We start from the raw sequence: 56,212 nt of genomic DNA, 5'->3' as shown, positions 1-56,212 counted from the left end.
GCAATAACTAACTCATCAATTTTTTTACCTATTTCTAAAAAATTAAATACATATATTGAGACTGCAACTTTTCTTTTCATATTATTTACCTAATTCTTCCTTTACATTTATTGAAATATTTGAAACGTGAGGTCCGTAAATTATTTGAATACTTTGACCTTTTTTTATGACTCCCATATTTTTGGTTTCCTTTAATAAATTATCATTTATTAATTTTGGATCTTTAACATTAATTCTTAATCTTGAAGCACAATTATTAATTTCTATTATATTTTCTTTTCCTCCCAATCCTTCAATTATTTTTTTAACTTGTTCTTTACCATTTAATTTTTCCTTATTTGTTTTATTTTTATTTAAGGACTCTTTAGTTTTTTCTAGAGCCACATCTTCTTCTTCAAAATTTCTTCCTGGTGTTTTAAGATTTTTAAATTTAATTAGTGCTCAAAATGAAATAAAATATGCTGGACCAATTATTAATACACCATAAATTATTATTCATAAGGCACCGTTTCTTCCTGCAAACATCCCAAAAATACTTCCCTCACTTTCACCAATAATGTTTACTCCACTTGAATAACCAGGAATTAAACCAAAGAATACATAATCAATCATTCCTGCTGTAAAACCATTACCTGCTTGAACGTTTAAGAGATATGCAAATAAATAACTAAAACCTCCAATTAATGCATGAACTCCAAATAGTATGGGAGCAACTAATATAAATGAAAATATCAGAGGTTCAATAATGCCAGTTGCCATAGACGTGATTATTGCAGAACCTAAAATTCCTGTAACTTCTTTTTTATTTTCTGGTTTAGCTAGAAAAATCATAGCTAAACCAGCAGCTGGAAGACCATAGTTATATACAGCAAATCTTCCACTCATAAATCCTGTTCCTACTTCTGTAGTAAAGTGATTAAATGATATATATCAAGCATTATCACTTTTATAAATAATATCTAAGTAACTTGTCATATTATTATCTATAATACTTTGATAAGCACTTTCAGATAGTTCAAAGCTTCTTCCAACTCAGTTCATTTGTTCAAAGAATATGGTATAAGCTCCTTGAGATAAATTCCACCCTGTTATAACTCCATCAGATATTTCTGGAGCATATCATGTGCCACCAACTGATGTAAATCAAAATGGAGTATAAAAAACATGATGTAATCCTGTCGGTATTAATAATTGTTCAAAAACTCCAAAAAAGTATGCTGCAATCGAACCTGATGTTCTTGCATATTCCTCTTTACTTCCAACATTCATTCAATTCCCTAAACCTGAACCAACTTGAAATAAACCTAACATTATAATTGGTCAAACAAAGAAAATAATAATACCTAATCCTATTCCCATAAAAAAAGTTGCAATTGGTACAAACTTTTCTCCTCCAAAAAAAGATAACATTCTAGGAACATTTATATTATAAGTTCTATTATGTATGATAGCTGTTAAGGACCCTACAATGATTCCTCCTAGAACAGAAAGATCCATTGTTGGATTTATACCCATAACATTTGATAACATACCTTTATTTTTACCAACCTCAACCAATTTTGAATCTCCTGTTATTTTTCAAGGATCAATACCAACAATTAACTCTTTATTCTGATTTAAATGAGGTAGAAATAGAGCGGAAACTGTAACTGTCATTGTCATAAATGCAATCATTGCTGATACAGCAGCAACCCCTTTTGAGTTTTTTGAAAAACCAAAAGCAATCGATGATGCAAATAATATTCCTAAACAGGAAAAGACAATATTTCCTATAGTTTTTATAACCTGAAAAAAAATCTCTCAGCCAATTCCCCAATTATGAGTTTGAGCAGCTGCTAAAAATCCACCACCAATTCCAAGTAATATACCTGCTATTGGTAATATTGCAATAGGAAAAACTATTGCCTGTGATAATTTAGAAATTTTGTTTGTCATTTTTGTTCCAAAAACTTTTCAAGACTCTTTTTTAAAAAATTTCATATAAATACCTTTCTATTGAGGATACTCCTATCCTTCAGCATTATTTTATTATCATAAAAGGTATTACTTTTTTTTATTTATTTTATGTTGCCAAACAACATTTTTTAAAAGATATAATTGATTTGTAAGAAAAGGACTGATTGTATGGAATTAACAAGTACTGAAAAATTAATTTTATTAAAAATTGAAAATGATATCGAAATTTTTACAAGTAAATCAATATCAGAGTTAAGCAAAATTTATTACGCTTCCGATGCATCAATTTTAAGATTAGTTAAAAAATTGAATTATAAATCACTAAAAGAAATGCAAATTGAGTTTGGAAGTAAATTAAAAATTAATAATATGTTAAATAAATTTAAGGAGAATTTTTTAATTGAAACAAGTTCCAGTATAGACGATACAATTTCAAGCATAACTGCATTAAGTCTTTCTTCAATTTTTAAAACTGAAGAAACTTTAGATAAAAAAGCAATCGAAAAATTTGTAAATATAATTTTAGAAAGTAAGAATATTTCGATTTTTGGAATTGGAAATTCCAGAAACTCAGCTTCATTTTTAAATAATCAGTTACAAAGAATTGGCATACTTTCTAGTTTACATGATTCAGTTCACGGTTTTTTAATTCAATCAGGTTTTTTAAAAAATAAAAATATATCTATAATAATTTCAAATACTTTAAAAACAAAAGAAATAATATTTGTCTTGAACTTTTTAAAGGAAAAGGAAATACCTTATTTATTAATTACATCTAATGAAAATACAAATGAAAATACATTTATTAAATATTCTAAATGCACAGCTTTATACTCAATAAGTTCAAAAGAAAAATATTCCTTTCCAATGATAAGCTCCTTCTATTCCCAAATATTTATAATTAATATAATATTTAATAGACTAATACAAAAAACTAAGGACTTTAAAAATAATATTGAAATGGGAAACAAACTAACAATTAAATGAAATAAATCTTAAAGTAAATTAAAAAATTTGCACTAAAAGCAAATTTTTTAATCTATAAATAAAGTAAATTACTTCTAAAGTTCTTCACCATTAGTTTTAATTAAATTCTGATATCAATAAAAACTATCTTTTTTATATCTCTTTAAATCTTTTAAATCAAATTCATCTCTATTAACATAAACAAAACCATATCTTTTTTTAACTCCCTCATGAGTTGATACTAAATCAATTGCACTTCAGGGATTATAACCAAAAATATCAATTTTATCTTCTAATATTGCTGCTTTAAGTTCTTTTAAGTGAACTTTATAATACTCTATTCGATAATCGTCATGTACTTTACCATCTTTTGTTAAAGAATCATATCCTCCAATACCATTTTCAGTAACTATTAAGGGTAATTGATATCGATCTCAAAGTTCTCTGATTGTATTTCTAAAACCTAATGGATCTATTTCTCATCCAAATTGAGTTTTTAATAAATTATTATTATTGACTTGTTGATACATACCTTTAACACTTTTTACTTTTTGTTGATCGGGTAATTCATCAAAGACTTCATCACTTTCAGGCATTTTAGCAGTAGAAGAAGCATAATAATTAAAAGCTATAAAATCTGGTTTTGCTTTTTCAATTATTTTCATTTCTTCTTCACTAAATTCAAACATTGAGTTATTTGCCTTTAAATAATTTATAACCAAAGAATTATATCTGCCAAAAACACAAGTATCTAAATAAAATCAGTTTCTCATAACTCTCATATTAAGTGCTGCAAATTGGTCAATGGGTTTATTTGAGTTTGCATAAACACTAGAGATATTTGGAGCGGGACCAATCTTACCATTTTTAACAATTTCATGACATAAATTAATTGCTTTTGCTTGTGCTAACATCATATGATGATTTACTTGATATATATTTTTGAGTTTATTACCTTCTTTTGGTAAATTTATTCCAACAATTTCACCAAATAAAATCATAACATTTTGTTCATTTATTGTTAATCAATGTTTTACTCTATCACCATATGATTCAAATAATACTTTTGCATATTGTTCAAAAGCATTAATTGTTCTTTTATTTAATCAACCTCCATCAATATTTAAACTATGGGGTAAATCAAAATGAAACATAGTTATTATTGGAGTTATCTTATTTTTTATTAACTCATTAATTAAATTATTATAAAATTCAATTCCTGCCCTATTAACTTGGCCATCACCTTGGGGCAAAATTCTTGTTCAAGCAATTGAAAATCTATATGACTTAAATCCCATTTCTGCCATTAATGCCACATCTTCTTTTCAATGATTATAATGATCAGAGGCTATTTTAAAATCAGTTGTTCCTTGAGGAATATTTGTTCGTGTATCTTGGATAGATTTTCCTTTACCTTCTTGATCATAACCTCCTTCAAATTGATAGGCACTAGTTGACCCACCTCATAAAAAACTACTTGGTATTTTGTTTGACATATTTTATTTCCTCTCTTGTTTTTAAATTAAGAATTTCTTTTTTTGTTCATTCCATATTATTAACTTCTGTTAATTCATATGCAATATCAATAGAGTTAAAAGCATTTAAATAATTTTTTTTATAATCGTCTAATATTTGATTTTTATTAATATTTAAATTATCAATAAAATCCGAAATGTCTTTATATTTTTTTATATTAAATTCTTTAACTTCTTTTTCACAATTAACTAATTTCAATTCAAGTTCTTTAATCTCTTTTAAAAGCTCATTAAAAGTTTCAGATAATTTTAAATTATTATATTTCTCTGCAAAATAATTATATTTTTCTAAGTCTCTATCTTCCAACTTCAAGACTTTGTTATAAAGTTTTTCCTTTTTCATTTCAAACTTGTTAATTATATTTTGTTTTTTGATTTGTTTCTTTTGTAAATCAATTAAGTTGTTTTCATAATTTTTATAATTTTTATTAAACGCTTTAATAACTAAAGTTTCTTTTACTAGTTGCTCTTTTAGAGATTTTAATTTTGCATCATCAAAATCAAAATTTAATTTAATTGTTTTTAATAAAAGCTTATTGCTTTCTCTGAAAGCAATATACTCAGATTTACGATCTTGATATAACATCAATGTTAAAATTAAAGCTGTGAATAATGAAATAAATCCAGCTAAGATACCAAATACCATTCCTCATCCAATATCTAATCCCATTCAAGACATAATACCGGTTCCAGTTCTTCTATATTGAGCAACTCCTAATATACCTGCCACAAAACCACCAACTAGTGAACCAACACAACCAAAAATAAATGGTTTTATTTTTGGTAAATTAATACCATAAATAATTGGTTCAGTCACTCCAAACATAGCCCCAGGTAATGAAGCAAAGATTGCTTGCTTTGTTTTTTGATTTTTAGTAATAAAACTTAAAGCTAAAACAGCACCTATTTGTCCCATAATAGCTATTTGTAAACAAGCATACATTGCTGATGGATCTCCATCATTCATTGGTAATGTAATAACAGTAACTACAGCAACGTGAGTTCCTGTTAATACAAGCGGTTGTCATATCATTGCAAATATTGCCATACCAATACCAAATGGAATTTTTCCTAATAGAATTACAAACTTGGCAATAAATTGTTCAATAATTCTAAAAAATGGTCCTACTGTAAATAACATTATTAAGAATGTTGATAAAAATACTAATGCTGGTCTAAATACAATATCAACTGAAGTTGGCATTCATTTTTTAATTCAATTATTTAGAAATACTAATAATAAACCAGCACATATCATTGGTAGCACTGTACCTTCATAAGTTTTGATAACAATGGAATTTCCAAATACTGTAAATAAAGTTCAACCACTTCCAAATAAATATTTACTTGTTAATGCAGCCCCTAACCATATCGCAAGTCATGGATCTCCATTAAAATATTTCACAGTACTACATAAAAATACAATTCCAACCAATTCAATTCCAACTTTTGACATAATAAACATTAAGGCACTAAATAAATCTAATTCCATTACTGATTGACCAGGAGCTGGATTTGAAATTACACCTGAGATTGCAAGAATTGCTTGCAATCCACTAATTACTCCTGTTCCAATTAAGATTGGAATAGTTGGAAAAACAATAGCTGTAATTGCTCCCATAATTTTTTGTTTTCTTGGAACTTTAGTTACTTTTGTTTTTTTATCATTTGTTGATTTATTTTCAATTATTTTTTGACATTCATCTTTAACTTTATAAACTTCTCCCCCAATAATTATTTGAAGCTCTTCACCATTTCAATTAATTCCTTTTGTTAATTCTATTTCTTTTAAAGCCTTTTCATTAACAAGATCTTTATTAATAATTTTAAAACGTAATCTTGTCATACAGTTATGCACAAGACTTTGATTATTTTTACCACCAATGGCAGTTAAATATTGCAAGGCTAGAGTTTTATATTTACCTTCTCTTTTTTCAATTTGAATTTTTTTATCTTTAACTATTTTGGCATCTTCAATTTCTATCTCATAAATTAACTCTCCCTTTTTAACTTTTTTTCCTTCATTTTTAATTGTTAATTTATATTTTGAAACAGAATTTAAATCCACTACTACAGGAGTAACTTTTTCTAGATTAGCTTTTTCAATTGTTTTTCAATCAACTTTAACAATTTCATCACCAAGAGAAACTTTTTCACCTTGTTTTTTTGATAATGAGAATGGCTTACCTGAAAGTCCAACTGTTTCTAAACCAATATGCATTAAAACATTATAATTATTTGTTGAAAAATATATTGCATGTTTGGTATCTGTAATCAATTCTATTTTTCCATCTTTTACTGGCGAGTAAAAAATATCTGAACTTGGTTCAATATAAACTCCATCACCTAATGATTTACTTGCAAAAACAGGATCTGAAATATTCTCAATCGCCTTTACAATCCCATCAACTGGAGCATAAATCTTTATCTTTTCCATATGTTTCCTTTCTTATTAGAATTTTTTCTAACTAATAATAATTTTAAGAAAAAGATGAAAAATATTATGTTTATTAAACTCGTTTATTTATTATGAACTTGTTTAGTTAACTTAAATATTAAGTTAGTCAGTATTATATTAATTTGGCTTAATCTAATTAATATTCTTGTTTCTCTAGTAAACCCTGTTAATGACTTTATAATAATAATTTTGTTTGAATCATCTTGATATTTTGTTACTTTTGAAACATGTGATTCACTTGTAATAATTAAAAAATTTATATTATTATCTTTTGCAATACTAATATAATTAATAATTTCATCAATGTCTAGTCCCGTAACAAAAAAAATAATTGTATCTTTTGAAGTTAATCTCATTAATAAACTTCTTTCAAATTTTCTATTATTAAAATAAAAAGTTTGCTTATTATAATTAATTATTTGTGAAAAAAGAGTAAGTAATTTAAAGTCACTTTCTTGACTATTTATTATTGCTAATCTATTTGAAATATTAATTTCCTCTACAAAAAAATCTAATTTTTTTTGGATTTCTAAACTATCAATAAAGTCAGTTATATCAATTCAATCAATTAAACTTAATTCATTTTCTTGATTATTACTTTGTTCTGTTAATCCATAAAACTCCATCTCAGCAATTAATTTATGTAAAAGTTCTCCATATCCTTCATAACCGAGTTTTTTTGAAAAAAGTGTTAAAGTAGATTTTGAGATATTTAGTTTAGAAGAAACTTCCTTTGATTTATAAAAAACATTATTATAAGCACTTTTTAATATAAAGTTAGCAATTTGATAATCAAGAGTTTTATCATTAGTTTTTATAACATTTTTAAGTTTTTCTCTAATTCTCATATAACTTTTATCCTTACTAATTAATAAAATCTTATTAATGAATTTTTATTTATATTTTTAATATTATAGAAAAAAAAAAAAAAAAGAATATCTAAATAATTTTGAATAAAAATATTTAAACGGTATTGGGGAGGGTATTGGGGAGGCTAAGTAACATTATTTCCTAAAATTTTGGATCATTTCGTTTGGTGTACATCCATTTTTTAAGATTATATTTGTACTATTAAAAATTTTAACAAATTTATATATACAACTTCTAAAATGTTGATCATTATTAAATTTATTACCAAATATTAAATAAAAATACTTTTTGACTCATCTATGTGTTTGTTCTACAAATTGATTACCTTTAAATCCTGATGCTGAATTTGATCTAATTATATTATGCTGTTTACAAAATTTTTCTGTTTCTTTACTTGTAAATGCAGAACCTAAATCACTATGCATAATAATTTTCTTTATTCTAACTAAATCCATTTTTCTTACTAAACCTTCTAGCATTTCAAGAGTTACTAGTATATTTTCAGAGTTGCCAATTGAATATGAACTAATTTCATTAGAGTAAAAGTCATATGCAGGTAAAAATAAGCGTTTTGTTTTAACTCCTCCAATATAAATATTTTTAAATCATGTACCATCAATTCCAATCTTTTCTAAATATTTATTAGAGCTATAATCTCCTTTTATAAGATCTAATGAGGTATATTTCTTATGAGTACTTATTCCCATTCTTGTTTTTGATTTAGAAGATGCTATTTCTTTTTTTAATTTTAATAAAACATCTGTTCTAAGTTCAATAATTGTCTCTCTAGAAAGATTTATATTGAAATCTTTTAATATCTTTAATCTAGCTTTTTCAGCACCAAATATACCGTCCTTCCTTGAATAAATACTTTCTACAGCCTCTTTGGCATGAAGATGATATTGTCTTTTATATTCGGGTTTTCCTCTTTTAATTCAATTAGTATAACTACGATAACCAACACCATAAATTAGAATAGTTTGTTTTGCATCATTTCCCATTAATGATAATTCATATACTGTTTGATATATCTGAATTATATCTTTTTTTGTATATGTCTTTTTATTAACCTTTTGATAACCTATTAGAAATGATGCTATGGACTTTTTTAATAACTCAACTTCCTTCTCTGCTTGTTTTCTTTTCTTCTTTTCCTTCTTAAGTTCTATTAAATAAGCACTTCGCTTAATTTGTTCTTCTAATTCAAAAAGCCTCTTTTTCAATTCTTTATTCTCTTCACTATATTTGTTAACTTTATTTTTAAGTCTAACTTCATTGGTTTTATTACGTTTTTTCCTATCAAATACTTTAATATCAGATGACTCATGATATTTTTGATATCAATCTAAAATACTTGAATTAGCTTTTATATTATATTTAATTGCAATATCTTTTAATTTAATTCCATTAATATAATCATTAACAGCTTGAATTTTTAACTCATTTGAGTATTTCATTTAGATACAACCTTTCTTGCTAATACAATTATAATCTTGTTCGGAATTATAAAACGAAAAAATTGGGATACCTATGTACTTAGACCCCCCAATACCGAGGCTAAGTAACATTATTTCCTAAAATTTTGGATCATTTCGTTTGGTGTACATCCATTTTTTAAGATTATATTTGTACTATTAAAAATTTTAACAAATTTATATATACAACTTCTAAAATGTTGATCATTATTAAATTTATTACCAAATATTAAATAAAAATACTTTTTGACTCATCTATGTGTTTGTTCTACAAATTGATTACCTTTAAATCCTGATGCTGAATTTGATCTAATTATATTATGCTGTTTACAAAATTTTTCTGTTTCTTTACTTGTAAATGCAGAACCTAAATCACTATGCATAATAATTTTCTTTATTCTAACTAAATCCATTTTTCTTACTAAACCTTCTAGCATTTCAAGAGTTACTAGTATATTTTCAGAGTTGCCAACTGAATATGAACTAATTTCATTAGAGTAAAAGTCATATGCAGGTAAAAATAAGCGTTTTGTTTTAACTCCTCCAATATAAATATTTTTAAATCATGTACCATCAATTCCAATCTTTTCTAAATATTTATTAGAGCTATAATCTCCTTTTATAAGATCTAATGAGGTATATTTCTTATGAGTACTTATTCCCATTCTTGTTTTTGATTTAGAAGATGCTATTTCTTTTTTTAATTTTAATAAAACATCTGTTCTAAGTTCAATAATTGTCTCTCTAGAAAGATTTATATTGAAATCTTTTAATATCTTTAATCTAGCTTTTTCAGCACCAAATATACCGTCCTTCCTTGAATAAATACTTTCTACAGCCTCTTTGGCATGAAGATGATATTGTCTTTTATATTCGGGTTTTCCTCTTTTAATTCAATTAGTATAACTACGATAACCAACACCATAAATTAGAATAGTTTGTTTTGCATCATTTCCCATTAATGATAATTCATATACTGTTTGATATATCTGAATTATATCTTTTTTTGTATATGTCTTTTTATTAACCTTTTGATAACCTATTAGAAATGATGCTATGGACTTTTTTAATAACTCAACTTCCTTCTCTGCTTGTTTTCTTTTCTTCTTTTCCTTCTTAAGTTCTATTAAATAAGCACTTCGCTTAATTTGTTCTTCTAATTCAAAAAGCCTCTTTTTCAATTCTTTATTCTCTTCACTATATTTGTTAACTTTATTTTTAAGTCTAACTTCATTGGTTTTATTACGTTTTTTCCTATCAAATACTTTAATATCAGATGACTCATGATATTTTTGATATCAATCTAAAATACTTGAATTAGCTTTTATATTATATTTAATTGCAATATCTTTTAATTTAATTCCATTAATATAATCATTAACAGCTTGAATTTTTAACTCATTTGAGTATTTCATTTAGATACAACCTTTCTTGCTAATACAATTATAATCTTGTTCGGAATTATAAAACGAAAAAATTGGGATACCTATGTACTTAGACCCCCCAATACCTTGTTACTATAATTTACTATTTAAAATTTTATTATAATCAATTATAAACTTCTCTTTTAATTTAATTTGATAATTAATAATTTGTTTTTGATAATCATCTTTAATATTTTCAACTTGATTTGAGTAATTTACAATATAATTTCTTTTATCAAATTTTTCTAAGTTAGCTATCTCATTACTTTTTTTATTAGCTATTTCTTGTAAAGATTTTTTTCTAGCTTCTTTTGAATTTTGAATAAACTCTTTAGTTGAACTTAAATTTTCTTTAATAAATAATTTCTCACCATCTTTGATTTGATCAAAAGCATTTTTGGCAGCTTGAATTTGCTCTTTTGCATCAAGATTAATTTGTGCTTTTTCTTTTTTTAATTCCTCAATTTGTTTTTGCATATTATTTGATTCTTCTTCAGTTTTTGCTGATTTTAACAATAATTTTAAAGTCAACATTTTATTTTTAATCTCTTCTTGTTTTTCTTTTTTAGATTCAATAATTTGTTCTAATTTTAGAACATGATGTTCTTTTAAAGAACCTATAGTTCCTTTATTTATAATTAATAATGTTCCGTAAACTAAAGTTGTTACTGCAACTCCCGATAAAATTGCAATAAAGAATATTATTGTAAATCATCCATATGGAACAGCTCCTAATATTGCCACGATTGGTCCCCCATGTGCTGCAAGGTCTGTAACTTGAAATCCTCCTGCTATTGCTCCTGCAACCATTCCACCTAGAACGTTTGCAACAATAGCTCTTTTTGGGTCTCTAATGACAAATGGAATTGCTCCTTCTGAAATTCCAATTGTACCCATTATCATAGCTGAGATACCCATTCCTCTTTCTTCATTTGTAAAAAATCTTTTAAATAAAATAGTACTTAATCCCATTGCCAATGGTGCGATTGGAATGGCTGCTGCCATTGCTCCCATTGGCTCCGCAATAGGTTTTTCTAAAGTTACTAGTGCAGAACAAGTTACAAAGGCAATTTTATTGATTGGTCCTCCCATATCAAATGACGCCATTGCCCCTAATAAAATACCTAATCCAATACCTAATCCAATACCAAAGTTTTCACTTTTATATCCTGCTTCAATAGCAGAAGAAAGTTGGTTCATTAATCAACCAATTGGTCCACCTAAAATATAAATAAATAAAATTGATATCCCTATCCCAGCTGTTAAAGGAATAAAGAATATAGGCATAACAGCTTTAAGTGATTTATGAACTTTTCATGTATTAACTCATTTTACATAATACCCTACTAATAATCCAGCAATGATAGCTCCTATAAATCCTGTTGGTGTTGAAACTTCTGTCATTCCTGGTAATGGCATAAATTTAGAAGCATCATTTCCTATAAATGCTCCTAACATTGCAGGTGCCAAAGCAGCTCTTCCTGCAATTGAGTTAGCAATAAACCCTGCTAAAATTGGAATCATTAAAGCAAAAGCTGCTCCACCAATTTTATCCATTACAGCTAATGGATTTCAAGGATAAAGGGGTTCACCATTTTCACCAATTGGTCCCCCAGTTCCTGCTGCAGGTCCTCATATTGCTTTAGCAATTCCGATTGAAAATGCTAAACAAATTCCCCCCATTATAATTACAGGAATCATATATGATATTCCTGCTAAAATATGTTGTAATACACCTTGTTTTGTTTTACTAATACCACCTTCATTTTTAAATTCACTATTAACTTGAATTGTAGCTTTTAGTAAAGCTTCATCAACTAATTTTAAAGGTTCTTTAATTGCTCTTGCTACATGAGTTTGATAAACAAGTTTACCATTAAAGCGATCTAAATCAACTTTTGTATCTGCTGCAATAATTACAACATCGGCATTTTCAATTTCTTTTGCAGTTAGGGGTGTTCCCACTCCTTTACTTCCTTGTGTCTCAACTCTAATATTGTGTCCTGCTTTTGTTAATTCCAAAAGCAATTTATCTTCTGCCATATAAGTATGAGCAACACCAACAACACAAGCTGTAATAGCTACAATATTTTTACCTGTTTTTTTGCTATCCTCTAAGTTATTTTTTGAAATGGGATATTTGACTTGAATTAATTTTGTAAACTCTTTTGCATCCTTTGCATCCTTTAATTTTTGTCTTAATTTGTCATCCATTAGTTTTTTCGCAGTTTGACTTAAAATATCTAAGTGCTCCTTTGAAGCATTTTCTGGAATAATAAGTGCAATTATAACTTTAGATGGTGAACCATCTAAAGACTGCCATTCAACTCCATTTAATGTTCTAACACAAATTATTGAAGCTGATGTAATACCTTTAACTTTAGCATGAGGTATTGCAAAACCATCTTCAAAACCTGTTGTGCCTTGTGACTCTCGTTCATAAAAAGCTTTTAAAAGTTTTTCTGTATCTTGAAAGATACCTAGTCATTTTGCTTTATTACAAATATATTTAAAAACTTCATCTTTTGAATTGAGGTCCATATTTAAAAAAATATTTTTTTCCTTGTATATATTTTCCATATTCTCCATTTTTTTCCTTTCATAGAGATTATTTTCCAATTAATCTAAAAAGTCAATCATTTATTTATAAAAGAAAAAAAACCTAAAAAGGTTTTATAAAAATATGAATTTTTTAGAATTATCTATGTTCAAGCAATAATAATTTCACATTTTCCAATTATTTCTAAATGCTCTAAATTATCAATACAAATAGCTGATTCCCCCATTGTAAAATTTATAGAGTTAATTTTACAATTTCCATTTAAAATAGTAAATTGAAATCACTTTACATTATCTTGTTTTGTCCAAATAAAATTTTTATCTCCATCAACTTTAATTTTTTCAAATGAGAAAAAATCACAACTAAACTTAAGATTATTTTGTTTTTTAATAATAATATCTTTTGAATCAGGAATTGTAAGATTATCAAGACTCTCTTTTATGTGTAATTCTCTTGCTATTCCTTTATCATCAACTCTATCATAATCATATAATCTATAAGTTATATCACTAGATCTTTGTAACTCATAAACTACAACTCCAGGAGTAATAGCGTGAATTTTTCCTGGTTCAACATAAAGAAAATCTCCCTTTTGAACTTCTACTTCCTTTAATAATTTTTTTCATTCTCCATTATTCATTAAATTTTCAAATGAACTCAGATTAGTTGCTTTATGACCATAAATTAATTTAGCGTCCTTTGGACAATCCATTATATATCAACATTCTGGTTTTCCCAAAGAGTTATGATGAATTTTTGCATATTCATCGTTTGGATGAACTTGAACTGAAAGATAATCATTAGCTGTTATTATTTTTACTAATAATGGGAATTGTTCATCTTTACTTACTCCAAATTTATCTCTATTGTTTTCAAAAAAAGACTTAAAAGTAGTTTTATCTTCTAATAAAGACATTCCATTTTCATGAGCAGAGATCAATCAAGCTTCACCAATATCATTGCTTGGTATTTGAAAACCATATTCCTTTAATTTCTCTCCACCCCAAATTCTTTTGGAAAAGAAAGGTTTTATTTTTATAATTTTATTTATCATTTTTCATTACCTCCTCAATTATTATAAAAAATAGTTATTATTTAAATTCTTCAATAATTTTATTTAATTTTTTTCCTACGCCTGCATTTTGAACAGTATCAATGACTTCTTTAGATAATTCCTTAATACCTTCAATTGCATTCCCCACAGCATAGCAATTAGGAAAATCTTCAAACATTGGAAAATCATTGTGTTCATCACCAAATAAATGAATATCTTCTTTTGATAAATCATATTTTTCCAATAATTTATTCAAACCTCAACTTTTTGTTACACCCTTTTTAAAAATCTCAACTCTACATTTATCACCTCTTGGAAATTCCAAAGCTAATACGTTATTATTTTTTACAATATTTCTAACATACTCTAATTGTTTATCATTTTTAACATTTGCTACTAAAACTGGAAAACTTTCATCTAAATCTAAACCCTTTTCAATTAATTGCTCTAAACTTTCATAATTATATAAAACTTTTCCATCAGGAAAATGTGAAAAATCTAAGTTCATCTTATTTTCAATTAATGACTCAATTCACTCTTCATCTTGAATAAAATGTGTTCTAAAATCATTTGGAACACAAATATCAATAGTTGTATTTAAAAATTTTCCTAATAACTCTTTAATTTCTGCTTTTTTAAAATGTCTTTTTGCAACATATTTTAATGTTTGAGGATCAATTACTGAAGCTCCATTAGAACAAATTACTGGCAAATTAATATTTAATTCTTTTACAGCAAAATCTGTTAAAAAATAGTTTCTTCCTGTAACAATAGTTAAACTATTATTTGAATTTTTTTGAAAATTTAATAAGTGTTTCTTATTTGCTTCACTGATAGTATCTAATTCAAAAATGATTGTCCCATCCATATCAGTGGCTGCTATTTTTTTTATCTTTCTCATTGCATTCCTCCATTACAAGATTATTTTAACTTGATTTTTTCTAAAAAATATATATTTATAAACTTATATTAGGTTTATACTAATAAAGTAATATAAATACAAAAATATTCATATTACTTTATTTATAACAAAATATTTAAGAAATAAATGGTTTAATTACTAAAATAAAAATTTAATATACCTACTTGTGAGTACTTAAATTTTTTAGTGTTTCTTAAAAGAGAGGAAAAAGAAAAATGACAAAAAGTTTACAATTATTAAATAATCGTATTTCAGCTAAAAGATACCAAAAGGAATTCAAATTATCTGATGAACAAAAAACTGAATTATTAGAATCTATTAGATGAGCACCAAGTTCTTTTGGTATGGAACCTTTTAAAGTTCTTTTAATTGAAAATAAAGAAATAAGAGAAGAAATATTAGCTGGTTGATGAAACCAAGTTGGAGTTACACAAGCTTCTGCAATAATTATTTGAGTTGCTTACAAGGAAGAATATTTAAAAAATATTCATTTTAAAGAACAAACTGAAAGAAATATTCCAGATGGTTTTGAAAGTATTAGAGAAACAATGATTGGTGGAGTTAATGCAGTACTTACTTCATTAGATATGTCTATTAATGAATGAGCTGCAAGACAAGCATATATTTCTTTAGGAACTGTGCTTAATACTGCACAAGAAATGGAAATTGATGTTTGTCCAAGTGAAGGATTAGATTCAAATATGGTGGGACAAGTTCTTGCAAAACATAATTTAATAAATTTAGAAAATGAAAAAGTTTTAGTTGGAATGTTTATTGGAAAAGTAGACACCTCTCAAGAATTTCATCATTCATTTTCAAAAACAAGAAGACCTGCTGAAAAAGCTTATAAAATAGTTAAATAATAAATAATATTTATTATTTATTTAACCAACATTTAAATGTTGGTTTTTTTAATTTTATAAATAAATTTTTAAAATTAAAAAGTATGTTTTATTTTTTTGTAAAAAACTTATCAAACCTATAACTTATTTTTTGACTCTTAGTTAATTTTTCATAATCATCTTTATTAAGTATTTTTACTTGATACCTTTTACTATTTTTATTTAATCTGATTCAATTTCAAAATCCGTAAATAGAGTTAATTAAACTTGAAGCATATTGAATTATAAAAATAATTACTGTAGATTTTTCAAATAAGCTATCTTCAATATTAATCAAAATAAAAGTTCACATAATTAAACTTACTAAATTTGTTAATAATCATAATGTTCATTGATCAACATATCGAAAAATCATTAAGATAATTGCCATTATAGTTCCCATTAAAATAAATGAATCAAATCATATACTATTTGCGTCACTAAACTTAATCATTAATAAGGAATAAGTAACTCAAACTATAATTAAAGTTAAATAAACCAATATCATTGCAGGTCATGATAAAAATCTTGACATAACATCTCCCTTATTATCTCTTTTTCTAAATCAAAGACCAAAACCAATTATATTCATTGGTATATAGAATGCTGCATGTAATATTATTGAACTAAACAAGGATCCTTGAATAAGAATTATAATATATAAAACAGAATTAATAGTTGCTACAATAAAAGCACTTATTTTTCCCTTTGCTCCAAGAATAACACCAATTGTACCAATTATACCTGCAATTATTGCAATCGCCTTATCTTTTGCAACTATTCCTAGAGTTAATATTAAAGCTGTAGAAATAAATAAAAGTAAAATCTCAAATGGGTTTCAACCTGTTAATTCAGATTTTAAAAATTTCATAAAGCCATTTTGTTTTTTTGAAATTTGTTCTTCAATATCAATATTTGTTTCATCTCTAGTATTTTTCATATTGCTCCCTTAAGTACTTGATTACTTTGACATCTTCAATTTTAGCTCCTTGTACTTCCACTATTTTACTTGCAACTAAGTTTGCTAACTTCAAAGAATTTTCCATTGTTTTACCATTTGATAAGCTTAGCATAATGGTTGCAATATGAGCATCACCAGCGCCAAGTGTATCTTTGACTTTTTTTACTTTAATTCCATCTACTCGAACTAAAGTTTTTCCATCATAACAAATTACTCCACTCGAACCTAAAGTAACATAAATTACATTTCTATTTTGTAAATACAAACTTTTTATAGCTTCATCTAAATTTTTTATATTTGTATAGTCAATAATTTCTTTTTCATTTAAATGTAAAATTGGATTTAAACTCATAATTTTTTTCATTAACTTTTTATTTATTGACGTTATCATTGGTCCTGGACAGAAATAAATATTTTTTTTACTTAACTTAGCTAATTGATTAACTATTTTTTCTCCACCACTACTATATGCTTTGTAACCCTCAAAATAAATATTTTCATATTCATTTAAATTAATATTATCAAATCACTCTTTTTCAAAATCATCTTCCAAACCTGAATAAGTTATAAAAGTTCTTTCACCATCTGGTTCTATTAAGGCAATGCAATAACCATTGTCTTTGTAATCTTTTTTTAAAAGTATTTCATAATTTTCTTTAATAAGTTGCTCTTCAATAATTGATCCAAAAACTCCCTGCCCAATTGGAACAAATAAAGAACAATCTTGATTTAATAATTTAAAAGTATTTGCTACATTATAAGCACAACCACCAACGCTTATTGTTCTTTGTTTAGAAACAACATCACCTGATCTTTGTGGTAAATTTTCAACTTTCATCATTATATCAACAATTGCAGAACCGATAATTAAAGTTTTCATGTTTAAATACCTTTTTCTTTTAAATAAGTTTCAATTTTTTTAATATAAAAATCAAAATTTACTTTATTACTTTCTTTAATTATTTTAACAAAATTTTTATCAATTTCTTCAATACCAGTATATGCTCCACAAATTGCGCAAGCCATTGCTCCAATAGTATCTGTATCTCCTGCTAAATTTGCTGCAAGAAAAGCAGCTTTGTTTACATTTTTAGCATAATATGCAATTGCAACTGCTGTAGGAACTGATTCACTAATATTTACCCCTGCTCCAATAACATCATATAGCTCATCAATAAATTCAATGTCTTTACCTTTAAAATGATTTGCAATTTCAATTGCTAATTTAATTCTTTTAGTCATTGAAGGACTATATGTTTCACTTCCTACTTGCAAAGCTAATTTATCAACAAGATATAAATCCTCTAATATCTCTTCAAAGTTAGTTTTGTAAAGTGCTGAATTAACACACATAGCAATTATTGAAGCTCCTGAAATAGTAATATCACTTGTATGAGTAACTTGTGAAACTTTAAAAACGTAATCTACTAATTGTTGATGTTGATTTTTTTTAAATAATAAACCAATTGGTGCTATCCTCATTGCTGATCCATTACTTAATGCCTTTTTTGTTATTTCAATTGGCTCTAAATTATTTTTAATCATTTTTAAGGCTTCTTTTGAAGTTGGACCTAAAATGTTTTGTTCAAAAGCATTATTTTTTTCAGCTCAAATCAATAAGTTCTTTGCAATTATTTTTTTATCTGGAATAAAATTATTTTCAAATAAAGAATCTAAAATGACTAATGCCTGTGCAGTATCATCAGTAAATTGACCTTTTTTATAATTTTTTGCAATATCATTTTCTTGAGGTCCATCTAAAAATTCAGTAATATAATCTTTAAAGAAATTTCTAACTTTATTTCTTCCTCATAACTCAGCAGGCATTCCCATGGCATCACCAATAGCCATACCATAAATTACACCTTCTATTTTATTTTTCATACTCTCTCCTAAAACCTATTATTAAATATTAAATTTGATTATTTTACAATAAGACTATAATAATTTTAATTATAATACTGTTTTAAAATAAATTAATTATAAAATTCATGAAAATCAAAAAAAAAAAAAAAAACTTTTTTTAGTTATTATTTTCAAACATTTCCATAAAAATTTCATAAACCTTATCTAGGTTATTTTTTTCGGTTGAAGATATTGCTAGAAATTTATCTTCTGGAGCTAAGTTTAAAGTTTGTTTCACTATTTTTTCGTTTTTTACAATATCATTTTTTTTACATTTATCTCTTTTAGTAGCAACTATAAATACCCTTATCTCATGATGTTTAAAAAAATTATACATTTCAATATCATCAATAGTTGGTTTATGACGCAAATCAACTAATTGACAAATAAATTTTAACTCTGCTCTATTAGTTAGATATTCATCCATCATTTTACCAAAAGCTAATTTTTGATCACGATTTACTCTGGCATAACCATAACCCGGAGCATCAACAATTCTAAATTCTCCATTATTGATATCAAAGAAATTTAACAATCTTGTTTTACCAGGTGTTGATGAAGTTTTAGCTAGTTTATTTTGATTTGTAAGTGCATTTATAAAAGTTGATTTACCAACATTACTTCTACCAATAAAGCACACTTCCTTGATATTATCTTGTAATCAGCCACTCTTATTTGCAGCTGATGTAATAAATTTTGCTTGCTTTATCATAATGTTTTGTTCTCCACTTTTCAATTATAAAGATAAAATTTTATCAATTTCTTTTAACATTTTTTCGAAGTCTTCTGTTTCTTCAAACATTTCATCTCGTGCTTGTAAATTAGCATCACTTTTATTTGAAATCTCTGATTCGTATAATAATCTAAGTTTTCCTACTAAATCTTCTTGCGTTTCAATTGTTTCTTCTAAAAACTTATTATGCTCATTTAGATATTTATTACGTAATTTACTTTTACCTTTATTTTCTTTTAATGACTCTAAATAGGCAATTTCAAATTCCATATATTTTTGATAATTTTTGCTTTTCATTGCTTTTTTTGATTTTTCTGAAAATATTTTCTTTTCTTCATTGCTTAATATTTTTTTTAGCATACTTTTACCCCGATCTTAATTATATGTAATTATTATAAAACATTTTATTGACTAAAAATGTTTTATTTATAGTTTATTTTTATTAAAAAATCATATAGTTCTAAACTATAATTTAATTTAATAATATCTTCAAACTCATTTTCATCCTTATAAGTAATGAATATTAGCGTTCTTTTAAGATTATATTTTATTTCAATAATACTTTCTAACCTAATAATTTCATTAAATAAGAATAACTGATTGTCATGTTCAAATGCTACTATAGAATTTTGCTTAATATTTAATATTAGTATATAAATAAATATTTGAAGAGTATAAATTAAGTAACAAATTGTAAAAACAAAACCTAGATATTTCATATCTTTAAAGATTAAATTTATAATAAAGAAACCTGTTAATAAAATAAACATTGATATAAATCCTATAAAAAAATAATATATAAAAAAAATTGATAACTTCTTATTAAAATATCTACTTTCTGATCATAGAGAGCTCATTTTTCTAATTCTATTAAAATAGAAAGTAAAAAAAACTACTAAGGTAATTGAAGTAAGTATGGAAAAAATATAGCCACTTATAACACTGCCACTTCAAACATTTGAGTAAATCATAATTATTTATCTCCTTTTTTTAATTCATTAATTGTAAGCAATAAATTAAAATCTTCTAATAAGAAAATATATTTATCATTATCCACTTCCAATTCAATAAATCTATTTCAATTTTTTTTGACATAGATGAGTAAATAATTACAAAATATCACATCTACTAAATTATGTTCAAAATACTGCTTTTTTAATTGAATCATTATTCTCTCATTTGTTATATAAATTGATGAGCTAATATTTGATTCTTTTAACTCTTTACTATAGTTCTCTTTTGCCCTTTTATTTTTTAACTTAATTTTATGAAACTGTAAATTATTCACAAAAAAATAACATTTTTCATTCTTTGGTAACTTAAACTTAATTGCTACTTCTTTAAGTTTAAATTTTTGTCTTAATTCATCTAATTCTTGCTTTTGTTTAAAATTTTTACTTTTAAAGTTTTTATATTTATCTTTAAAAATTAATGCCAAGATTCCTGTTATAAATACCATTAATAATCAAATTAAAACTATAAAAATAACTGCTATATTTTTACTTGTCATAGTTTTAACCCCTTTTTTATTTATATTATAACAATTATAGTTTTGAATTTTTCACTTTTAAATAGTTCAAAATAAAGCTAATAATATCTAATTTTAATTACTTTTATCTTATTATGAAAAAAGACAAAAAAAAGTCCAGACCTAAATCTGGACTAAAACTATTTAAGGGTAAAATAATTTTAAATTTAACAACTTGAATTGTTCTAGGTACTTATTTGCTTTTTTCAAAGCATTTTTTACAAGTAGCATTAACTTGTAGCTTCCTGATCCCACCCTTACACCCTTTTGTTTCAATTTTGAATTAAAACAAACAAGAAAGCTTGGAGATTCCATTATTTAATAAAATCAGTACTTTTTTAAATAATTACTTTGTTAAATTATATTTTAATATTTGTAAGTACTTAAAATACTTTACAATCTTTATTATTGATTATTTAAATAAATAATCAATAATAAATAGATAACATAAAAGACTTTTTATGTTTTTTTAATATTTTTATGTTTAAAAAAAGTTTGTAAATATTATTTTTTTTGATATATTTATATTAGCTGTTAATTTGCTAATTTTATTAACAGCAAAACATTATAGTTGTTGTAAGCCCTCCCAAGTTTATAATAACTGCAGGGAAATATGATTATTATCATTTTTAATTAAGTCATTTATTTGAATGTATATATACATCAATTAAAATATGACAAATAAGATAATATAAATATATTCCCTTTTTTTTATGAAAATTTTAAATAATTTAAAAAATTTCACTTAAAGCTCTATTTCAAAAATAGAGTTTTTTTAATTTAGTTATCACCTGTTAAAGTACTTCCATAATTAAACAATATTATAAAATATCAATCGAAAACAACATTTTAGTATATTCGATATAAGTCAAAATATTTTTTTATCTCCATTGATAGTATTTCTTTTGACATAATTATTTTATTCCTTTTATTTTATTTTGCAATAAAAAAGTGAAAAAAAGTGAAAAAAAGTCATTAAACAATGGCTTAAAAAGGTTTTCTTATTATTATTCCTTTAAATTGAGTTTTTACAATTATTGCTTAATTCAAACTCTTCTAAATTTTCTAATGAGATCTCTATCATGTTTTTTATAGCCTCATCTGTATAACTACCTATATGAGGGGTTATTATAACTCTTGGTGAAAAATTTATTAATTGTTCATATACTTCCAAGGGAAGTTTAGAATTTTTAAAATCCTTAAAAAATATCTGAGATTCATTTGAAAGTGTATCTAATGCTACACCCTTAAGTTTATTTGTTTTAACTGCTTCCAATAAATCCTCATTATTTATTAATTCTCCTCTTGACATGTTCAAAAAGAAAGAACCGTTTTTCATTTTATTAAAGAAATTCTTATTAATAAATTCATTATTTTCTCCTTCAATTAAAGGACAATGGACTATTATTGTATCACTTTCTTTTGCTATAGTTTCAAAATCAACATAAGTTAAAATATCTTCATTTAATTTATTAGGAAAAACATCATAACCTAGTATTTTTGCTCCCATACCTTTAAATGCTTTTGCAGTTTCCATTCCAATTCTTCCAGTTCCTATTATCCCAATTGTAGAATTTCTAATTTCTTTTGCATACATAAAATTGTCCACAATAAAATTTTTTTCTTCACTTCTCTTTTGCATATAAAAAATATTTCTCATCATTCCAATAGCAAGTGAAACAGCAAGTTCACTTACGGCATTTGGTGAGTAAAATGGAACTCTTGCCATTCTAAAACCTAATTCTTTGGCATAATTTAAATCAATATGATTATATCCAACTGTTCTTGTAAGAACATATTGAATTCCATATTCTTTAAACTTATCTAAATTTATTTTATCAGCAATACAATTTGCTCTTAAAATAACTGCATATGCTCCCTTTGCTGTTTCAATATTCTCGTGATTTAATAAATTTTCTTCTAAAATTAGCTCATAAGTGAACTTATTAGCAACTTCTTTAAATATTGCTCTTTCAGACTCTCTAACACCATAACATACAACTTTTTTAGACATATTTTTTCTCCTAACTAAACAAATTAGTTGCTGCAATAACTTTAACTATAATAATTCAAAATGGCATCATTATAACAGACATTAATGTTGCTAAAACTGATAAATTACTAGCAAGAATTTTTTCTTTATCATATGAAATTGCATATGATATAACCACAGAAGCTGGTGGTGCAGCAGTCATTACAACAAGTGCTCCTAGATTTGCTTCTGTAAGAACACTATTACCTGTAATTGCTTTTCCAATTGCTGCATAACCAACCGCCATTAATAAAATAATTAATGGCGATACTATTACTTTTATAAATGTTGAATACCATACTAGTTTTGACTTAGCTGCAACTTTTATATCACTTGAAGCTAAACTCATTCCAATAGCTAAATATGCTAAAGGTGTACAAATTCCAGCAACTAGTTTTAATGTTTTACTAATTGGTGGAAATAAAATATCTATTCTCAAAATAGAATAATTCACTTCACCTTTTTTTAATAAATCAATTCCAGGAATTAATTGTGTAACTCAAATAAATAAACCTACAAAAGTGGCAATTAAAATAGGATTTATAAAAATTGTTTTTAAACTTTTTTTTATTTGAATGTTTCTTTCTTTTTTATTTTTTTTCTTTTCCTCAGCAGGCAGTTTAGCAAGTTCTAGTTTATGTTCTTTTTTTTCTTCTCTTGTAAGCGTAACTGCAAGGTTTTTTCGGCTCATAATCATTAGTCCTAAACTATATAAGAATATTCTATATGGTACATTGAACAAGTTTCCTGATAAAGTTCCTGCTTTATCAAAAATTGCTCCCACTATTGGTAAACCAAAAAAAGTTGTTGAAGCTAAAGCAACGCACATTGCTAAAGTATCTTGAATATCTTTATTGGTTTTTAAAAAAAAGTATCTTGAAGTGAATAGCATAATGGAATAAAATAAAAAACCAATAATTAAAACTCCAAGTTGATTAATAAGATCTTGTACTTTGATATCTATTAAGAATCCATCCAAAGCAAGCGCAGGTAATCCGATTAGCATAACAACTTTTACAAATACTTTATCTCATTCCTTATTAAGGATATTTTTTTTAGTTAATATATAACCCAAAAAAATTACTGCTAAAGTTGATAAAATAGCTCCTCAAAACCCTCAATCGCCAAGTACCTTGACTACGGTTTCTCCAATATTTGTTGACAAATACATAAATTTTACCTTTCTAAAAATTTTTTACTTTTACTATAAATTAGTAAAATTTTAATTGTTTCTTTGTCCTCAACTATTATTTTATGCTTAACAAATAATTTAATTTTAGTTATTAATTATTTTTATAAATTAAAAAATCTTTTTACTATGGTAAAAAGATTCATTTTCAAATATTTAAAAAATTTAAAATTTATATGGAAAATTAAGTTCCAAAAATTTTTTTCAACCAGGATTTGGCGAATGATTAGGATAAATTTTTCAATATTTCTTTTGAGCTTCAAAATAAGAATTAGCTTCTATTATCTTATTTCTTACTAAGTACATAAAAACAATACTTGCACTTCTATTAACTCCTCAAATACAGTGAATATAAATTTTCTTATTTTCTATATTATCTTCAATTTGTTTTATTGCATCTAAAATTAGTGACTCATCAATATCTTCAAAATAAGGATAATCTTCAAAATTATAAAAGATTCTATTACTTTTTTGGTCGATTAATTTATTTTCTCCTTCTTTTGGATTTTGATCAAGAAAAATTTCTTGAGCACAACTTAAAATTAATTGTGAATCATTTGGAATACTGTTCATATCTCCAAGATATAAATTTTCAACTATTTTTTTACTCATTGTTTTTACCCCTTCTTAAATTCATACTGGTAAGAATTTTGAGAAAAATTCTGGAGCTGAATCTATAAATAAACAATCAAAATTAGTTACACTTTGAACTGCAACATTTTTATTTTTAATAATTCTTACACAAATATGTGTTTCGTCATCAATAACACTTTCTAATAATAAGATTGGACCCAATTGAATGCTTGGAATAATTTCATTTAAACCTAAAATGCTGGGATTTCTTAAATATAAATCAAATAATTTTTGACTTTCTTCTTCTGATTTATTGGTTAAATCAAGATAATGACTTAGTGAGTTTTGATTGCTTGCTTTTATTAATCAGTTTCTATTATCAAAAACTATATATAGATTAATAACTTTATAATCATTGTTTCTAAATGAGACTTTATATATCTCTTTTAATTCACCAGAGTCTTTTGGTGCATAAAACTCTATTTCACTACAATTACTCTTATTTATTTCTATATTTAATTGCTTCAAAAAATCTTTCTTTTCCATAAATTGTACCTCAATAAAATTATAAATAAAATAACTAGCTTTTGACTAGTTATTTTATTTATAATTAAATTTATTTTATATATAGTTAGGTGATATATAAAATACTTGTTAAAAATATAATTTTCTTTGTCCTCTTTTAATAAGATTGCAAATTATATTGTATTTTTTAAAAAATATCAATTTTAATTTGTTATCTCTTTTTTATTTTAAAAATATATATTAATTCAAATCTAAGTAAATATAAAATTCAAAATATTTAAATAATGGTTATTTACCCTACCTATTCTAAGTAGGGCAATTTAATTTTATATCTTCATAATAAAAAAGAAATAAGTAGAAACAAATTTAAAACGATTTTGGAAAATATAAAAAAAATAGATAAGTATAATTTTTTTATAATAAATTAATAGTTTTTTTCAGAAATTTCTTTAAAATAATATTAAAGGAATGATATAAATGAATTATAAAAAAAGTTTAAGGAAGATAAAAAAATATCACTATAATTGATTAAATATTACATTAATGATCCTTCTTTTTCCTATTGTATTAATTTTATCAATTTTATGTTCTATTATCTTCGTACCATACTTGTTTAAGTATACAAGAGAAGGAAAATATAAGGGTGTTGAATTTAACACCTACGAGCACTTACTTTATGATTTAAACGCCAAAAAAATTACTAATTTTAACATTAAAAAAGAACAAATTAGAGAATTCAATATTGGTCCCACTAGTGAACAAATTAGTGCTCTAATTGTTAAAAATAAGGATTCAAAAAAATGAGTTATTGGACTACATGGTTTTAAAAGAAATAAGTATATGGGTTTAAGAGGAGTTTTTCATCTTTATGAAAAAGGTTATAATATTATTTGTTTTGATGCCTTCGCTCATGGTTCAACTTATGGCAAATACTCTGATTTTGGACTTACAAATGCAAAAGTACTAAATGAAGTAATTACTTGAGTTAAAAACTCATTTGAAGTTGAGGAAATTGGAGTTTTTGGTACAAGCATGGGTGCTACTAGTGCAGTATTTTTTGCAAATAAATACTATGAAAAAAATAAAATAGATTGACTAATTGCCGACTGTCCATTTACTCAAGCTGTTCCACAAATTAGATTCTTTTTGCAAAAATATATGATAATCCCTTGATGATTAATGTCATTAGGAATAAATCGTAATTTTAGAAAATATGCTAAAATTAACATTAAAGATGTTAATTTACTAAAAGAAGATAATAATATAAATGATCTAAAAATTTTATTTATTCATGGTAAAAAAGATGATTTTATTTTATATCATAATTCAGTTGTTCTATATTCTTTAAAAAACTTAGTTGAAAAAGTTAAATTGAGTCAAATTAAGTTATATGAAAATGCAAAACATTCAAGTTCAATGCATAAAAATTTACAAGATTATATTGATACAACTATTGGTTTTATCAATAATTAAAAGGTTTTATAAAACTTTTTTTTATACCCTATTCATTATAAAAAGAAAAAAACTTCTTTACAGAAGTTTTTTTAGCCATATTAATTAAAATGACATCATTAATAAATTATTTAGAAATTTAACATAAAGCAAGACAATTGTAATATTATTACTAAAACCAAAACCCTATTTAAATAAAAGCTAAATTATATTATTTTGATACTCTTTTTAATGATAACTTAGCTTGGTCTTTGCTTTCATCAACTGAAATAACATATCCATCCATTTGTTGACCTACTGTTACATAGTCAGCTACGTTTGTTACGTAAGCGTCAGCAATTTCTGAAATATGAATAAGACCCTTGTAGATTTTACCATCAATTTCAGCATCACAAAATGCTCCGAAATCGACAATTTTAGTAATAGTAATATTTACAATTGTACCCATGTTTCGTTCTCCTTTACAATAACTATAAACTATTTTTATGAATAAAGGTAGATAAATTAAAAGAAATTTAAAAATAAATACTTTAGTGTGCAAAAATAGCTATTTTATTAAAAAATATCACCATTTTTTGATATTAAGTCCTTATATCAGTAAAATGATTTTTTCTTATATCTTTTTAGCTCTTTTAAGTCATTTTCTGTTCTATCTACATAGATAAAACCATAACGCTTTTTAAACCCTTGATGAGAAGATACTAAATCAATAGCACTTCAGGGATTATATGCAATAACTTCAACACCTTCTGAAATTGCTAATTGCAATTGTTCAATGTGTTGATGATAATATTCAATTCTCATTTGATCATTAACAGTCTCATTTTCAAGTTTTTCTGATAATCCAAGTCCATTTTCAGAGATCATTAAAGGTAATTGATATCTTTCATATACCTCTCTTAATGTAATTCTTAAACCTACTGGATCCATTGCTCATCCATATTCTGTTTTTCCTAGATATTCATTTTTTGAATAGCTAAATAAACCATTAATATCAAACATGGTTTGTTGATCTATTTTAATAGCCTTATTAGCATCTTCTTGATTTTCTTTTACTGTTCCTGATGTATAGTAATTTATTGATAAAAAATCAGGTTTACCTTTTTTAAGAATATCTAAATCATTATCCAATATTTCTGGCATAAGATTATTATCCAAAAAATATTTTTTAGCAATTGGATTATAAATTCCTCTAACAATGGCATCTAAATAATATCAATTTCTCATTATACTAGCATTTTGAGCACTTAAATAGTCCTCTGGTTTCTTAGAATCGGGATAAATACAAACATTGTTCAGAGCAGGTCCTATTTTTGCTTGTGTAGAGTATATTCTTAATAAATCAACAGCTTTAGCTTGAGCAATAAACATATTATGAGATTGCTGATACAATTCCTTTTCATTTACTGCAGTTTGTGAACCATTTAAAATAGAAACTTTACTTCCAATCATGATCATTACATTTTGTTCATTAAATGTAATTCAGTATTTTATTTTTTTAGCAAATCTCTTAAACAGTGCCTCAGCGTACTTTAAATAGGCATTTACTGTTAATTCCCTATTATTTCACCCACCTTGTTCTTGTAATGAGAGAGGTAAATCAAAGTGATATAAAGTTGGAATTGGTTCAATATTATTTTTAATTAGTTCATCAATTAAATTTTCATAAAATTGCAATCCCTTTTGATTAATTTCTCCATCTCCTGTTGGTATTATTCTTGACCAAGCAATTGAAAATCTAAAAGATTTTAAACCCATCTCTTTAAATAAAACAATATCTTCTTTATATCTATGATAAAAATCTGATGCAACTTTAAAATCACTAACATCATCTCCATATTTTTTTATATCTTGAACAGACATCCCTTTATTATCTTTGTTATAAGCTCCTTCAGATTGAAATGCTGAAATAGAAGCTCCTCATAGAAAATCCTTAGGAAAATTATTTTTCTTTAATTTCATATTTAACTAACCGCCTTTATTTTGATATCTTTTTTTCTTAAATAATCATTGCTAATTTGAGTCAATCCATAATTTATATCTAATGAATGTATTGCATTAAAATATTGATTATTAAGTCTAACTAAATTTGAAAATTCTACATCATTTGCAAATTTTATAGTATTTTGAGAAACTAAATCCATAAATTCATCTTGCTTACTATTAAATCATTTTGATTTTTCTTTAACATTTTCTTTAAATAAGTTAATTTCTTCTAACATTTGTTCTTGTTTATTATTTTTTTCAAAATTTTCAAATGCACTATATAGAGTTTTTATTTTTTCAAGTTCTTCTGTTTTACGTAATTTTTTTAATTTTAAAAGATATTTATTTTTTTGTAGTTCGCACTTCTCACTATATTTTTCATAAACAGCTTCTTTTTTATTTAAAATAATTATTTCTTTTTCTAACTCTTTAATATTTTTTAACTCTTCTTTTGAAAAGAAATTATTTGTTCTCAATAAAAAGACTTCTAATTGAGCATTAGCTTCTTTTTTAGTTAGATTATTTCTTTGACAATAAGCATAAACTAATAATTTATTTATCTTTTGAATTTCTTTCAATTCATCAGGTCTTTCTTTATAGATCAATAATGTTACTAAAGCACTTGAAGCAAGAGTTATTAATAAACACATTGAAAACATTGCTACATTAACAGCGCCACCAGGAATATAACCTGTTATTGAAAATATTCCATAACCTCCTGGAACATGCATTTTAACTCCAATAATACCCGAGATCATTCCACCAATAGCAGCTCCAATATTTCCAGCCATAAATGGTTTTTGTTTTGGTAAGTTTATTCCATATAATATAGGTTCTGAAACCCCTATTAATCCTGCTGGAATATTTGCAATTCCCATAGCTCTTAATTTAGCATCTTTGGTTCTAATAATTAAACCAATTAAAGCTCCTACTTGTCCATAAACACCATACATTAAACCTGGACTTAATAATTGTGGAATTTGTTGTTGAACTTGTACAGAAATTGGCATTGCAATAGCAATGTGAATTCCAAGGACAACTGCTGGTTGTCAAACAAATGAAAAGATAGCAACCCCAATTCCTAAGGGAAGTAATCCAATTTGATTTACAACATAACCAATTCCATATTCAACAAGACCTAATGTTGGTCCTACAAAAAAGAATGTTGCACTTACTATTACAATAAAAGCAAGTGTGTGTCTAAAAATTATATCCACCATTGATGGCATTCAAGTTTTAATTCATTTATCTAATCAATAATATCCAATCATTGCAGCTACACAAGGCAGTATTGTATTTGCGTATGCTTTAATCCCTATTGATACATCTCCTATTTTGAATCAAGTTCAAATAGGAGTTGCATTTTGAAATAAAAATGGATTTGCAATTACTAAACAAATTAGTAACCCCATTTGAGAATTTCCACCTAAATATCTAATTGTGTTGTAACCAACAAATAATCCTAGAAATTTAAAAGCAACATCTGTAATAATGTAAAAATACTGACTAAAGTGATCAATTTCTTCTAATGAACCAGCTGGCCCAGGTTTAACTAAAACTCCAGCTTGAATTAAAATACTTTGAACAGCCATTAACATTCCCACACCAATAAAAATTGGTAAATTAGGAACCATAACCCCTGCTAAAGCAGCCATAATTCTTTCTTTAAAAGGTCTTTTTACTTTAACTGCATTTGTCTCTTTCAAAAGATTATCATTTAGTATAGTAAAGGCTGTAAATACTTTTTGAACCTCTCCACCAATAATTATTTGAAGCTCTTCACCATTTCAATGAGTCCCTTTTACTAAACTTAGTTTCTCTATACTTTCTAAATCAACTTTTGATTTATTTTTAATAATTAATCTAAAACGTGTCATACAGTTATAAAATTTAGAATAATTTGCAGAAGTTCCTACAAATTTATAAATATCTTCTGCTACTTTATCATATTTATTTATAGATATTAGTGCATCTATATTTTTTAAGATATCTTTTTGATTATCTAAATAAAAATAACCAATCTCATCACCTTTTTTAACACTTTTTACATCATCATTTAAAACAAATTTTCAATTCTCTTCCAAATTCTCTTCAATAACTATCGGAGTAGCAAGAGAAAGTTTATTTTTCTTTATCATATCAAAATTAACTTCAACAAGTTTATCTTTTAAAGAAACTTGTTTATTAATATCTGTAAAAATTTTAAAAGGCTTTTCTTTTAAATTCACTGTATCTAATCCTATATGAATTAAAACATTTGGACCATTTTTACATTGTATAAACATCGCATGTTTTGTATCAAAAATCATATTGATATTTGCTTCTTCAAATGGTGAATAAAAAATATTAGATTCTGGTTCTATATAAATACCATCTCCAAGAATTTTTTCACTAAAAACACCATCTTTTAAATCTTCAATTTTGAAAATTTTTCCATCACATGGTGCATAAAATTTTATTTTTTCCATATTATCCTCCAATTAGTATTATCTCTAAAAATAAAATTAAAAAAAGACTCTTAAGTCTCTTTTCTTTTAAATTAAATTAATTAAAGTAAATTAATAGCTTCGTAAAAAAAGGCTAATATGTAACTCATTGAAATATTTCTATAAATATAACTGCTTGGAAATTCTTTTAAATCTAAAATAACTCTACTTTTATATGTATTTAATTTATATTTCTGTGAACTTGAACAAAATATAAATATATTCTCATTTGCTTTTATAAGTTTTTCATAAATTTTGATTAGTATTTCATTACCTTGACCTGCAAAAAAAAGTAATATAGTATCTTCAGAACTAATTTTTTCAAGATATGTATAAAATAAGTAATCATTGACTATGTTAATAGTATTAATATTATTTAAATTAAATAACTCAACAATTAAATTAGAATAATACTTTAATTGACTAGAACTTAATATATAAACTTTGCTATCTTTAATACTGTTAAAGATCTTAAAAACACTTTCCTTTATTTGAGAAAAAATGTTTAAATCTTTATTTTTATGTTCTTCATAGAAATCTAAATTTGGAGTTATCTGTTCTAATAATTCAAATTTTAATAAAGAGATTAATTCTCTATATCCCTTTAAGTTAAGTTTTTTAGAAAAAACTGTTAACAAACTTTCAGATACATGAATAGCATCAGCAAATTCCTTTATAGATAAAAAATTTTGATTAATATACATTTCTATTAACTTTTTTGCAATTAGTGTATCATTCTTATTATCATTATTTTGTGATATTTTAGTTAACTTATCAAAAATCATAGTTACCTTTTCTAATTATTTTTATTTAAATAATATCTCCTATATAAAAATAATAATAACTCAGAACTTTAAAATTAAGCAATAAATTTCAAACTCTATTAAATTTTACTTTATTAATTTAATTTTTAAAATTTAGACTGTAAATTTTAAATTATAATATTTTATTTGTATTTAAAAAAAAAGATGGTTAATTTTACCATCCTTTAATTACATATACTCTTATAATGCTTTTTCTTAAAATTAAATTTATTTATATACAATAAAAAAATAATTTATCTTCTTACTGTTGCATTTAAAGAAAGTTCAAAGTCTCCTTTTAAAGTATTAGGTTCATATTTTCTAATAAGACTACTTCCTGCTAAAGATCCATGACTTTCGAGTATTGTAACTCAATTTAAATTCACAATATTAGTTTCAATACCTGGTTTATCCTCTATTAGTTCAATTGCTATTCTTGTTGCAGATGCCTCTTCTGTAAATACCCTATCATCACTTTTATAATCTCAGGCATTGACATTGAATTCCTCTTTAGTTTTAATATTTGAAAATGATCAATATGGTTTCACTATATTTTCCTTTTCCTTAGGATTTGAATTAAAGTAATATTTATATTCATTTAATGTGTACACAAATATTGAATAAGAATCATTTATACCTAAGTCCAAAGTAATTATTTCTTTATGACGGAATTTTATTAAATCATAAATTTGATATTCAGTAATAATAAAGAAGTCACTCAAAATCTGTCAAGATGTAAAGTATTGGTTTTTGTCATATCCAGAAAGTGAAATATTTTTGTATTCAATGTTATCTATCTTAAAATCACCAATAAAATCTACTCTGTATTGTTTGTCTACTTTATCATAAACATAAAAGTTTAATTTCTGAACTTCTACATTATCTGAAATTAATAGTTTTTGATAAAAATTTTTATCAATATTATTGCCAGAACTATCTAATGCTCCAAATTTTGCCTCTAGTTTTTCAATATTTAAATCTATAATATTATTTTCTTTTTTATACTTTTGTCATTCAATTAAATTTTCTTGCATTTCATTTTTTCTATCATAACTTTTATTTGGTAAAAGTTCATTTTTATTATCTACTTCAAAATTTGAAGTAGATGTTTTCAATGAAAATTTATCATTTGTTGTTAAAGAATCTTCATCATTGTTTATTGTAAATGCAGTAACTTGATTTACAGACGCTAGCCCTAAGCCAAAAATAGCTAAAGTGTTTAAAAGTTTTTTCATTTGTTTATTTTCCCTTCTTTCAAATTCCCACCCACATCCATTACTTTATATAATTTAATTTTATAACAAATATAATAAAAAAATAAAGGTATTAAAATTTTAATAAACTTTTAAAAAATAATTTTGTGAATTAATGTTATATACTATATTATTTTGTTTTTAAAAAATTTAGTACGTATTAAATTTTTTGAGATATAAACTGACTAAAATAAAAATCTCCATTCTTTATTTTAAATGGAGATAAAATTCATATTAATTTTTATTTTATATTTTCTTTTTTTTCTGTCTTGACTCTCCAAAGCTTTATGAATTGATTCCATATTAATTGGTAGCTTTATAAGATTTACTAATGGTAAATTATTTTTAATTAAATATAAAAATAAATAATTAATTTGACGATAAGTTTGTGCTGCAATTACTAATGAGTTTTCATCGGCATCAAATTTAAATGATAATATATTTTCTTGTAATAAATAATTTCTAAAAGATTGAACATCAAAAATATCTTTTATAAAAATTTTATATTTTGAGTAAATACCTAAACTTAATTTTGACCCTTCAAATATTTTTTTACCATTTTCCAAAATTATATAATTATCAATTATATCTGAAATTTCATCAATATTGTGAACAGTGATAATTACAGTTTTGCCTTGTTTTTTATAATCTATTAATAAATTTTTAACCTTATTTCTTCAATATGAATCTAAATTTGCTCCAGGTTCATCCATAATAATAATTTCTGGATCTTTTATAAAGCAAAGAATTAAATTCATTCTATTTTTCATTCCTCATGAAAAATCTCTAACTCTTTTTTTCTATGATCTCAAATATCAAAATATTGCATTCAATATTTTACTTTTTCATTAATCTTTGACTTTTTAATTCCCATCACTAATCCAGTATCTTTTAGAAAATTAAAAGCTGAAATATCATGTAATGAAAAATCCATTTGAGTATAGTACCCTATTATACGATTTGATTTATGATAACTATGTGATTTTCTATTAATATTATTAATAGTTATCTTTCCTTTATATTTTTTGATTATTCCTAATAGAGAATTTAAAATAACAGTTTTACCACTACCACTTGAACCAAGTATTGCAGAATTTTTGATTTATGAATATTAAAACTAATTGGACCTACCTTATTAGTTTTAAACTTTTTAAATATTTATTAAATGTAATGAAATTTTCCATTTATATCTAACCTCTTTATTGTAAGTCTGCACCATTAAATTTATAGAATGCAATTGAAAATAATATTATAGTAATTGCAAATTGGGCTAGTAAATATCAATATGGTTCAATTCCCTTATCAAATGAAAGTTTATCAATTAAACCATCTTTAACTACTAAGTTATAAGTACTATAAGGTAGTAATAAATTCTTTTGTCGATCTAATGAAATACTTGATTTTACATCTGGGTCAAATCAAATATCATTGTAACTTAAACCAGAATAATAAGTGTAATTAACAAATAAGTTAGATAAAACATTAAAATGGAAAAAAGTATTATAAAAATTTCTTGTTTTAACATATTCATTTCAATCATTAGAATTTTTATTAATTTTGTAATTAGTAGCAATTACATAATTTGAAGTGTAATTAATGAAATAGTCCTCTAAAATCCTAACTGTAATCATTAAGGGATTATAAAGGGAAGAAAAAACTCTATTTGTTTTATCGGCATTGCTATCCATATCTGTTGTAACTACTCTAACTCCATCATCTTGTTGGATTTTTAGTCCACTTAAATTAATAAAGTTATTCTGGTAAATATCTTTTAAATAAGATCTTTTAAATCCCCTTTTATCTAAGTTGGGATTAGTTCCATTAAGTAACTCTATATAACCATTTTTTTCAACTTTTCTATTTCCTTGATCATCAACTGATTCTCAGCAAGTACCCACATTATCACAAGAGTCTATTTCTATGAAGTCATCAAATAGATAATAAAAGTTTTGCTGAAAATCTGGAAAATAACTTGTTATATTTTGATTAAATGCATATAACTCTTTTAAAATATTTAACTTATTATAACGATTTTCATCAACTTTATTTTCTTGCTCATTGTTTATTTTATTTTCCAATTTTTCAATACTAATGAATTTATATTTTAAATATGTTTCCAATATAATTTCATCTCCATATTTTCAATCTGAAATTTCAGAATCAAAAGGAACTGATGAAATCTTTGCATCAAATCTTATAGTTAGTGGTTGGTCATCAATAATTCCCAACTCATTTCAAATATCTTTTCTACTTTTTACATTTTCTTGTGTACTAAATGTACTTATTCTATATTTATTTTCTAAAAAGTAATCAAGAATATACTTACTCAAATTTGGATATGCAATTTTTGATTTTTCAACATTTGAAACTAGATCAAATGAGTTATAAACACTATCTGCTCTTAAAATTACATTACCTTCACTTCCAAAAAAAGAAAAATTCTTTGTTTTTTCAGAAGTTTTTAAAAATTGGTAAGGTAAAGAAGCAATAAAACTAAAAGCCATTATTAAAGTAATAATAATTATTGTAGCTTGAGGTGAAAATAATGCTAATAAAAATAATATAAAATTTGACAATAAAATTACTATTAGAAATAAATAAATTGTGTATACTGTTGAGATTTTAAATACTACTAGATTACCAAAATTGCATATAGCAATTATTAAATAGTTTATTGCAAATAATAAAAAACAATAAACTCAAATTACTATATTAGTAACAATAAAAAGCTTTGATCTTTTTAAATGTTGACTTGAAATTATATTTATTGTTTTATCGCTTTTTTTAATATAAAAGAAATAATTTAATAATCTCATCGAAATAAGAATTACAATTGCACATGTATGAATAAGTACGTAATAGTTGAAAATAATGACTTTCATATCTGATGTTGGAAAGGCCACTAATACTATTGCAACTAGTAAAGATAAACTTATTGAAATTAAATACATTACCAAAAAAGTTTTTTCTCTAATTATACTTTTGAATTGATATTTAAAAATAGTAAAAAAACTGATATTTTTTTTAACATCATTCATAACTATCTCCATTCTTTTAAAAGAATACTTTTGTTTTTTTAAAGTTTATTTAAAATTCGACTTTTAAAATTTAAATTTTAAAGCAAATTATTCAGTATTTGATGTACTAATAATTCTTTGTCCAGCGGCAAATTGATTGTAATTAACTTCCATTTTAAAATAATCAAATTCAATATTGATGTTTAATCTAAATTTTTTTGAGAAATTTCTATCTTTTGAAAGAGCAATTTCATACTTATCTGTCTTGTTAAGATATCTTTCAACATAAGGCATGTCACCACTATCATCTGCACTTCATGAGACATTAAATTTAAAATGACTTTGTTTTGAGTTATTTAAAAGTTGATTTCTATAATCAATTAATGATTGCTTAGTTAAATTTGTATACTCATTAATATTATTTCTTGATCCATATATCCCTAAATCATCTCATGCTTTAAAGACCTTTGAATTTGATTTAAAATAAAATAACACTGGTTTATAATTACTATTTGGTGTATATGTTGTTTGAAATACTTGGTTAAAAGCATTTCTTGCAACATTAATATTATTCATTATGTCACTTTCTAGCTCTTCTCTTGAAGTTATTGAGTTATTTTTAAAATAACCAAAATCTAAATTTAAATCTGGAATTTCTACATACATATCTTCATCAATTTTATAAGCAAGATTGGTTAAATTAATTTGTAACATCTTTAAAGAAGAATTAATTAAATCAGTCACTTCAGTAGTTTGATCTAAATTATTTGAAATACTATTTAATTTATTTTTTACTGCAGTTTTATATTGACTATCAGAAATGGCTTGAGTCTCATTCAAATATGATAAGTGACTCTCATTACTACTATTTCTAAAGAAAGCTTCAATAAATTCATTTCCTTTATCTTCATCATATTTGAATCCACTACTTCTGTATGTTTCGTAAGTGTATACATTATTAAATGAGTTGTTTTTAGCTAATTCCAAGTTAAGATCAAAATTAGTTTTAATAAAACTTACAAACTTTTCAATACCACTTTCACTATTTAAGTAACTTAAAATTTCACTATCTGTATTTTCTAAATAAGTTTTATTATTTAAAGTTAATTGAATTGAGTAAATTCTACTTACTTCATCTTTTATAAATTCCTCATTGACTTTTGAGTACATATTCTGAATGCTTTTCCCAATGTCAATGTTATCTGTTACAGTAATAATTGCAGGTATTTCTGATATTTTATATTCTTCAATTTGACCTAATTTATTTTTAAAATTAACTGATATTGAATAATTAAATTTAACTGTTCCAAATCACACTACATCAGTAATACTACTTGCTGAATATTTAGTAGATAAATCAATGTTTTCATTTGAAGATACAACTATTTCTTTAAAAACTGAATCAACATCTCCTAAAATTACTGAATATTTTTCTAAATTTTGCAAGTTATCAATTTTTGATTTCAATTAATTAACTTCTAAAATACTATAAAAATCATCAATAATATCTTGTCTTATTGAATCATCAACTTTTTTATTTTTTAATTCTCCCATAAAACTTGAGAACTTTGTTCTTTTAAAGAATTTCAAAGAGTTTTTGTCTTGTTCATCTACTATAAAGAAATTTTTACTTTTTTCTTTAATATGATTATTAACAATTTCATTAACCTCTTCTTTAAATTGTTTAATTAAAGATTCAATTGGATCCTCTTTTGGTTTACTATAATCATCTTTTTTATTTCCACAAGATATTACAGTTGCACTTGTTGATGCAACCATAGTTATTGCGCTTAATAGACTTAATATTTTTTTCATGTTTTCTCCTTAATTATACCCTTTTAAGAAAAAACAAATAAGTACATAACTTTTTAGTTGTATATTTTTATATTAATTGAAAAAAAAAAAAAAAACAATACAATATTATTAGAAGATTTTATTTGTATCATATAAGTGTTTGGAAAAAATAGTGCAGAATTATATCTATTAAAATATTATCTTATAGATAATTAAAAACCTAAAGTTACCTTTTTCTACTATTAATAAATCTACCAGTTATATATAAAAAGCCATACAAATTTGTATAGCTAAAAATATTAACTTTTCTTTATAAGAGACAATATTTTAATTATTATGAAAATACAATAAACTCTTTCTCATCTACATCTCTAGCTGCAACAATTATTTGATCTAAATCAATATAAAAATTAAAATATCCTAAATTTCAATACATTATTTGATAATTTTGTGAACTTGGATTACCATTTTTTTTAAAAGTTATTCCTTTACTATTTTCATAATAACTATTGTATTCCGTATTAAGACGATAATCATTAAGAATTGCACGAGTAACATTTCTAAAATCAAATTGATATATAGAATTTAATGGTAAATTAGCAAAATTAAGCATTTTACTTTTATTATTTTTTTGTTTATTTCCTCTTCTTAATCCTAATGTTGAATTTATTTGAGCAGTCTGACCAGAATTATCTTCAATTGTATCAAAACTTAATGATTTTGTGAAATCAGATTTTTTTAAAGCCATTAAAATATCTTCTTCAGAATTATATTCAGAGTATTTATAATTATAATCAACACCAAAAGTATGATGAAAAGCTTTGATTGAGTTTATAGAGAACTCATTAATATCATCTAACATTTCATCTGTTTTCGGGCTTAAATTAATCATATAATTAATAGCCAATTTAAAGTCAGGTAAATAATGAATATAAGAATCTTCAGTAAAATTAATTGTCAATCCAGTCATGTTTACATAACCCATTGAAAATGAACTATTATATTCCATTGTAGATTTAAATTGATTTACATCTACCTTTAATTCCTTAATAAAATTCTCCTTTAATATCTCGTAATCCCTTTTTCAAAGATAAAAGTTTTTTTCATTGAAATAATTTTCTCTTAATATATTTCTAGTTAAGTTATTTTCTGGATCTTTTCTAAAAATACTCTCTAAAATTAACTTTCCCTCTTGACTTTTATAATCAATTTTAATTGATTCATTATCCTTATACAATAAAAATTGCTACAAAAGATAGAGGTAATGTTGGCAATTTACTAAAATAATTAGCTTTAACAAAGTTAGTAAAAGATTCCTTAAATCCATTTGTTTGGGCAGTATTATTTCAATAATTATTTATTTCATTAGTTACATTTCCATAACCATCTAAATTATTTTTTGAACCCTTAATATTAGTTCAAAGTAAATTTGAGTATTTTTTAGCATCAGATTCTTTTGAAGAAAAATAATCTTTTGTAATATTTTCATAAAATTTATCAGATGAGGCTTTTAAAGTTGCATCATTTGTTAAAGTATATTTAAAAGAATCGCTAATTTTTAAAAGTTCAATTTCTTTTTCACCTTTGTATTGGATTTCTATTTTAAAGTCCAATACAACATTTGCTAGATATAGTTCTTCTTTTTCAATTGAATTAATCTCTAATGTTTGTCAATCAAAAATAATACCTTTATATAAAGTATTTACATCATTTAATATAGTATTATACTCATTAACAAGCTTTAATTCATTTAATTTTTTTTCTAACTCCCTAATGTCCAATATTCTAGTAATATCTTCAGCTAAAAGAGTTAAGTTTGTTTCACCTATTTCCTTTGCGTTTTTTCCCTTAAATTTTTTAATAGTAGCTTGATTTAAAAATTTATTATTATTAATAGTTAAGCCAATCATATTTTTATAAACATTGTTTTGCAAATGCTCTGCATATATTTTATTAACATCTTTTTCTAATTTATTTACAAGTGATTCATAATCAATTATTGGTGGTTCTGGATCAATATTACCACAAGCAATTACAGTTGCACTTGTTGATGCAACTAGTGCAACTGCTCCTAATAAACTTAATAATTTTTTCATGTTTTCTCCTTGATTATAAATACTAATAGAAGTCTAAAAATATTTTTAAAATATTGGAATATAAACGGAAATTTTAAAATAGACTCACAATTTATTTAACAATTAATTGTGAGTCTCTTATCTAAACAAGTGTATTTTTTCTATCAGCGTTTTAAGGTTTTAAGCTACTTTATTATAACTTTTTCAATCTCGATAATTTTCGAATACCTTTTTTATTTATTATTTTTGGCATAAAAAAACAACCTTTTATTGAGACGTTTAATCCCTTTAGATTGTCTAATCTTATTTTTAATTAAATTAATTTTTGATATCTCTATTTTCTAAGGCTTTATGAATTGACTCCATATTTATTGGTAATTTCACAAGATTAACTAATGGTAAATTATTTTTAATTAAATATAAAAATAAATAATTAATCTGACGATAAGTTTGTACTGCAATTACTAATGATTTTTCATAGGCATCAAATTTAAATGATAATATATTTTCTTGTAATAAATAATTTTTAAAAGATTGAACATCAAAAATATCTTTTATAAAAATTTTATACTTTGAGTTAAGATAAGTAAATTTATTATTTAATGGTAAATAAGTAATATTAGTCACTCAGCATTTATTCTTCTCATAAACTTCCTATTTTCTATTAACAATATTAGGTTCATGAGTAATACTTTTCTTTTCCTTAGGTTTTATAATCCTCTTTTTTAATTCTAATTCCTGAATACATCTTATATATTCTCCTTATTCTTGCTCTTTATTTTGACTAATCTTTATTTCCTTATTTTTTAAAAACATTCTTATTCTTGGACTACCATTAATAACTTTATATTTAAAAAATAGAAACTTTATTTCTTTTACAATATTAATGTCTATTTTTAGAATATGATCCTTTTTACAATTGCTAACTCACCTATAGTAACTTGATCAAGTAATTTTTAAAAATTTACATAAATCTGAAATACTATATTTAAATTCCTCTATGATTTTATAAATATAATTTATTTTTTTTATTTTCCATCCTCTCATCAACCTTTTTTATAACTTCATTTTTCATTTCTAAGCATTTAATCTTCTTTTTAAGAATTGCTAGTTTCTTATTTTTTGAATCTAAAGAATTTGGTCTAGCGCTAGAATGCTTGTTGTGCTTTCCTGTTTTTGAAATTAAACACTCAAATCTATATATTTTATAATTTATGCCAAACTTTCTTGTTGTTGAATAAGATACACCATATTCAATTGAAAGCTCTTTAAAAGTTCTATTTTCATTATAGTGTTTACTAACTCTTGCTTTTGTTTAATACTTAACATATTTTATTTATTATCTGTAAAATTTGATATATAAAAAAATTCTCTTTGTACACATTTTATGTTTTTTTAACATTATGTATACAAAGAGAATTATATTAATAAAAAATAGTTTGCAATATCTGCAAACTATTAAAATTTAGTTATAATATTTTCTTTGTAAAAAATATTTTTATAATTGATAAGAATGCATAAATTAAAAGTAATATTTATAATTAAAGATACAAATATTATTTATGAAAATACAATAAAGTATTTTTCTTCTTTTTTTGCTCCATCAATTATTTGATCTAAATCAAAATGCATATTTAAATAACCTAAATTTCAATAAAATAATTTTTCATTAACAAATGGTTCATTCATAGTTTCGCTATATGGTTTTGTAATTATTCCTTTTTCCCTATCATAAACTCTTCAATATTTACTACGAATTATAATGTTAGGCACATCACCACTGTAGTTAGTACGTCTAGAATCAAATAAATATAACGAACTTGATGGTAAGTTTGATAAATGTAAAAGATCATTTCTATAAGATTTTAAATTATTATTATCTAATGATAAAACTGGATTCATATTCTCCATTCCACCCACTCCAACAAGATTAAAATCCATTGCATCTGTAAATTCAGATTTCTTAAGAGCCATTAAAATATCATCTTTGGAGTTATTATTATCCAAATATTTATAATCATAATCTACACCATAAACTGCATGAAAAGCCTTAATTGAATTGATAGAAAACTCAGTCATATTATCCAACATTTTTTTTGAGTTTTGATTTGAATCAATTATATAATTAGTAGCTATTTTAAAGTCAGGTAAATAATGAATATATTCTTGATCAGGAAAATTAATTGAAAGTCCAGTTAAGTTGACATAATTCATTGAAAATGATTTTTTATATTCCTCAGTTTGTTTAAACTCTTCATTTAAGTTTAAATTTAGTTCTTTAATAAAATTTTCTTTTAATCTATCATATTCCTTTTTTCAAACCTTAAGATTATTTTCAGTAAAATAATTTTCTCTTAATATAAATTCTGTTGGATTAATGTCAGGATTTTTTCTAAAAATACTTTCCAACATTAATTGACCTTTTTCAGTTTTATAATCAAATTTAATTGATTCTTTATAATCATAAGATCTTGTATGATTAATAGAATTAAATAGAGATGTTTTACTTAATTCTGAACCTTTGTAAAAATTATCTGTTTCAAAAGATAGTGGTAACGTTGACAATTCACTAAAATAATTAGTTTTGATAAACTTAGTAATAGACTCTTTAAAGCCATTATTTTGTGCGGTATTATTTCAATAATTATCTAATTCTTCATCAATATTTCCATATCCATCTGATTCACTTTTTGATACGTTAATATCATTTCAAAGTAAATTTGAGTATTTTATGGCATCTGAGTCTTGTGATGAAAAATAATCCTTTGTAATATTTTGATAAAAATTATCAGATGATTCTTTTAGTGTTGCATCATTTGTTAAAGTATATTTAAAAGAATCATTAATTGTTAAAAGTTCAATTTCCTTTTCGCCTTTATATTGAACTTCTATTTTATAGTCTAATAAAACATTAGCTAAATATAATTCTTTACTTTCATTTGTATTAATATATAAACTATTTCAATCAAAAACAATTCCTTTGTATAAGGTATTTACATCATTTAAAAGAATATTATACTCATTGACAAGTTTTAATTTATTTAATTCAGTTTCCAATTGACTAACTTCTAATATTCTATTAATATCTTCAACTAAAAGATCTAAGTTTTTTTGTCCAATTTCATCTGCATTTTTACCCTTAAATGTTTTTATAGTAGTTTTATTTAAAAACTTATTCTCCTTCTCGCCAATAGTTAAACCAATTAATTTATCATAAACATTATTTTGTAAATGATCTACAAAAATTTTATTAACATCTTGATTAAGGTCTTTAACTAGTTTGTCATATTCTATTCCCGGTGAAGGCTTAGTTTCACCATTTCCACATGCAACTACAGTTGCACTAGTTGTAGCAACTAAACTAACTGCTCCTAATAAGCTTAATAATTTTCTCATAATTTCTCCTTTGATTATTTTATAATCATAGATTTTACTATATACTTATTTAAAAAAAAACCTAGGATTTTAAATACTAATAGAAGTTTAAAAAGATTTTTAAAATACTTGCATATAAATGGTAATTTTAAAAGAGACTCATAATTAATTGTTATATAAATTGTGAGTCTTATATCTAAATAAGTGTAACTTTGATTATTATTTATCTATAAAGTGAATTTTTTGATTTAAATTTAGAATTCTTTAATTAATCAAAAATATTTCCATAATTTCATAAAAGCAAGTATTTTTGCTATCATCTTTTTAAGGATTTAAGTTACTTTATTCTAACCTTCTCAATTTCGATATTTTCTAATATCATTTTTTATTTATTATTTTTGGCATAAAAAAACAACCCTTTATTGAGACGTTTAATCCCTTTAGATTGTCTAATCTTATTTATAATTAAATTAATTTTTGATATCTCTATTTTCTAAGGCTTTATGAATTGACTCCATATTTATTGGTAATTTCACAAGATTAACCAACGGTAAATTATTTTTAATTAAATATAAAAATAAATAATTAATTTGGCGATAAGTTTGTGCTGCAATTACTAAAGAATTCTCAACTTCATCATACTTAAATGATCTAATATTTTCTTGCAGTAAATATTTTCTAAATGCTTCCACATCAAAGAAATCTTTAATAAATATTTTGTATTTTGGATATAAACTTAATTCGTCAGTTGAACCTTCAAATATTTTTTTACCATTTTCCAAAATTACATAATCATCAATAATATCTGAAATTTCATCGATATTATGAACAGTAATTATAATTGTCTTACCTTGATTTTTAAACTCAATTAATAAATTTTTTACTTTATTTCTTCAATAAGAATCTAAATTAGCTCCAGGTTCATCCATAATAATAATTTCTGGATCTTTTATAAAGCAAAGAATTAAATTCATACGATTTTTCATTCCTCATGAAAAATCCTTTACCTTTTTCTTACGATGTTCTCAAACATCGAAATATTGCATTCAGTATTTTACTTTCTCATTCACTTTATTATTTTTTACACCCATTATCATACAACTATCTTTTAGGAAATTATAAGCAGATATATCATGTAAAGCAAAGTCCATTTGAGTATAATAACCAATCACTCTATTTGATTTATGATATTTTGGTGACTTTCTTTTTATATTATCAATTGTTATTTTACCTTTATATTTTTTAATTATACCTAATAAAGAATTTAAAAGAACTGTTTTTCCACTACCACTTGTACCTAAAAGACCTGAAATTCTTCCTTTTCCAATTTGAAAACTTATTGGTCCAATTGCATTGGATTTAAATTTTTTAATAAATTTGTCAAAGACAATTAAATTTTTCATATTTTGCCACCCCTTTTTCTTTATTATTGTAAATCTGAAGAATTAAATTTATAAAAAGCAATAAAATATAGAACTAAACTAATCGCAACTTGAGCTATTAAATACCAATATGTATCTATACCTTTATCATAAGATTGTGGATCTATTAAACCATTTTTTACCGTTAGATTATAAGTTTTATATGGCAATAGTAAATTTTTTTGTGATTCTAATTCAATATTAGATTTTAAATTTGGATCAAATCAAATATCATCATAGCTCATTCCAGCATAATATGTATAGTTTACAAGTACATTTGATAAGAAATTAAAATTAAAGAATGTATTATAAACTGTTCTTGTAGAAAGATATTTCTTTCAATCTTCAGTTGATTGATCAAGTTGGTATGTTGTTGCAATAACATAGTTTGAAGTATAATTTATAAAATAGTCTTCCAATATTCTAGTAGTAAACATTAATGGATTATAAATTGATGAGTAAAAGTTTTCACTTGAGTTATAGTTTTCATCCATATCCCCTTCAATAATTCTCTCTCCATCACTTCGTTGAATTCTTAATCCATTTAAGTTCATGAAGTGATTTTGATAGATGTCTCTTAAATAAGATCTTTTAAAACCTCTTTTTGCAGGTAATATTTCCCCTTCATAAGTATTATTTGCACTATTAATTAATTCTATATAACCATTTTTTTGTGTAACAACATTTCCCTGTTCATCAGTTGATTCTCAGCAAGTACCAATATTATTTGTATCACATGACTCAAGTTGAATATAATCATCAAATAAATAATAAAATTTTTCTTGAAAATTATTTATATATGAATTAATGAAATTATTAAATTCTAATAATTCACTTAAAATATTAAACTTATTATAACCATAAGTGCTTGGATTAGTATTTTCAATTAAAGTTTCCAATTCTTTTATACTAATAAACTTATATTTTAAATAGGTTTCTACTCTTATTTTATCATCATATTTTCAATCTGAAATTTCAGAATCAAAAGGAACTGATGAAATTTTTGCATCAAAACGAATTTTTAAAGGTTCATCATCAATAATACCTAAATCATTTCAAAGTCTTTTTCTATTATCTATATTTTCATCTGTATTTATTGTACTAATTCTATATTTTTGCTCTAAAAAATGATCAACAATATACTTACTTAAATTTGGATATGCAATTTCAGATTTATTTACATAAGAAACTAAATCAAATGAGTTATAAATACTGTCTACTTTTAAAAGCACATTACCTGATTGTCCAGAAAAAGTTAAATTTTGTGTCTTTTCTGATGTTTTTAAAAATTGATAAGGTAATGATGAAATAAAACTAAAAGACATAATTAAAGTAACTATAACTATTGTTGCTTGTGGAGAAAGAACAGCTAATAAGAATAATATAAAATTTGATAATAGTATTATAATTAAAAATAAATATAATGTATAGACAGTTGCTGCTTTAAAAATAACAAGACTACTAATATTTGCTATTGCAATAATTAAATAATTAATTGTAAATAATAAAAAGCAATAAACTCAAATAACTGCATTTGTTGCAACAAAAATCTTTGACCTTTTCAAATGTTGAGTTGAGATTATGTTTATTGTTTTATCTGTTTTCTTAACATAAAAAAAATAATTTAGCAATCTCATTGAAATTAGAATTACAATTGCACATGTATGTATTAGTACATAATAATTAAAAACTATCATTTTCATATCTGATGTTTTGAATATCATTAAAATAATACCTACAAGAACTGATAAACTAATTGATATTAAATACATTATTAAAAAAGTTTTTTCTCTAAAAATACTTTTAAATTGATATTTAAAAATAGTAAAAAAACTTATATTTTGCTTAATATCTTTCATATATTTTACCCTTAAAATCAAGTTTTAATAAACGACATAATCTAGATATATTATTTTCTAGTTTATGAAAATTAGAAAAACATAATTATTTTACCCTTTATAAAATATAATACTAGAATTCCAATAAAAAATCAATAGCAAGTTGTAAATAACATATGATATTTGTAAATAACATATGATAATGTCTCAATGTATAACAAATAGAAATGTCCCAATATTTATATAAATATTGATATCCTCCAATTACAATTAAGTATTAGAGGTAACAAATTATGAAATTAAAAAGGAAATTAAGTTATATGGAGAATTTAAAATATAAAACAATTAAAAAAGTTATTTCTGGGGAAATAACAAAAATGAGAGCAGAGCAAATTCTTAACTGCACACGAGGAACAATTAATAGAAATATTAAAAGATTATCAAATGAAGGTATATCTGCATTTATACATAAAAACTGAGGTAAATTATCAAATAGATCTACACCCTATGAAATTGAACAAAAAATATTAAATTTGAGAAATGAAAAATATCATGACTATAATCTAGTTCATTTCAAAGAATCCTTAGAAGAATATGAAGATTTAAAAGTTAGTTACACTTACTTAAGAGATTTATTATTTAAAAATGAGGTTTACTCCCCTTATATGCACAGATCAACTAGAAAAGAATTAATTAGACAATTAAGACAAAAGTCCTTAGAAAATAAATTAACAAATAAGGAACAAGAGTTTTTTAAAGATAAGATTATTAGTTTAGAAGAATGTAGACCCATGCAAAATAGAAAGGAATATTTTGGAGAAAGAATTCAAACAGACGCATGTAGCCATAATTGAGTAACCAATGAAAAATGATCGCTACATGCTTTCATTGATGACTCAACAGGAAAAGTATTAGCAGGTTATTTTGATTATCAAGAAACATTATTTGGATATTATACAGCTACAAAACAAATGTTTCTAAATTATGGAACTCCTGAGGAAATACTTACAGATTAAAGAACAGTATTTTATTATAAGACAAAAGAAAAAGAGTCTACTGAAACAGACTCTAATATACAGTATGCCTTTACGTGTCAACAACTTGGAATTAAGCTAACAAGTACTAGTTGCGCGCAAACCAAAGGCAAGATTGAACGTCTTTGAGGTTCTTTTCAAAAACGACTTCCCCAAGAACTAAGACAATTCAATATCAAAACTATTGAGCAGGCCAATGATTACTTAATTAATGTTTTCATACCTAATTTTAATCACAAGTTCTCTACTCAAATTGATAATAACAAAAATAAAATGAAAATTTGAAATAAAAATACGGATATTAATTTTGTTTTAGCTAGAAGAGAAGAAAGACAAGTTCATAAAGGTGGAATAATTAAATATAAAACAAAAACATATTTAACATATGATGGATACGATATAACAACTTTTGCAAGTAAAACAAAATTACTAATAACTGAAACATATGATAATGAGCTCTATGCAAATTATACAGATAAGTTCTATAGATTAGTGGAAGTCAAAACTAAAAATACACCAGTTGGTCAGGTTAATGAAGTTAAAAAAACTGAGTCTAAAATTAAAAAACCTAGTGTTCCATCTAATCACTTTAGATATACAAATTATATTTACTTTTCTAAAACATGAAAGGAACAATATAAAAATCGTAGATTTACAGTTTAATAAATCTACGATTTTGAGACATTTTCATTTGTTATTGACATTATGAGTAATAAGCGATTATGTCCCTACATATTAACAAGCGACTTTGTCCTCCTTTATAATCAATAAATGGAGGTTTTATGAAAGGACTACTATTAAATACCATGAAACAAGAACAACTAAGATTAATTAAACAATTATCTTTAAGAAAAGACTCTATTAAAAATACAGCCTTTAAATTAGGTTATAGTGTTAGACACACAAGAAGAAAACTTAAAGAATATCAAGAAATTGGAGCAAAAGTTTTTATTCATAAAAATACAAATAAAATACCTATAAATAAAATTTCACAGTTATTTAAAGATGAAATAATTGAACTATTTCAAACAAAGTATTATGACTTTAGTATTAAACATTATTGAGAACTAACTTGAAAAAAGAAAATAAGTTACTCTGCAATTAGGCACATATTAATAGAAGAAAATATTTTAATTGAGACTCTTAACAGAAAAACAAAAAAAGATATTCGTAAAAATTTAAAGGCCGGAAACCAAGAAAATTTAACAAGCGAGTATCTTTCAAAATCAATTATAACAAGCAAACCCCATCCTACGCAAAAGAAAATTGTAAAATTTGGAGAGATATTTGAAACTGATGCTTCAAATCATCAGTGAATTAAAAATTTAAAATGTCATTTGCATATTGTAATTGATAAAGCTAGTAAAAGAATTTTGGCAGGCTATTTCAGCGAACAAGAAACTACTGAAAGTTATTATAATATCTATAAAAAAGCCTTTAAACATTATGGTTTACCAAAATTAAATGTTAGTGATAATCGAAATGTTTTTAGTAGTAAAAATAATCGTGATCACTTTGGTGATAGTGTTTCAAATACACAATTACAATTTATTTTTCACTCTTTAGGAGTAAATACAAAAACAACTTCAATTCCCCAAGAAAAAGCATTAGTTGAAAGAACTTTTGGAACATTACAAAGAAGATGACCTCAAATAATTAGACTCTTAGATTTAAAAAATATTGATCAGTTAAATGATTATTTACCCCATCTTATTCAATAATACAATCAAGATTTTTCAATACCTTTAGACCAATTAGAATCAGTAACTAGAAAGTTTGATCAAGATGAAGATATTGTTTTCTCTTATCGAAGTGAAAGAATTATTGATAATGGTCATAGTATTAGTTTTAAAAAAGATAAGTGATTTATATGTAAGGGCTATACTCCAATTTACTTTAAACCAAAATTAAAAGTAATGATTATGGAAACAATAAATAAAAAACATTATGCATTAATTGGAAATGACATTTACAATCTTATTCAAGTTGAAGATGAACGCTTACATGGAAATATTAAAACACTATCTAATGAAGAATTTGAAACTACTAAAGTACCCAAAATTGACTCTCCTTGGAAAGCAACTAACTGATATTTTTTTTGATAGAAAAAGAAAAAATACAAGATCTATTTATTAGATAAATCTTGTATTTTGGGACATAATCGCTTATTATCTACATAAAATGTTGATCATTATTAAATTTATTACCAAATATTAAATAAAAATACTTTTTGACTCATCTATGTGTTTGTTCTACAAATTGATTACCTTTAAATCTTGATGCTGAATTTGATCTAATTATATTATGCTGCTTACAAAATTTTTCTGTTTCTTTACTTGTAAATGCAGAACCTAAATCACTATGCATAATAATTTTCTTTATTCTAACTAAATCCATTTTTCTTACTAAACCTTCTAGCATTTCAAGAGTTACTAGTATATTTTCAGAGTTGCCAACTGAATATGAACTAATTTCATTAGAGTAAAAGTCATATGCAGGTAAAAATAAGCGTTTTGTTTTAACTCTTCCAATATAAATATTTTTAAATCATGTACCATCAATTCCAATCTTTTCTAAATATTTATTAGAGCTATAATCTCCTTTTATAAGATCTAATGAGGTTATATTTCTTATGAGTACTTATTCCCATTCTTGTTTTTGATTTAGAGGATGCTATTTCTTTTTTTAATTTTAATAAAACATCTGTTCTAAGTTCAATAATTGTCTCTCTAGAAAGATTTATATTGAAGTCTTTTAATATCTTTAATCTAGCTTTTTCAGCACCAAATATACCGTCCTTCCTTGAATAAATACTTTCTACAGCCTCTTTGGCATGAAGATGATATTGTCTTTTATATTCGGGTTTTCCTCTTTTAATTCAATTAGTATAACTACGATAACCAACATCATAAATTAGAATAGTTTTTTTTGCATCATTTCCCATTAATGATAATTCATATACTGTTTGATATATCTGATTTATATCTTTTTTTGTATATGTCTTTTTATTAACCTTTTGATAACCTATTAGAAATGATGCTATGGACTTTTTTAATAACTCACCTTCCTTCTCTGCTTGTTCTCTTTTCTTCTTTTCCTTCTTAAGTTCTATTAAATAAGCACTTCGTTTAATTTGTTCTTCTAATTCAAAAAGCCTCTTTTTCAATTCTTTATTCTCTTTACTATATTTGCTAACTTTATTTTTAAGTCTAACTTTATTGGTTTTATTAAGTTTTTTCCTATCAAATACTTTAATATCAGATGACTCATGATATTTTTGATATCAATCTAAAATACTTGAATTAGCTTTTAGATTATATTTAATTGCAATATCTTTTAATTTAATTCCATTAATATAATCATTAACAACTTGAATTTTTAACTCATTTGAATATTTCATTTAGATACAACCTTTCTTGCTAATACAATTATAATCTTGTTCGGAATTATAAAACGCAAAAATTGGGAGACCTATGTACTTAGACCCCCCATACCATTAACTTTTTTAATGTTAACTTTAACAATTTCAATTACCTGATTATTCATATGAAATATTAAAGTAACTGAACTTATTACAGCTTTATTAGTATCAAAAATTGTACTTGATTCTATGCAATCAATTAATTCAACAGATATCTATGAAATAGTTCAAGAAATTGGAGTTCAAATTACACAAGATCAATTAGAACAAATGCTTAGTACAATATCACTAGGTTCTAATGTCTATGAACAAATCATTCAAAAGTTTTTTTATGATTTTGTTTATTATGATGGTAACAAACTTTATATTAAGATTTTAGGAGGGCTTTTAAACTATTCACTCTTGCCTATTCAATGATTGTTGATGTTATTTTTGTTGTTATACTTTCTTACTTAAACTTTATTGTAAGTGGCTATATTGCTCAAGCATATGAAAATCAATTAAAAGATAAATTAATTAATAAAATAGTTAATCAAGATTTAAATTATTTTAATTCTAATAAAGCAGGTCAATTGATCTCAACTATTGTTAAGGACAGTTCAATTGTGGCTTCCTTTATTAAAGAAGCTCCAATTATTTATTTACTTTTAACAGTTACAATTCTATTTTCAGCTATTCTAATGTTTAATATTAGTTGAAAATTAGCACTTTGTGTCTTTGGATTATTATTAGCATTTATGATAATAATCTTTATCACTATTTTAATATCAAATAGTGCTACTAAAAAAAATAGCAAAATTACACAAAATTTAGACAACGATATTAGTGAAAAAATTTACAGTATTAGATTAATAAAATCTATGAGAACATTTAAAAATGAGAAAAAGCATTTTAATGAAATGATTGAAAGAGTTTCAAAAAAAAGAAAAGAAAAAATTATTTGCTTCAGAAGTCCCTTCTGCATTAATAATTGGAGGGATTGGTAGTTTCTCAATGGCTTCTATTATCTTTGGAGTATTTCTATTTTATAATAATACTCAATCCTTAATCAGTATTATTACTACTTTTACAACAGGTGTATTGTTATGATATTTCCAATTATGCAATTAAGACAAGTGATTTCAGCTGTTCACAATGCCAGAATTTCAGCTAACAATGTTAGTGAACTTCTAAAAAGTGAAATTACTATTGAAAAATTTAATGAAAAAAATAATTCTACTGAACTAAAAAATATTGATTTTATGTATCCTGATACTGATAAGCATGTTATTAAAGATTTAAATGTTACATTAGTCAAAGGTAAAAAATATGTTTTTGTTGGACCAACAGGAAGTGGGAAATCTACAATAGCAAAATTATTATTGCGCTTCTATGATCCTCATCAAGGAGAAATTCTAATAAATAATAAAATGAAATTAAAGGATTTAAATATGAAAGCATGATTAGATAAGATTGGTTATGTCGATCAACAGTCACAAATTTTAAGTAGTACTATCTTTGAAAATGTTGCCTATGGATTAGAAAATAAAAGTAATGAAGAAATTATTGAAGCTGGTAAAAAGGCAAAAATTCATGAATTAATTATGCAATGATCAAATCAATATGAAACAATTCTATCTGAACGTGAGGCACAATTAAGTGGTGGTCAAAAACAAAGGCTTGTAATTGCAAGACTTATTTTAAAAAATCTTGAAATATTAATTTTAGATGAAACTACAAGTGCACTTGATAGTATTGTTAAATCTGAGATTCAAAAAGAAGTTAGAAAAACTAATGGAAGGAATAACAACAATTTCAGTTGCCCATCGATTAAGCACAATTAAAAATTTTGATGAAATTTATGTATTAGAACAAGATCAGGGAATTGTTGAAACTGGAAACTTTGAAAAACTTATATCTATAGAAGGTTTATTTAAAACTTTATATCAACTATCAAAATAGTTTATTAAAAAAGCAGATTTTAAATCTGCTTTTTTAATATCTAATTCCCATAATAAATATTTACTTTTTATATATTAGTTATAAAAAATATAAATTTATTAAAATCTTGCTATCTAATTATGAGGTGGAGAATCTCAAATTTCTATATCATAGTCAACATTATTAGGATCTCCATTTCAAAGTTTTTTACTTGAATTCAAACTGCAAAGGTAGCCTCTTCATTATAATAAAATTCATTAAAGAAAAGAGATAAATAATTTGGATGATTATCATATCTATTTCTAATTGTTGCATCAATTTGAGTTACAATTAAATTTTGTTCTTCAATTGTGTATTCAAAGTATTCGGGTGCTGCTAACATTAATAATTCTCTTACTATGTTTATAAAAGGTTGATTATTATCTTTTCCAATACAAATCATATTAGCTTAGGTGCTTCTCTATTTATATAGACTTCCATTCCTCAAAAGTCATTATGAAAGTCTTCATAAATAATTCTTGTTAAAAATGGACTTCCCCCTATTGAAGGAAACATTCTCTCCTTTGAAAGATTTTTTTCTCTTGCTAATATTTTTTTATTGTATACATTCTCAACCTCTTTTAGTTCTAATGTATTAAAAAAGCTATTTTATTATTTAATTAAAATTAAAAGTCATAGATGTTTCTTCAAAAAAAGGACAATAATTTTGAAAATGATGTTTATTTTCTAATCAAATGTCATATTTATTTTTAAATTCAGAGTTTTATCTAAAAATTAATTTAACTTCAGTATCATTAATTAGAAAAATGGATGGATCTAACTTTTGATAAGTAAATGTTTCTTGTAATTCTGTATTTAAATAATACTCATTTTCATTATTTCCATTCCATTTTAAATCATAGGTTTTAAATGATTGATATAAATCTGATCCATTAAAAGCTTTTGAGTAGTTATATCTTTGATAGATTTCATTATATTCATCAATTAGAATTCCATCCATTTTAGAATCAAGAAAAGAAAGATAAGCAAAATCTTCTTTGAGCATTGAGATATTTGATGCAAATCTTGGCATGGAATAATAATTCATTAATTCCCCACTCTCAATTGTCTTTCTTTCAAAAGGTTCAGATAAGTTTAAAGCTTTACTAAATTTTATATCAGAGTATATTTCCTGTTCTAACTATTGTCTTTTTGCTGTGTCAAAATTGCTACTTCTAAACCAATAATTCATCATTCATAACCAGGTGAATCATATCTCCTTTCCTCCACTTTTATAAAAACTCCATCAATTTGATAATTGACATATTTAAAATCATGACTTATTATTGCTTTAGATATCTTCTCTTTTGCTTTGGTATTTTTGCTATAAGAAAAGTCTAAAATTGAAGTAGATAAAAAAATCTCCACATCTGTATAATCCAATTTTGGATTAGCTCTAAAAGCATTGAATAAAAAATTTACAGTTCATTGATCTAAAGATAATTGATTAACTCGTGATATATAAGAATCACTTTTATAGGCTATAAATTCTTTATAGCTTCTTATTACATCTGAATAATCACAAGAGTTACTATTCAGTTGTAGATTAATTTTATTTGATATTTTAATATCTTCTTTTGAATTTTCACTCAAGAATTTTGAAGTAAGTTAACTGATGATAGTGATAAAATTCCGAAGAGATTTAATAATTTTTTCATATATTAATTGTAATTTCTCTTTCTTTCATAGCCCGCCCAACATCCCTAATTGATAAATGCAATATTTTTATTATATATTTACTAATTAAAGATATTCTTTTAAATTAAAAACTTAAAGTACTTTGATTACTTATTAAATATAAAAAAACATTTAATAAACTATTAAATGTTTGAATCAAATAAAAATATTTTCATTTATATTTTTATAGGTATATAAATTAATTCTAAAATATTAGATAAATATATTTTGCATTATATAAAAACTATTATCATTAAATGCTAAGTTTTTGATTCTAAAGCTTTATTAATTGACTCCATATTTACTGGTAGCTTCACTAAATTTTTTATTGGAATATTTTTCTTCAAGAAAAATAAAAATAGTCAATTAATTTCCTTTGTATTATTTGTAGCAATCACAATTGAATTTTCTTGTAAATCAAATTTAAAACTTTTTATATTTCGTTTATTTAAAAATGATCTTAGTTCTTCAACTTCAAATTCAGAATCTAAAAATACTTTATATTTATTATAAATATTTAATTCTTCCTTTGATCCCAAAAATATTAGTTTTCCTCTTTCGATGATAATATAGTCATCAATTATATCAGTCATCTCATCAATATTATGAACTGTAAAAATAATTGTTTTTCCTTCATTTTTAAATTTAATTAATAAGTTTTTAACCTTATTCCTTCAAATTGAATCTAGATTTGCTCCTGGCTCATCCATTATAATTATATTGGGTTCCTTTAAAAAGCATAAAATAAAATTTATTCTATTTTTCATTCCTCATGAAAAATTTCTAAGACTTTTATCCTTTGATTCTCATAAATTAAAGTACTCCATTCAGTATTTAACTTTTTCATTAATTAACTCTTTTTTAACTCCATAAATTGATGCCATAGTTTTTAAAAAATTATATGCTTTCATGTCATATAATGAAAAGTCCATTTGGATATAAATTCCAATTTGTTTATTTAAAATATGATTACCAATTTTTTTTCTGATTATGATTATCGATCAAAATATCACCACTATATTTTTTTGTAGCTCCAATTAAGGAGTTTAAAATCACTGTTTTACCACTACCACT

General features: G+C 24.1%; 50 protein-coding genes and 3 pseudogenes. 9 read left to right on the top strand and 44 right to left on the bottom strand.

From position 1 onward, the window contains the following. Positions 1–81 precede the first annotated feature (81 nt). The gene (locus AAHM99_RS02240; RefSeq protein ID WP_342275147.1) at positions 82–1,980 is read right to left on the bottom strand and encodes a PTS transporter subunit EIIC; all 1,899 of its coding nucleotides are present in this window, start codon (positions 1,978–1,980) and stop codon (positions 82–84) included. Positions 1,981–2,124: 144 nt separating this feature from the next. On the opposite strand from AAHM99_RS02240, the gene AAHM99_RS02235 reads away from it, so the two are divergent. Then, on the top strand, positions 2,125–2,955 hold the full coding sequence (locus AAHM99_RS02235) for a MurR/RpiR family transcriptional regulator (protein WP_342275146.1): 831 nt from the start codon (positions 2,125–2,127) through the stop codon (positions 2,953–2,955). 62 nt (positions 2,956–3,017) lie between these two features. Here AAHM99_RS02235 and AAHM99_RS02230 read toward each other — a convergent pair whose 3' ends face one another. The 8 genes from AAHM99_RS02230 to AAHM99_RS02195 form a co-directional block, all read right to left on the bottom strand. After that, the gene (locus AAHM99_RS02230; RefSeq protein WP_342275145.1) at positions 3,018–4,418 is read right to left on the bottom strand and encodes a glycoside hydrolase family 1 protein; all 1,401 of its coding nucleotides are present in this window, start codon (positions 4,416–4,418) and stop codon (positions 3,018–3,020) included. After that, positions 4,396–6,894, bottom strand: coding sequence for a glucose PTS transporter subunit IIA (locus AAHM99_RS02225; RefSeq protein WP_342275144.1), 2,499 nt, complete (start codon positions 6,892–6,894; stop codon positions 4,396–4,398). Before AAHM99_RS02225 ends, AAHM99_RS02230 begins: the two co-directional genes overlap by 23 nt. 83 nt (positions 6,895–6,977) lie before the next feature. Then, entirely contained in the window at positions 6,978–7,763 is a 786-nt protein-coding gene (locus tag AAHM99_RS02220) for a MurR/RpiR family transcriptional regulator (RefSeq protein ID WP_342275143.1), read from the bottom strand. Between the two features lie 156 nt (positions 7,764–7,919). Continuing rightward, a complete protein-coding gene (locus tag AAHM99_RS02215; protein WP_342275142.1) occupies positions 7,920–9,242 on the bottom strand; it encodes a DDE-type integrase/transposase/recombinase in 1,323 nt (440 codons plus the stop codon). Between the two features lie 110 nt (positions 9,243–9,352). After that, the gene (locus AAHM99_RS02210) at positions 9,353–10,675 is read right to left on the bottom strand and encodes a DDE-type integrase/transposase/recombinase (protein WP_342275141.1); all 1,323 of its coding nucleotides are present in this window, start codon (positions 10,673–10,675) and stop codon (positions 9,353–9,355) included. A gap of 102 nt (positions 10,676–10,777) precedes the next feature. Continuing rightward, positions 10,778–13,264 (bottom strand): fructose-specific PTS transporter subunit EIIC, encoded by a 2,487-nt coding sequence (locus AAHM99_RS02205; protein WP_342275140.1) that lies wholly within the window; start codon positions 13,262–13,264, stop codon positions 10,778–10,780. Between the two features lie 122 nt (positions 13,265–13,386). Further along, positions 13,387–14,298, bottom strand: coding sequence for a type I phosphomannose isomerase catalytic subunit (locus AAHM99_RS02200; protein ID WP_342275139.1), 912 nt, complete (start codon positions 14,296–14,298; stop codon positions 13,387–13,389). A gap of 37 nt (positions 14,299–14,335) precedes the next feature. Further along, positions 14,336–15,199: an HAD-IIB family hydrolase gene (locus AAHM99_RS02195; RefSeq protein ID WP_342275138.1), complete on the bottom strand. Its 864-nt coding sequence runs from the start codon at positions 15,197–15,199 to the stop codon at positions 14,336–14,338. A 236-nt stretch (positions 15,200–15,435) separates the two neighbouring features. On the opposite strand from AAHM99_RS02195, the gene AAHM99_RS02190 reads away from it, so the two are divergent. Then, positions 15,436–16,083 (top strand): nitroreductase family protein, encoded by a 648-nt coding sequence (locus AAHM99_RS02190; protein WP_342275137.1) that lies wholly within the window; start codon positions 15,436–15,438, stop codon positions 16,081–16,083. 88 nt (positions 16,084–16,171) lie between these two features. Here AAHM99_RS02190 and pnuC read toward each other — a convergent pair whose 3' ends face one another. The 11 genes from pnuC to AAHM99_RS02135 all read right to left on the bottom strand — a co-directional run bounded on the left by pnuC (position 16,172) and on the right by AAHM99_RS02135 (position 25,568). Next, complete coding sequence (gene pnuC, locus AAHM99_RS02185) at positions 16,172–17,041, bottom strand: nicotinamide riboside transporter PnuC (RefSeq protein ID WP_342275136.1); 870 nt, start codon at positions 17,039–17,041, stop codon at positions 16,172–16,174. Next, the gene (locus AAHM99_RS02180) at positions 17,028–17,942 is read right to left on the bottom strand and encodes a PfkB family carbohydrate kinase (RefSeq protein ID WP_342275135.1); all 915 of its coding nucleotides are present in this window, start codon (positions 17,940–17,942) and stop codon (positions 17,028–17,030) included. Before AAHM99_RS02180 ends, pnuC begins: the two co-directional genes overlap by 14 nt. A 2-nt stretch (positions 17,943–17,944) precedes the next feature. Further along, positions 17,945–18,946 (bottom strand): ADP-ribosylglycohydrolase family protein, encoded by a 1,002-nt coding sequence (locus AAHM99_RS02175; protein ID WP_342275134.1) that lies wholly within the window; start codon positions 18,944–18,946, stop codon positions 17,945–17,947. A gap of 139 nt (positions 18,947–19,085) precedes the next feature. Continuing rightward, entirely contained in the window at positions 19,086–19,679 is a 594-nt protein-coding gene (yihA, locus tag AAHM99_RS02170) for a ribosome biogenesis GTP-binding protein YihA/YsxC (protein WP_342275133.1), read from the bottom strand. A gap of 24 nt (positions 19,680–19,703) precedes the next feature. After that, the gene (locus AAHM99_RS02165) at positions 19,704–20,060 is read right to left on the bottom strand and encodes a hypothetical protein (RefSeq protein ID WP_339030807.1); all 357 of its coding nucleotides are present in this window, start codon (positions 20,058–20,060) and stop codon (positions 19,704–19,706) included. 62 nt (positions 20,061–20,122) lie between these two features. Next, positions 20,123–20,671: a hypothetical protein gene (locus AAHM99_RS02160; protein WP_342275132.1), complete on the bottom strand. Its 549-nt coding sequence runs from the start codon at positions 20,669–20,671 to the stop codon at positions 20,123–20,125. A gap of 2 nt (positions 20,672–20,673) precedes the next feature. Continuing rightward, complete coding sequence (locus tag AAHM99_RS02155) at positions 20,674–21,210, bottom strand: hypothetical protein (RefSeq protein WP_342275131.1); 537 nt, start codon at positions 21,208–21,210, stop codon at positions 20,674–20,676. A 1,033-nt stretch (positions 21,211–22,243) separates the two neighbouring features. Continuing rightward, complete coding sequence (locus tag AAHM99_RS02150; protein WP_342275130.1) at positions 22,244–23,242, bottom strand: NAD(P)-dependent oxidoreductase; 999 nt, start codon at positions 23,240–23,242, stop codon at positions 22,244–22,246. Between the two features lie 10 nt (positions 23,243–23,252). Further along, positions 23,253–24,431: an AEC family transporter gene (locus AAHM99_RS02145; protein WP_342275129.1), complete on the bottom strand. Its 1,179-nt coding sequence runs from the start codon at positions 24,429–24,431 to the stop codon at positions 23,253–23,255. 183 nt (positions 24,432–24,614) lie between these two features. After that, positions 24,615–25,061 (bottom strand): dual specificity protein phosphatase family protein, encoded by a 447-nt coding sequence (locus AAHM99_RS02140; protein ID WP_342275128.1) that lies wholly within the window; start codon positions 25,059–25,061, stop codon positions 24,615–24,617. A 15-nt stretch (positions 25,062–25,076) separates the two neighbouring features. Further along, on the bottom strand, positions 25,077–25,568 hold the full coding sequence (locus AAHM99_RS02135) for a hypothetical protein (protein ID WP_342275127.1): 492 nt from the start codon (positions 25,566–25,568) through the stop codon (positions 25,077–25,079). Positions 25,569–26,156: 588 nt separating this feature from the next. On the opposite strand from AAHM99_RS02135, the gene AAHM99_RS02130 reads away from it, so the two are divergent. After that, on the top strand, positions 26,157–27,020 hold the full coding sequence (locus AAHM99_RS02130; RefSeq protein ID WP_342275126.1) for an alpha/beta hydrolase: 864 nt from the start codon (positions 26,157–26,159) through the stop codon (positions 27,018–27,020). Between the two features lie 190 nt (positions 27,021–27,210). Here AAHM99_RS02130 and AAHM99_RS02125 read toward each other — a convergent pair whose 3' ends face one another. The 18 genes and pseudogenes from AAHM99_RS02125 to AAHM99_RS02045 form a co-directional block, all read right to left on the bottom strand. Then, positions 27,211–27,540: a S1 RNA-binding domain-containing protein gene (locus AAHM99_RS02125; protein ID WP_342275125.1), complete on the bottom strand. Its 330-nt coding sequence runs from the start codon at positions 27,538–27,540 to the stop codon at positions 27,211–27,213. Between the two features lie 14 nt (positions 27,541–27,554). Continuing rightward, entirely contained in the window at positions 27,555–28,961 is a 1,407-nt protein-coding gene (locus AAHM99_RS02120; RefSeq protein WP_342275124.1) for a glycoside hydrolase family 1 protein, read from the bottom strand. A gap of 2 nt (positions 28,962–28,963) precedes the next feature. Further along, positions 28,964–31,453, bottom strand: coding sequence for a glucose PTS transporter subunit IIA (locus AAHM99_RS02115; RefSeq protein WP_342275123.1), 2,490 nt, complete (start codon positions 31,451–31,453; stop codon positions 28,964–28,966). Positions 31,454–31,533: 80 nt separating this feature from the next. Next, positions 31,534–32,256, bottom strand: coding sequence for a MurR/RpiR family transcriptional regulator (locus AAHM99_RS02110; protein ID WP_342275122.1), 723 nt, complete (start codon positions 32,254–32,256; stop codon positions 31,534–31,536). A gap of 272 nt (positions 32,257–32,528) precedes the next feature. Beyond that, the gene (locus AAHM99_RS02105) at positions 32,529–33,509 is read right to left on the bottom strand and encodes a hypothetical protein (protein ID WP_342275121.1); all 981 of its coding nucleotides are present in this window, start codon (positions 33,507–33,509) and stop codon (positions 32,529–32,531) included. Between the two features lie 230 nt (positions 33,510–33,739). Beyond that, entirely contained in the window at positions 33,740–34,297 is a 558-nt protein-coding gene (locus AAHM99_RS02100) for a P-loop NTPase family protein (protein ID WP_342275120.1), read from the bottom strand. Then, positions 34,276–34,461: a hypothetical protein gene (locus tag AAHM99_RS05635; protein ID WP_425288798.1), complete on the bottom strand. Its 186-nt coding sequence runs from the start codon at positions 34,459–34,461 to the stop codon at positions 34,276–34,278. The genes AAHM99_RS02100 and AAHM99_RS05635 overlap by 22 nt, the downstream gene beginning before the upstream one ends. A 21-nt stretch (positions 34,462–34,482) precedes the next feature. Continuing rightward, positions 34,483–34,560 (bottom strand): annotated as a pseudogene (locus AAHM99_RS05630) (hypothetical protein); the annotation flags it as partial. Between the two features lie 166 nt (positions 34,561–34,726). Then, complete coding sequence (locus AAHM99_RS02090) at positions 34,727–36,565, bottom strand: MFS transporter (protein WP_342275119.1); 1,839 nt, start codon at positions 36,563–36,565, stop codon at positions 34,727–34,729. Between the two features lie 87 nt (positions 36,566–36,652). Further along, the gene (locus AAHM99_RS02085; protein ID WP_342275118.1) at positions 36,653–38,011 is read right to left on the bottom strand and encodes a hypothetical protein; all 1,359 of its coding nucleotides are present in this window, start codon (positions 38,009–38,011) and stop codon (positions 36,653–36,655) included. Next, positions 38,012–38,359, bottom strand: coding sequence for a lipoprotein (locus tag AAHM99_RS02080; protein ID WP_342275117.1), 348 nt, complete (start codon positions 38,357–38,359; stop codon positions 38,012–38,014). Positions 38,360–38,672: 313 nt separating this feature from the next. Further along, positions 38,673–39,575: a hypothetical protein gene (locus tag AAHM99_RS02075; protein ID WP_342275116.1), complete on the bottom strand. Its 903-nt coding sequence runs from the start codon at positions 39,573–39,575 to the stop codon at positions 38,673–38,675. Further along, the gene (locus AAHM99_RS02070; RefSeq protein ID WP_342275115.1) at positions 39,568–40,434 is read right to left on the bottom strand and encodes a lipoprotein; all 867 of its coding nucleotides are present in this window, start codon (positions 40,432–40,434) and stop codon (positions 39,568–39,570) included. Before AAHM99_RS02070 ends, AAHM99_RS02075 begins: the two co-directional genes overlap by 8 nt. A gap of 297 nt (positions 40,435–40,731) precedes the next feature. Then, positions 40,732–41,040, bottom strand: a complete 309-nt coding sequence (locus AAHM99_RS02065) for a hypothetical protein (protein ID WP_342275114.1) — start codon at positions 41,038–41,040, stop codon at positions 40,732–40,734. Positions 41,041–41,175: 135 nt separating this feature from the next. Further along, the gene (locus AAHM99_RS02060; protein ID WP_342275113.1) at positions 41,176–41,460 is read right to left on the bottom strand and encodes a hypothetical protein; all 285 of its coding nucleotides are present in this window, start codon (positions 41,458–41,460) and stop codon (positions 41,176–41,178) included. A 513-nt stretch (positions 41,461–41,973) separates the two neighbouring features. Then, complete coding sequence (locus AAHM99_RS02055) at positions 41,974–43,809, bottom strand: lipoprotein (RefSeq protein ID WP_342275112.1); 1,836 nt, start codon at positions 43,807–43,809, stop codon at positions 41,974–41,976. Between the two features lie 449 nt (positions 43,810–44,258). Continuing rightward, positions 44,259–45,191, bottom strand: coding sequence for an ATP-binding cassette domain-containing protein (locus tag AAHM99_RS02050; RefSeq protein ID WP_342275111.1), 933 nt, complete (start codon positions 45,189–45,191; stop codon positions 44,259–44,261). 23 nt (positions 45,192–45,214) lie between these two features. Beyond that, a complete protein-coding gene (locus tag AAHM99_RS02045; RefSeq protein WP_342275110.1) occupies positions 45,215–47,068 on the bottom strand; it encodes a hypothetical protein in 1,854 nt (617 codons plus the stop codon). Positions 47,069–47,340: 272 nt separating this feature from the next. On the opposite strand from AAHM99_RS02045, the pseudogene AAHM99_RS05625 reads away from it, so the two are divergent. Together AAHM99_RS05625 and AAHM99_RS02030 are read left to right on the top strand one after the other, a co-directional pair. Then, positions 47,341–48,744: pseudogene (locus AAHM99_RS05625) on the top strand (ISNCY family transposase). 119 nt (positions 48,745–48,863) lie between these two features. After that, a pseudogene (locus AAHM99_RS02030) lies at positions 48,864–50,217 on the top strand (transposase family protein). A gap of 36 nt (positions 50,218–50,253) precedes the next feature. Here AAHM99_RS02030 and AAHM99_RS02020 read toward each other — a convergent pair. Next, complete coding sequence (locus AAHM99_RS02020) at positions 50,254–50,583, bottom strand: DDE-type integrase/transposase/recombinase (RefSeq protein ID WP_342275148.1); 330 nt, start codon at positions 50,581–50,583, stop codon at positions 50,254–50,256. A gap of 88 nt (positions 50,584–50,671) precedes the next feature. After that, positions 50,672–51,481 (bottom strand): transposase, encoded by an 810-nt coding sequence (locus AAHM99_RS02015; RefSeq protein ID WP_342275105.1) that lies wholly within the window; start codon positions 51,479–51,481, stop codon positions 50,672–50,674. A gap of 108 nt (positions 51,482–51,589) precedes the next feature. Between AAHM99_RS02015 and AAHM99_RS02010 the strand changes: the two genes are divergently transcribed. From AAHM99_RS02010 to AAHM99_RS01995, 4 genes are all read left to right on the top strand, one after another. Then, on the top strand, positions 51,590–51,958 hold the full coding sequence (locus AAHM99_RS02010) for a hypothetical protein (protein WP_342275104.1): 369 nt from the start codon (positions 51,590–51,592) through the stop codon (positions 51,956–51,958). Further along, positions 51,916–52,488: an ABC transporter transmembrane domain-containing protein gene (locus tag AAHM99_RS02005; protein ID WP_342275103.1), complete on the top strand. Its 573-nt coding sequence runs from the start codon at positions 51,916–51,918 to the stop codon at positions 52,486–52,488. Before AAHM99_RS02010 ends, AAHM99_RS02005 begins: the two co-directional genes overlap by 43 nt. A 99-nt stretch (positions 52,489–52,587) precedes the next feature. Beyond that, positions 52,588–53,325, top strand: a complete 738-nt coding sequence (locus tag AAHM99_RS02000) for an ATP-binding cassette domain-containing protein (RefSeq protein WP_342275102.1) — start codon at positions 52,588–52,590, stop codon at positions 53,323–53,325. Beyond that, entirely contained in the window at positions 53,276–53,443 is a 168-nt protein-coding gene (locus AAHM99_RS01995; protein ID WP_342275101.1) for a hypothetical protein, read from the top strand. Before AAHM99_RS02000 ends, AAHM99_RS01995 begins: the two co-directional genes overlap by 50 nt. A gap of 142 nt (positions 53,444–53,585) precedes the next feature. Here AAHM99_RS01995 and AAHM99_RS01990 read toward each other — a convergent pair whose 3' ends face one another. The 4 genes from AAHM99_RS01990 to AAHM99_RS01975 form a co-directional block, all read right to left on the bottom strand. After that, positions 53,586–53,864 (bottom strand): hypothetical protein, encoded by a 279-nt coding sequence (locus tag AAHM99_RS01990; RefSeq protein ID WP_342275100.1) that lies wholly within the window; start codon positions 53,862–53,864, stop codon positions 53,586–53,588. Positions 53,865–54,185: 321 nt separating this feature from the next. Beyond that, a complete protein-coding gene (locus AAHM99_RS01985; RefSeq protein WP_342275099.1) occupies positions 54,186–54,509 on the bottom strand; it encodes a hypothetical protein in 324 nt (107 codons plus the stop codon). A gap of 89 nt (positions 54,510–54,598) precedes the next feature. Beyond that, a complete protein-coding gene (locus AAHM99_RS01980) occupies positions 54,599–55,054 on the bottom strand; it encodes a hypothetical protein (RefSeq protein WP_342275098.1) in 456 nt (151 codons plus the stop codon). Between the two features lie 344 nt (positions 55,055–55,398). Next, complete coding sequence (locus AAHM99_RS01975; RefSeq protein ID WP_342275097.1) at positions 55,399–56,070, bottom strand: ATP-binding cassette domain-containing protein; 672 nt, start codon at positions 56,068–56,070, stop codon at positions 55,399–55,401. Between the last annotated feature and the right edge of the window lie 142 nt (positions 56,071–56,212).

Origin of the sequence: Spiroplasma endosymbiont of Cantharis lateralis (assembly GCF_964030855.1) — a bacterium.
GTDB lineage: Bacteria > Bacillota_I > Bacilli_A > Mycoplasmatales > Mycoplasmataceae > Spiroplasma_A.
Note: the sequence above shows the minus strand (reverse complement) of the source record. Positions and strands in the feature narration are given on the sequence as shown.